55 protein-coding genes and 1 pseudogene (1 of these 56 only partly in view) are annotated in these 57,462 nt (G+C 62.8%); 17 read left to right on the top strand and 39 right to left on the bottom strand.

From position 1 onward, the window contains the following. The 4 genes from DWV00_RS10115 to DWV00_RS34875 all read right to left on the bottom strand — a co-directional run. A protein-coding gene (locus tag DWV00_RS10115) for an MFS transporter (protein WP_115533866.1) crosses the window boundary here: on the bottom strand, window positions 1-844 show its 5' portion. Its footprint begins 554 nt before the window's first position; only the first 844 of its 1,398 coding nucleotides appear in the window; the start codon lies at window positions 842-844; the stop codon falls past the left edge of the window. Window positions 845-1,095: 251 nt separating this feature from the next. After that, window positions 1,096-2,862, bottom strand: a complete 1,767-nt coding sequence (locus tag DWV00_RS10110; protein WP_181885415.1) for a S53 family peptidase — start codon at window positions 2,860-2,862, stop codon at window positions 1,096-1,098. Between the two features lie 435 nt (window positions 2,863-3,297). Further along, window positions 3,298-5,001 carry a S10 family peptidase gene (locus DWV00_RS10105; RefSeq protein ID WP_115533450.1) on the bottom strand — a complete coding sequence of 568 codons (1,704 nt, stop codon included), beginning with the start codon at window positions 4,999-5,001 and terminating at the stop codon, window positions 3,298-3,300. 62 nt (window positions 5,002-5,063) lie between these two features. Next, window positions 5,064-5,198, bottom strand: a complete 135-nt coding sequence (locus DWV00_RS34875; RefSeq protein ID WP_281272623.1) for a hypothetical protein — start codon at window positions 5,196-5,198, stop codon at window positions 5,064-5,066. On the opposite strand from DWV00_RS34875, the gene DWV00_RS10100 reads away from it, so the two are divergent. Further along, window positions 5,191-6,258 carry an AI-2E family transporter gene (locus tag DWV00_RS10100; RefSeq protein ID WP_115533449.1) on the top strand — a complete coding sequence of 356 codons (1,068 nt, stop codon included), beginning with the start codon at window positions 5,191-5,193 and terminating at the stop codon, window positions 6,256-6,258. The genes DWV00_RS34875 and DWV00_RS10100 overlap by 8 nt on opposite strands. 49 nt (window positions 6,259-6,307) lie before the next feature. On the opposite strand, the gene opgC is transcribed toward DWV00_RS10100, so the two are convergent. The 5 genes from opgC to ltaE all read right to left on the bottom strand — a co-directional run bounded on the left by opgC (window position 6,308) and on the right by ltaE (window position 11,072). After that, on the bottom strand, window positions 6,308-7,399 hold the full coding sequence (opgC, locus tag DWV00_RS10095) for an OpgC domain-containing protein (protein ID WP_115533448.1): 1,092 nt from the start codon (window positions 7,397-7,399) through the stop codon (window positions 6,308-6,310). Between the two features lie 209 nt (window positions 7,400-7,608). Further along, window positions 7,609-8,061: a carboxymuconolactone decarboxylase family protein gene (locus DWV00_RS10090; protein ID WP_115533447.1), complete on the bottom strand. Its 453-nt coding sequence runs from the start codon at window positions 8,059-8,061 to the stop codon at window positions 7,609-7,611. A gap of 118 nt (window positions 8,062-8,179) precedes the next feature. Then, the gene (locus DWV00_RS10085; RefSeq protein WP_115533446.1) at window positions 8,180-9,082 is read right to left on the bottom strand and encodes an RNA polymerase sigma-70 factor; all 903 of its coding nucleotides are present in this window, start codon (window positions 9,080-9,082) and stop codon (window positions 8,180-8,182) included. A gap of 105 nt (window positions 9,083-9,187) precedes the next feature. Beyond that, window positions 9,188-9,964 carry an arylamine N-acetyltransferase family protein gene (locus DWV00_RS10080; protein WP_115533445.1) on the bottom strand — a complete coding sequence of 259 codons (777 nt, stop codon included), beginning with the start codon at window positions 9,962-9,964 and terminating at the stop codon, window positions 9,188-9,190. Between the two features lie 76 nt (window positions 9,965-10,040). Beyond that, window positions 10,041-11,072 (bottom strand): low-specificity L-threonine aldolase, encoded by a 1,032-nt coding sequence (ltaE, locus tag DWV00_RS10075; protein WP_115533444.1) that lies wholly within the window; start codon window positions 11,070-11,072, stop codon window positions 10,041-10,043. Between the two features lie 143 nt (window positions 11,073-11,215). Here ltaE and DWV00_RS10070 point away from each other — a divergent pair, with 143 nt between their 5' ends. From DWV00_RS10070 to DWV00_RS10055, 4 genes are all read left to right on the top strand, one after another. Next, the gene (locus tag DWV00_RS10070; RefSeq protein ID WP_115533443.1) at window positions 11,216-12,694 is read left to right on the top strand and encodes an aminotransferase-like domain-containing protein; all 1,479 of its coding nucleotides are present in this window, start codon (window positions 11,216-11,218) and stop codon (window positions 12,692-12,694) included. Window positions 12,695-12,865: 171 nt separating this feature from the next. After that, entirely contained in the window at window positions 12,866-13,339 is a 474-nt protein-coding gene (locus tag DWV00_RS10065) for a hypothetical protein (protein WP_115533442.1), read from the top strand. Between the two features lie 359 nt (window positions 13,340-13,698). Next, complete coding sequence (locus tag DWV00_RS10060) at window positions 13,699-14,865, top strand: porin (protein ID WP_115533864.1); 1,167 nt, start codon at window positions 13,699-13,701, stop codon at window positions 14,863-14,865. A gap of 216 nt (window positions 14,866-15,081) precedes the next feature. Continuing rightward, a complete protein-coding gene (locus tag DWV00_RS10055) occupies window positions 15,082-15,834 on the top strand; it encodes a fumarylacetoacetate hydrolase family protein (protein WP_115533441.1) in 753 nt (250 codons plus the stop codon). 136 nt (window positions 15,835-15,970) lie between these two features. Here DWV00_RS10055 and DWV00_RS10050 read toward each other — a convergent pair whose 3' ends face one another. From DWV00_RS10050 to DWV00_RS10010, 9 genes are all read right to left on the bottom strand, one after another. Next, window positions 15,971-16,888, bottom strand: coding sequence for a hypothetical protein (locus DWV00_RS10050; protein WP_147297865.1), 918 nt, complete (start codon window positions 16,886-16,888; stop codon window positions 15,971-15,973). A 202-nt stretch (window positions 16,889-17,090) separates the two neighbouring features. Then, window positions 17,091-18,026 carry a malonate decarboxylase subunit epsilon gene (mdcH, locus tag DWV00_RS10045; RefSeq protein ID WP_115533439.1) on the bottom strand — a complete coding sequence of 312 codons (936 nt, stop codon included), beginning with the start codon at window positions 18,024-18,026 and terminating at the stop codon, window positions 17,091-17,093. Beyond that, window positions 18,026-18,754, bottom strand: a complete 729-nt coding sequence (locus tag DWV00_RS10040; protein WP_245964812.1) for a malonate decarboxylase holo-ACP synthase — start codon at window positions 18,752-18,754, stop codon at window positions 18,026-18,028. The genes mdcH and DWV00_RS10040 overlap by 1 nt, the downstream gene beginning before the upstream one ends. Beyond that, the gene (gene mdcE, locus DWV00_RS10035) at window positions 18,751-19,578 is read right to left on the bottom strand and encodes a biotin-independent malonate decarboxylase subunit gamma (protein WP_115533438.1); all 828 of its coding nucleotides are present in this window, start codon (window positions 19,576-19,578) and stop codon (window positions 18,751-18,753) included. Before mdcE ends, DWV00_RS10040 begins: the two co-directional genes overlap by 4 nt. Before the next feature lie 9 nt (window positions 19,579-19,587). Next, window positions 19,588-20,454, bottom strand: coding sequence for a biotin-independent malonate decarboxylase subunit beta (locus DWV00_RS10030; RefSeq protein ID WP_115533437.1), 867 nt, complete (start codon window positions 20,452-20,454; stop codon window positions 19,588-19,590). Further along, on the bottom strand, window positions 20,451-20,762 hold the full coding sequence (locus DWV00_RS10025) for a malonate decarboxylase subunit delta (RefSeq protein ID WP_115533436.1): 312 nt from the start codon (window positions 20,760-20,762) through the stop codon (window positions 20,451-20,453). Before DWV00_RS10025 ends, DWV00_RS10030 begins: the two co-directional genes overlap by 4 nt. After that, window positions 20,750-21,691, bottom strand: a complete 942-nt coding sequence (locus DWV00_RS10020; protein WP_115533435.1) for a triphosphoribosyl-dephospho-CoA synthase — start codon at window positions 21,689-21,691, stop codon at window positions 20,750-20,752. Before DWV00_RS10020 ends, DWV00_RS10025 begins: the two co-directional genes overlap by 13 nt. Window positions 21,692-21,694: 3 nt before the next feature. Beyond that, window positions 21,695-23,356, bottom strand: coding sequence for a malonate decarboxylase subunit alpha (mdcA, locus tag DWV00_RS10015; protein ID WP_115533434.1), 1,662 nt, complete (start codon window positions 23,354-23,356; stop codon window positions 21,695-21,697). Between the two features lie 48 nt (window positions 23,357-23,404). Beyond that, window positions 23,405-24,232: a GntR family transcriptional regulator gene (locus tag DWV00_RS10010; protein WP_245964844.1), complete on the bottom strand. Its 828-nt coding sequence runs from the start codon at window positions 24,230-24,232 to the stop codon at window positions 23,405-23,407. A gap of 153 nt (window positions 24,233-24,385) precedes the next feature. Between DWV00_RS10010 and DWV00_RS10005 the strand changes: the two genes are divergently transcribed. The 3 genes and pseudogenes from DWV00_RS10005 (at window position 24,386) to DWV00_RS09995 (ending at window position 27,161) form a co-directional block, all read left to right on the top strand. Next, the gene (locus DWV00_RS10005; RefSeq protein ID WP_115533433.1) at window positions 24,386-25,684 is read left to right on the top strand and encodes an MFS transporter; all 1,299 of its coding nucleotides are present in this window, start codon (window positions 24,386-24,388) and stop codon (window positions 25,682-25,684) included. A gap of 144 nt (window positions 25,685-25,828) precedes the next feature. After that, window positions 25,829-26,017, top strand: a pseudogene (locus DWV00_RS10000) (transcriptional regulator); the annotation flags it as partial. Between the two features lie 100 nt (window positions 26,018-26,117). After that, a complete protein-coding gene (locus tag DWV00_RS09995; RefSeq protein ID WP_115533432.1) occupies window positions 26,118-27,161 on the top strand; it encodes a glycoside hydrolase family 26 protein in 1,044 nt (347 codons plus the stop codon). Here the strand turns inward: DWV00_RS09995 and DWV00_RS09990 are convergent, their stop codons facing one another. The 20 genes from DWV00_RS09990 to DWV00_RS09895 form a co-directional block, all read right to left on the bottom strand. Then, complete coding sequence (locus DWV00_RS09990; RefSeq protein WP_115533431.1) at window positions 27,162-28,496, bottom strand: type II toxin-antitoxin system HipA family toxin; 1,335 nt, start codon at window positions 28,494-28,496, stop codon at window positions 27,162-27,164. It abuts the gene before it with no gap. 2 nt (window positions 28,497-28,498) lie between these two features. Beyond that, window positions 28,499-28,960 carry a helix-turn-helix transcriptional regulator gene (locus tag DWV00_RS09985; protein ID WP_115533430.1) on the bottom strand — a complete coding sequence of 154 codons (462 nt, stop codon included), beginning with the start codon at window positions 28,958-28,960 and terminating at the stop codon, window positions 28,499-28,501. 258 nt (window positions 28,961-29,218) lie between these two features. Further along, window positions 29,219-30,751, bottom strand: a complete 1,533-nt coding sequence (locus DWV00_RS09980) for an SH3 domain-containing C40 family peptidase (protein ID WP_245964811.1) — start codon at window positions 30,749-30,751, stop codon at window positions 29,219-29,221. Window positions 30,752-30,845: 94 nt separating this feature from the next. Beyond that, a complete protein-coding gene (locus tag DWV00_RS09975) occupies window positions 30,846-31,745 on the bottom strand; it encodes an ATP adenylyltransferase family protein (RefSeq protein ID WP_115533429.1) in 900 nt (299 codons plus the stop codon). Between the two features lie 367 nt (window positions 31,746-32,112). After that, window positions 32,113-32,391 (bottom strand): hypothetical protein, encoded by a 279-nt coding sequence (locus DWV00_RS09970; protein ID WP_115533428.1) that lies wholly within the window; start codon window positions 32,389-32,391, stop codon window positions 32,113-32,115. Between the two features lie 101 nt (window positions 32,392-32,492). Then, window positions 32,493-33,458: a type II secretion system F family protein gene (locus tag DWV00_RS09965; RefSeq protein WP_115533427.1), complete on the bottom strand. Its 966-nt coding sequence runs from the start codon at window positions 33,456-33,458 to the stop codon at window positions 32,493-32,495. 49 nt (window positions 33,459-33,507) lie between these two features. Next, the gene (locus tag DWV00_RS09960; RefSeq protein WP_115533426.1) at window positions 33,508-34,491 is read right to left on the bottom strand and encodes a type II secretion system F family protein; all 984 of its coding nucleotides are present in this window, start codon (window positions 34,489-34,491) and stop codon (window positions 33,508-33,510) included. 49 nt (window positions 34,492-34,540) lie between these two features. Further along, the gene (locus DWV00_RS09955; RefSeq protein WP_115533425.1) at window positions 34,541-35,908 is read right to left on the bottom strand and encodes a TadA family conjugal transfer-associated ATPase; all 1,368 of its coding nucleotides are present in this window, start codon (window positions 35,906-35,908) and stop codon (window positions 34,541-34,543) included. A 41-nt stretch (window positions 35,909-35,949) separates the two neighbouring features. Beyond that, window positions 35,950-37,161, bottom strand: a complete 1,212-nt coding sequence (locus DWV00_RS09950) for an AAA family ATPase (protein WP_115533424.1) — start codon at window positions 37,159-37,161, stop codon at window positions 35,950-35,952. Between the two features lie 25 nt (window positions 37,162-37,186). Continuing rightward, window positions 37,187-37,651 (bottom strand): TadE family protein, encoded by a 465-nt coding sequence (locus DWV00_RS09945; protein WP_115533423.1) that lies wholly within the window; start codon window positions 37,649-37,651, stop codon window positions 37,187-37,189. Then, window positions 37,648-38,154 (bottom strand): TadE/TadG family type IV pilus assembly protein, encoded by a 507-nt coding sequence (locus DWV00_RS09940; protein ID WP_115533422.1) that lies wholly within the window; start codon window positions 38,152-38,154, stop codon window positions 37,648-37,650. Before DWV00_RS09940 ends, DWV00_RS09945 begins: the two co-directional genes overlap by 4 nt. A 41-nt stretch (window positions 38,155-38,195) precedes the next feature. Beyond that, window positions 38,196-39,422, bottom strand: a complete 1,227-nt coding sequence (locus tag DWV00_RS09935) for a pilus assembly protein TadG-related protein (RefSeq protein ID WP_115533860.1) — start codon at window positions 39,420-39,422, stop codon at window positions 38,196-38,198. Window positions 39,423-39,476: 54 nt separating this feature from the next. After that, complete coding sequence (locus DWV00_RS09930) at window positions 39,477-39,797, bottom strand: hypothetical protein (protein ID WP_115533421.1); 321 nt, start codon at window positions 39,795-39,797, stop codon at window positions 39,477-39,479. A 21-nt stretch (window positions 39,798-39,818) separates the two neighbouring features. Next, window positions 39,819-41,765: a type II and III secretion system protein family protein gene (locus DWV00_RS09925; protein ID WP_115533420.1), complete on the bottom strand. Its 1,947-nt coding sequence runs from the start codon at window positions 41,763-41,765 to the stop codon at window positions 39,819-39,821. A 112-nt stretch (window positions 41,766-41,877) separates the two neighbouring features. Continuing rightward, the gene (cpaB, locus tag DWV00_RS09920) at window positions 41,878-42,717 is read right to left on the bottom strand and encodes a Flp pilus assembly protein CpaB (protein WP_115533419.1); all 840 of its coding nucleotides are present in this window, start codon (window positions 42,715-42,717) and stop codon (window positions 41,878-41,880) included. A 36-nt stretch (window positions 42,718-42,753) separates the two neighbouring features. After that, window positions 42,754-44,157, bottom strand: coding sequence for a P-loop NTPase and SpoVK domain-containing protein (locus DWV00_RS09915; RefSeq protein ID WP_181885413.1), 1,404 nt, complete (start codon window positions 44,155-44,157; stop codon window positions 42,754-42,756). Window positions 44,158-44,249: 92 nt separating this feature from the next. After that, complete coding sequence (locus tag DWV00_RS09910) at window positions 44,250-44,786, bottom strand: A24 family peptidase (protein WP_181885436.1); 537 nt, start codon at window positions 44,784-44,786, stop codon at window positions 44,250-44,252. Between the two features lie 79 nt (window positions 44,787-44,865). Beyond that, on the bottom strand, window positions 44,866-45,225 hold the full coding sequence (locus tag DWV00_RS09905) for a Flp family type IVb pilin (protein WP_115533417.1): 360 nt from the start codon (window positions 45,223-45,225) through the stop codon (window positions 44,866-44,868). A gap of 9 nt (window positions 45,226-45,234) precedes the next feature. Then, entirely contained in the window at window positions 45,235-45,405 is a 171-nt protein-coding gene (locus DWV00_RS09900; RefSeq protein ID WP_115533416.1) for a Flp family type IVb pilin, read from the bottom strand. Between the two features lie 112 nt (window positions 45,406-45,517). Next, window positions 45,518-45,688: a Flp family type IVb pilin gene (locus tag DWV00_RS09895; protein WP_115533415.1), complete on the bottom strand. Its 171-nt coding sequence runs from the start codon at window positions 45,686-45,688 to the stop codon at window positions 45,518-45,520. A gap of 1,104 nt (window positions 45,689-46,792) precedes the next feature. Here DWV00_RS09895 and DWV00_RS09890 point away from each other — a divergent pair. The 8 genes from DWV00_RS09890 (at window position 46,793) to DWV00_RS09855 (ending at window position 55,076) form a co-directional block, all read left to right on the top strand. After that, entirely contained in the window at window positions 46,793-48,124 is a 1,332-nt protein-coding gene (locus DWV00_RS09890; protein ID WP_115533414.1) for a glycosyltransferase family 87 protein, read from the top strand. A gap of 1 nt (window position 48,125) precedes the next feature. Next, on the top strand, window positions 48,126-49,184 hold the full coding sequence (locus DWV00_RS09885; protein ID WP_115533413.1) for a glycosyltransferase family 2 protein: 1,059 nt from the start codon (window positions 48,126-48,128) through the stop codon (window positions 49,182-49,184). Window positions 49,185-49,201: 17 nt separating this feature from the next. Continuing rightward, window positions 49,202-49,939, top strand: coding sequence for a class I SAM-dependent methyltransferase (locus DWV00_RS09880; protein WP_115533412.1), 738 nt, complete (start codon window positions 49,202-49,204; stop codon window positions 49,937-49,939). An 80-nt stretch (window positions 49,940-50,019) separates the two neighbouring features. Beyond that, the gene (locus DWV00_RS09875) at window positions 50,020-50,430 is read left to right on the top strand and encodes a GtrA family protein (RefSeq protein ID WP_181885412.1); all 411 of its coding nucleotides are present in this window, start codon (window positions 50,020-50,022) and stop codon (window positions 50,428-50,430) included. A gap of 55 nt (window positions 50,431-50,485) precedes the next feature. After that, on the top strand, window positions 50,486-51,703 hold the full coding sequence (locus tag DWV00_RS09870) for a glycosyltransferase family 87 protein (protein ID WP_115533410.1): 1,218 nt from the start codon (window positions 50,486-50,488) through the stop codon (window positions 51,701-51,703). Window positions 51,704-52,646: 943 nt separating this feature from the next. Next, complete coding sequence (locus DWV00_RS09865; RefSeq protein WP_115533409.1) at window positions 52,647-54,113, top strand: sigma-54 dependent transcriptional regulator; 1,467 nt, start codon at window positions 52,647-52,649, stop codon at window positions 54,111-54,113. 162 nt (window positions 54,114-54,275) lie between these two features. After that, entirely contained in the window at window positions 54,276-54,704 is a 429-nt protein-coding gene (locus tag DWV00_RS09860; RefSeq protein WP_115533408.1) for a DoxX family protein, read from the top strand. A 75-nt stretch (window positions 54,705-54,779) separates the two neighbouring features. After that, a complete protein-coding gene (locus DWV00_RS09855; protein WP_425452745.1) occupies window positions 54,780-55,076 on the top strand; it encodes a hypothetical protein in 297 nt (98 codons plus the stop codon). Window positions 55,077-55,171: 95 nt separating this feature from the next. On the opposite strand, the gene DWV00_RS09850 is transcribed toward DWV00_RS09855, so the two are convergent. After that, on the bottom strand, window positions 55,172-56,623 hold the full coding sequence (locus DWV00_RS09850) for an MFS transporter (protein WP_115533858.1): 1,452 nt from the start codon (window positions 56,621-56,623) through the stop codon (window positions 55,172-55,174). A gap of 569 nt (window positions 56,624-57,192) precedes the next feature. Here DWV00_RS09850 and DWV00_RS09845 point away from each other — a divergent pair. Further along, window positions 57,193-57,462: hypothetical protein (locus DWV00_RS09845; RefSeq protein ID WP_147297863.1), on the top strand; the 270-nt coding region annotated here is incomplete at its 3' end.

The raw sequence follows: 57,462 nt of genomic DNA, 5'->3' as shown, positions 1-57,462 counted from the left end.
ACGGCACCGCGCCCAGCCCGATCCGGAACATCGATCCGCCCAGCACGCTCGCACGGAACGTCGGCACCTTGAGCAGCCGCAGGTCGAGCACGGGCAGCGTGGCGCGCTGCGCGTGGAGCACGTAGAGCGCGAGCAGCAGTGCGCCGGTGACGGTCATTTCATAGGCGGTGCGATCGGAGACGAGCCCACTGCCGATCAACGAAAGGCCGAGCATGACGAGCGACCCGCCGATGGCCGACAGCAAAAAGCCTAACCAGTCGAGCGGGCCGGGATGCGGCTCGTGCGTATTGGCGATATGGCGATTCGTCAGATAGATGCCGAGAATGCCGACGGGCACGTTGATGAAGAAGATCAACCGCCAGTGCAGGTACGTCGTGATGAAGCCGCCGAGCAGCGGCGCCGCGGCCGGCGCGAACATCGCGGGCAGACTCAGGTAGTTCATGGCGCGCACGAACTCGGTCTTGGGCACGGCGCGGAAGATGATGATGCGGCCGACGGGGACCATCATGGCGCCGCCGATGCCTTGCAGGAAGCGCGCGAGCGTGAAGACGTGCAAGTTGCGGGCGAAGCCGCACATGACGGAGCCGACGACGAAAATGCCGATCGCCGTTCGAAAGACGGTGCGGGCGCCGAAGCGGTCGGCCAGCCAGCCGCAGATCGGAATGAAGACGCCCAGCCCGACGACGTAGCTCGTGATCGCGACTTTCAACGCGACCGGGTCGCTGCCGAAATCGCGTGCCATCGACGGCAACGCCGTGACGATGATGTTCCCGTCGACGCTTTCCATGAACATGGCGCAAGCCACGATCAGCGGGGCGATAAAGGCTTTGATGGCAAGCGGCATGGACGAGCGGCGCTGCAACGACGAGTCGTGGGCAAGGACGCAAAGCAGCGATTATGCTCCGACTTTTACGAACATGGGCGCAAAACGTGCATGTTGTTGCGTGTACAACGAAAAGGAAAAGCCGGCCCAGCAAAAAGGCAAAGGCTGGGCCGGCTCGCGGCGGACGTCGCCGGACGCTTGCCGTGCGGATGCTACCTGCGTACTTAGTTAGCCTCCCTCCGCCGGCTCGTCGCACGATCGGTCATCGCCGTTCATTGCCCGAACGAGTGGCCGTTCACGTAGGACGCGAGGTTCGACATGACGAAGCTGCCCCAACCCGTCGGGTAGTCCCACCCTTTCCCGGCGTTGTAGCCGTAGCCTTGATAGCCGTTGTTGCCCGACGTCACGTCATGCACGAGCGAGGGCGTCGACTGGACGCCGCTATAGATGCTCGCGGCGGGGAAGCCCAGCGCGTTCGAATGAGCCGATTCGAGCCTCGCCCACAATCCGACGAAGATCGGCGAGGCGAGGCTCGTGCCGCCGATCTGCTGGATCTGGCCGTAGTTGTAGACGAGCGCGCCCGAGCCTTGTGCCGCGTCGAACGAGATGTCAGGCACGGCGCGGCCGGTGGGCGTGGGGCTCACCGCGAGCGAGCTCTGCCAGGAAGGCAGCGGCTCGACCTGGCTGATGCCGCCCGTCGATGCCCAGAGCTTGCCGTTGCTGTCGAGGCCTTCGTTCCAGACCGTTTCGTTCGCCCAGTCGCTGCCTGAGGTGAACAGCGTCGTGCCGCCGACGGAGATGACGTTCGGCGACGACGCGGGCCATGAGATCGAGTACGTGCTGCCGTCCGGATAGCCGCGGTTGTTGCACTCGTAGGCGCCTTCGTCGCCCGACGAAACCGAGAATGTCTGCCCCTGAGCCACGGCCGCCGCGAAGATCTGATCCTCGGCCGCCACCGTGCCGTCGGCTTGGGCATCGGTTTCGCACCAGCCTAGCGAGACGTTGATGACCTTCGCCGTATTGTCGGTGACGGCTTGGTTGAACGCCTGCGTGAGGCCCGTGTTGCCCGAGGCGTTCGCGTCCGCTTCGTAGAAGATCAGCTGATTCACGGCCCCGCCCGCGGCCCCCACGATGTCTTGGCTGTCGAGGTCCCATTCGCCTTGGCCTTCCTGGTCGTCGCTGTAGTTGCCGTTCGGGTCCCCCGTTTGCTCGGCCGACACGTTGACCGTCGCCAGGTTGTTCGCTTGGGTGAACTGGTTCAGATCCTGTGTGGCCTGGCTCGCGCCGCCGACCGTGATGATGCCGATCGTCGTGTTCGAGGCCGTGGGCAGGCTCGTGGCGCCATACAGGCCGGGCCATTCGGTCGGGTAGTGGCCCGTTTCGGTACCCGTCGCCATCGCCCTCGCTAGGGTGCGCGGGCCCCGGACCGCCATCGTGTGCGCGCGCGTCACGTTTTGCAGCCCGAGCACGGACAGCACCGTGCCGCCGAGCGCTTCAGGCACTTCGGCCGGCGCCGAGTTCGCGAAGACCGTGCGGTTGCCCTTGCGGAAATGGACAAGCGGTGTGTTGAACGCCGTCTTCACGGTGCCGGCCGTGCCGTCGGCGGAAATCAGCAGACGATTCTTCGATACGCGAATATTGACGAAGCCGTTCTTGCGCATGTAAGCGACGACCTTCTGCACCTGTGCTTCGGTGGGCGCGAACTCGGACAGGAATGCCGTTGGCGTGAGGAAGCGATGGTACCGGCTGTTGCCGCGCTCGTTGACGGCCTGCCCGAGCGCCTTGAGCTTGTTCATGTCGCGCACCTTCAGGCTCACGACGACATGGGCTTCCTCGCCCGGCGTCGCCTGCGCTTCCGGTGCCGCCGCGAACATCCTCGTCTGCAGCGGCGTCAGAAACGCTCTCGTTTCGGTGCTGACCCACGCCGCCGGTGCGGCGGCCGCATGAGCGGGAAGTGCCGCGGCAACCAGCGGCAATGCCAATGCGGCGGTTTTGCAGATACTTGGTACCGATCCCTTCGATTTTAATGTCGACTTCAATTTGACCTCCTAGGATTGCAACGCCAAGAGACGCCTTATCCGCGGGATAGCGGTGAGTCAACGGATCTGAAATTTGCTGCCGTCTCGAGCCATCGTTTGAATTGGTGGAGTAATAAAAGATCAACGATTTATTGAGCATGATTAACGTAACAGGTCAAAAAGGTGGCCGTGTAGCTGTTAATAGTGGTAGTGGAAAAGGTGGTCTGTCCGTGATGCGGCAAGCGCGTGACGGTGCGGTGCGGCCGAAGAGCCCCGCGAGTGCGCCGAAAGCATGGTCTAAAGTGCGATGAATAAATTTGATATGAAAAAGACGCGCTTTATTTCTCTGTGATTTTTTATAATATGAGAATAAGGCGCGACGCGCGGTTGTTTGTTTTTTTATGCCGCGCGAATAGCATTCGGTGCGAGTTGCGGTTTTCTATTGCAAATTTTAAGTCACCGGCGAGTCGCGTCGTCGTAAAATCGATCCAAATCGCCCCTCAGCGTGTGCAGTGCCGAGTCGTCGAGATAAATCATGTGTCCCGTCGGGTAATAGGTCACCTGCAGGTTCTTGCGCAGCGACGGTTCGAGGTTCATATGGGCGAGGTCGTACTCGGTCGCGAAGAACGGCGTGGCGAGATCGAAGTAGCCGTTCGCCGATAGTACCTTCAGCCGCGGGTTCTGCCGCATGGCTTCGGCCAGATCGGCCGCCGCATAGGGTACGTTGAGTGTTTCGCCCCACCAGATGCGGTGCTTCCAACCCCATGTTGCGAGCACGTGGCCGTTGAAGACGCGATAGGGCACGTCGGTCGCATTCCTATCGTGCAGATCTTGCGCCAAATGCCGATGGAACGCCGCGTTGAACGCGCTCGTGACGTAGCGCTCGGAAGCGTCATAATCGGGCGACGACGTATCGTCGTCATATTCGATGCCTTCGAAGCGGCTGTCGTAGCGCCCCACGCTGCGCGCTTGCCCAAACAGCAGTTGCTTGCGGAAGTGCGAGGGCGAGATGCGCAGGCGCGCTCTGAGGACATACTGCGTATCGAGCCCTGTGTACTGGGCGATCCGCTTGGCGATGGCATCGCGTTCCGCATCGGGCAAAGCGTCGCCTTTCTCGAGCGCGGCGGCGTACGGCCCAGCCGCGAAGGCGCGCACCTCGTTCAGGAACGCGGGCAAGTCGGCCGGTTTCGAAGGGCCGAGCTTGTCGTGGTACCAAGCGGTCGCGGCGAACGACGGCAAGTAGCGCACATACATGAGGTCGAGGCCCGGCGCCTGCATGCCGGAATTGAGCACCGACGAGAGCAGCACCACGCCGTTCAGTGAGATCTCGTGCTGGCCGAGCCGGTAGGCCAACATGGCCGCGCGCGCCGTGCCGTACGATTCGCCGAACAGGAATTTCGGCGAGTTCCAGCGGTCGTTGACGGTCAAATAACGGTCGATGAACTGCACGAACGCGTCGAGATCGCCGTCGACGCTCCAGAACTGCTTACCGTCGCCGCGGCCGACGACCTTCGAAAAGCCCGTGCCGACGGCGTCGATGAAGACGAGGTCGGTTTTGTCGAGCAGCGAGTCGGGGTTGTCGGCGAGCACATAGGGTGCGGGCGGCGTGGCCGACGGGCTCGATGTATGTACACGTTTCGGCCCGATCGAACCCATCAGCAAGAACACGCTCGCCGCGCCGGGGCCGCCGTTGAAGAGGAACGTGACGGGGCGCGGCGTGCCGTGCTCGGCTTTGCTCGTATAGGCGACGTAGAACATGCTTGCGTCGGACTCGCCCTTGTCGTCGCGCAGCAGCAGATTGCCCGCCGTGGCGTCGTACTCTAGCCGGCGACCGTCCAGGCGCAGCGCGTGCTTCGTCACGATGGACGTTTCGGGCGGCACGGGCGTGGGCTCCGCGGCGGCGCTTTTCGCGGAGGAGGCACCGCGTGGCGCACTTGTGGCCGCCGCGGCGTGGGGTCCGGCGTTCGGCGGTGCGACAGCGCTGGCGGCAGCGGCGGTCGGCTCGGCCGTGCCGTTGCCGCTGTCGTCGTCGGCGAGCACGGATCCGCTTGCCCCCAACGCGCAGACGAGCGCGGCCGCTAGCACGGCGATTCGGACTGCGCCGTGGATGCCGTGCGGCGATGACAATGACGATGACGATGTGGCGAAACGCAAGCGCATGGCCGCTCCCGGGATGAGGGTCGATCGAGTCTGTCGGGTCAGATTCTTTGCAAAGTTCGACGTCAAGTCAACGTCAAGTCCACGCCGGCAATGGCGCGGCGATCGTTCGGCGACAGCGAAGCGTCGGGAGCCGAGCGAACTTCGATAAGATGTCGGCGATCGAAACCCACAAACGCAAAGGCGATCTTCATGCCCATTTTTCCGCTTGCCAACAAGGACGCCGCCGACGGAAAGCGCCGGCAGCGCGCCGCGACGCTCGTGCTCTACGCCGCGCTCGTGGTGCTGGCGCTGTGGGTCATCCGGTCGTTCATTCCGGCCATCGTCTGGGCGCTCGTGATCGCGATTCTCGTTTGGCCGTTGCTGAAGCGCTTGAGCTCGCCCAATCAGAGTCACCTGCGCGCGAGCGCCATCGCGTTCGGCATGACGGCCGTGATCGGTCTGTTCATCGTGCTGCCGATCGTGGGCATCTTCGCGCAGGTGCTGCATGAGACGCATCATGCGATGCACTGGTTTGCCGACGTCGAGCAGAACGGCATCGCCTTGCCGCAGTTCGTGCAGCAACTGCCGTTCGGCAAACAGCTCTCGGCTTGGTGGCAAACGAATCTGGCGCGTCCGCTCGAGGGGTCGCCGGCCATGCAGGAATTGCGCGGCAGCCATGTCGCCGCGGCCGGCCAGCACTTCGGCTCGCTCGCGGTCAGGGGCGTCGTGCATTTCGGTTTCATGCTGCTCACGCTGTTCGTCGTGCTGCGTACCGGGCCGCAGATGTCCGTGCACCTGATCCGATCCGTGCGGCGCGTTTTCGGCGCCGACGGTACGCACCTGGCGATGCGGATGGCCGCGGCCGTGCGGGGCACCGTGACGGGCCTCGTCGTCGTCGGGCTGGGAGAGGGGGCGTTGATCGGCGTGTCGTACTTCTTGACGGGCGTGCCCCATGCCGCCGAACTCGGCCTCGTGACTGCGATTGCGGCGATGGTGCCGTTTTGTGCGCCCATCGCATTCGGCATCGTGGCGCTGTGGCTCGTGGCGCAAGGCCAGGTGGGCGGAGCCATCGCCGTGGCGGTGACGGGTGGCTTCGTCGTGTTCATGGCCGAGCATTTCGTGCGCCCGGGGCTGATCGGCAGTACGACGCGCCTGCCGTTTTTGCTTGTGTTGTTCGGTATTCTCGGCGGTGCCGAGACGTTCGGTCTCGTCGGCCTTTTCATCGGCCCGGCTTTGATGACGGTACTGACCGTCCTTTGGAGCGAGTCCGCGCGTTGAGGCGGACGGCACGGCGCGCCGCGCCAGCGTGAACTCGGATGTTCCGGCGTTACGACGCCGCGGCGGCCATGCGGGCAGGGGCCGGCCGCGCGTGCAAGTGGGAGGCCGCGGTGAGCGCGAGGATTGCGGCGGCGTCGGCGACAAGCCCGAGCGGCACATGCAGGCGCCCGCCGGTGAGCGCATAGAGGATCGAATCGACGACGAGTGAAATTCCCGCGCCCGCGACGAACGAAACGAGTCCCGCGCGTCCGATGCGATTGATCCATCCGAGTTTGCGCGCAAGCCAGCCGACCCAGCCCCGGCACGTCATCTCGGCTGCCAGCCATGCGATCGCCACGAAGTTGACCACGCGAAGCCAGCCGACGTCGGGCTTGGAGGCGAAGGCGCGCCAGTCGTTCGCCCCCATGAGCTTGATCGACGCAAGGTAGAGCACGATGCCGATCGCTGCCGCGCTGAGCGCGCTGGCGCCGCGCACCGCCCGGATCCGCTGGTAGAACGGCTGGCAGCGCGCGAGTGCGCCGAGGACGAAGACGAATTGCCACGCGAGCGGGTTGAAGTGCCACGATGCCTGATCGACCGACGGCAGCCAATTCGCGGCCTGGCCCGCGGCACCCCACACGGCCGCACTCGCGGCGAGCAGCGGCCAGGGCTTGCGCGTGGCGAGCGGTACGACGAGTGGCGTGGCGAGGGCGAACCCGACATACATCGGCAGAACCGAGGCGAGATAGGGCTGGCGTCTGAGCGATACGACGTCCCAGAGTGTTTGTGCCGGCATGGCGATGAGATCGCGCAGATCGCGCGCGGCGAGGTTGGGCGCATCGACGCGCGCCGCGGCGAAGACGGCGCTGATGGCGAGCATCAAGGCGGCCGTGACGAGAAAGCCGCGGTATAGCTCGCCCGCGCGTCTTGCAAAGCGTTGCCGTGCCGCTCGCTCGCCGCGCCTGGCTTCGAGTGAGAGGTAGGCGCAGGCTGCCGCGTATCCCCCCAAGAAGACGAACACGTCCGCGGCATCGTTGAATGCATAGGCGTGCAAAGTCAATCGCGACAGCAGGCTGCCGCCGATGTGATCGACGACGATGACGAGCATGACGAGACCGCGGAAGAAATCGAGTTCGAGCAGGCGTGCGTGGGATGGTTGCATGGCGTATCGGTTGCGGCCGGTGCATTGGGCGCGGTTTAGTACGCGTGCGATTGTAATGAAAAAGAAAGATTGGGTTGCGGCGGGGGCGAACTGATTTTCGACGACAGGGCAATAATGCGAATGTTCTGAGTCGATTGCGGCGAAAACGCTCGACGTCGCGTTCGCCCCCGCGATATCGCCGGGGGCGAACGCCTCGCTGCTCGACCTGCTTAAACCTTCTCCGGCACCGGATTCCTGAAGCTCACGTTGAGCAGATTCCAGGCGGTGATCGTCACGATGACGAATCCGAGTTCGGCGATTTCCTCGTCGCTGAACTGCTTGCGCAGCCGCGCGAACGCTTCGTCGCTCGGATCGGTGTGCGGTACGTTCGTCACCAGTTCGGCCCATTCGAGCGCCGCCCGCTCGCGCTCGTCGAAGAAGGGCGCTTCGCGCCATCCCGCGACGGCGTTCAGATGCCGAGGGTCGGCTTCCATCTTGATCAGATCGCGCCAGTGCATGTCGATGCAATACGCGCAGCCGTTGATCTGCGACACGCGCAGCAAGACCAAATCGACGAGACGATGTCCGAGCAGATCGCGGCGCAAGCCGGACGACAGCTGGTACAGATTGCGAAAAGCCGTAGGCGCGAGCTGGGAATAGTTGATGCGAGCGGTATGTGTCATGGCGTTGCCTTTCGGTTGGAAGCGGAGCGCTGCCCTATGCGGCGTCCATGCTTCCAAGACGTGGCGTTTTGCGTGCCTGTGACAGGTCCCGCGGTTTTTTACGACGACTGCGTTTTCGCTACGACAGCGATTGGGGAATGTGCGCGAGCTTGTCCGGGTTGCGCATGGCGTAGATGCCGACGACGCGCTCGCCGTCGGTCGCGAACGCCATCGCCGATTCGAGTTTGCCGTCGATGTAGCGCAGCACCCCAGGTTGGCCGTTGATGAGCGCATGGCGGTAGACCGCGGTCGAACCGAAGCGCCTCCCCGTGACCCAGAACAGATTGGCGATCCGAAAGGCGCCATGCAGCACTTTGGAGAGCGCCGGGACCTTGCCGCCGCCGTCGCCTACCAATTCCACGTCCTCGGCCAGCAGCGCTTGGATGGCATCGCGTTGGCCCGACTGCGCGGCCGCCACGAATTTCTCGACGACACGCCGGTGCGCGTCGGGCGGCACGTCGAAGCGCGTGCGCGTTTGCTGGACGCGCTCCGAGGCGCGATGGACCATTTGCCGGCACGCGGCCTCGGTTTTGCCGAGCAGAGCGGCGATTTCGTCGTAATCGTGGTCGAACACTTGGCGCAGCAAGAACGCGGCGCGTTCTTCCACGGATAGCCGTTCGAGCACCCACAGCAACGCGATCGATAGATCGCTCGCCAGCTCGATGGCCGCTTCGGGCGTGCGTTCGTCGGCCGCTTCGACCAGCGGCTCCGGCAGCCACCAGCCGATATAGGCTTCTCGTTCGACCTTCGCAGCCCGCAGGCGGTCAATTGACAGCCGCGTCACGATCGTGACGAGCCAGGCCTCGGCCGACTGCACGGCCGCGCGGTCGGTGTTCTGCTGCCACCGCAGCCACGCGTCTTGCACGATGTCTTCGGCGTCGGCGCGCGTGCCGAGCATGCGGTACGCCACCGAGAACAGCCTCCCCCGCAGCGCGTCGAACGGATCGGGGGCGGCGGGTGAGCGAGAGGGTGCGGTCGTCATATCGTCGTCGTCTTGATGGAGTGGTGCGGGAGGGCGTAACGGCGCCCCACCGACCTTAGACGACCCACGGCCCCCTTTTGTGACAGATCGCTCGAGCTCGATTGCCTAGGTGCGGGCCGGCATTGTCAACCCGAACTCGCGGGCGAGAAGGTCGGGTAACTCGTCAGGTGCCACCGTACGCTTTTCCGTGCGGCCGTGGGCGACGATTTTGAAGCTGTCGCCGCCCAGGATCTTACGACCGGCTTCCGTCATGAGCACGACGACGATCATTCGTACGAAAAGCGCTTCGGGATGCGTCGAATTCAGATAATTGGCCGGGACGAAATCGACCCACTCCTGAGACGAAAGATCGAAGGCATATTGGTTTTCCCATTCTCCATTGACTTTGGCGCGCAGCAAGTAGAAGCCGTCGTCGCCCAGGCTCAGCATGAACGTGTCGTCGTCCTGGGCGATTTCGACGTCCAAGGCGTCGAGGCGCATCGGGGCGCGGATGCCGTAGCTGCCGAAGCCCAGATCGCACAGCCATTGCTCGCCGCCGAGCGTGAGCACGAGCACCATATGCGTGCGCGGCCGGCGCGCCGGATAGATCATCGGCCGCGCCGCGGCAAATCGATAGGAGATGCCGAGCGATTCGAGCGCCATCGCGAACAGGCCGTTGACTTCGTAGCAGTAGCCTCCGCGCTTGCGGTTCACGATCTTGTCGACGATTTCCTCAGGCACCAGCGAGACGATCTTGCCCGCTTGCACGTCCAGGTTTTCGAACGGTACGGAAAAGAGCTGGCGCCGCATCATGCGCGCAACGGTTTCGATGTCGGCTTTCGGCGTTCCCGTGTAGTCGATTCGATGGAGATACTCGGTCAGGGAAAAATTATCGGCTTGCATAGGCGTGGCTTCTCATTGGATCGATGGTGATAGGTCGTGCGTGCAGCGAAATGGGTTTGTTCGACCCTGCCCGTCGCTACCGCGCCAGAAGCTGCGAAGCAATCGAGAGGGCGTAATCGACGGCGTTCGCATCGACGTCGAGGTGCGTGACCCAGCGTTGACGCGTGGAGCCGTACATCGACACGACGCCGATCCCGTGCTGCGCGAGATGCGCGGCGAACGCGGGGCCGATCGACGGCTCGATGTCGACGAACACGATGTTCGTATCGGGCTGGGCGACGGTCAGCCCGGGCAGCTTGGCCAAGCCTTGCGCCAGGGCGCGGGCGTTCGCGTGGTCTTGCGCGAGCCGCTCGACGTTGTGTTCGAGCGCGTAAATGCCGGCCGCGGCAAGGATGCCGGCTTGCCGCATGCCGCCGCCGAGCATCTTGCGCAGACGGCGCGCGCGGGCGATCGCCGCCTTGGAGCCGACGAGCACGGAGCCGACGGGCGCGCCAAGGCCCTTCGAGAGGCAGACCGACACCGTGTCGAACGGCTGCGCGAGCGTGGCGGCCGGCACGCCAAGCGCCACGGCGGCGTTGAACAGCCGCGCCCCGTCGAGATGGCACGCAAGGCCGTGACGCTTGGCCAGCGTCGTCGCGGCTTGTACGTAGTCGGAGGGCAGGATCTTGCCGCCGATCGTGTTTTCGAGCGCGAGCAGGCGCGTGCGTGCGAAGTGCGGATCGTCGGGCTTGATGGCCGCTTCGATATGGGCGAGGGGGATCGTGCCGTTTGCCGCGTTCTCGAGCGGCTGCGGCTGAATGCTGCCGAGCACGGCCGCGCCGCCGGCTTCCCACCGGTAGCAATGCGCTTGCTGGCCCACGATGTATTCGTCGCCGCGCTCGCAATGGGTCATCAGTGCGATCAGATTCGACTGCGTGCCGGACGGGACGAACACGGCCGCTTCCTTGCCGATGGTCTCGGCCATCCGCGCTTCGAGCTGCTTGATCGTGGGATCGTCGCCGAACACGTCGTCGCCGACCTCGGCCGAGGCCATGGCGGCGCGCATCGCGGCGCCGGGGCGCGTGACCGTATCGCTGCGAAAGTCGTATTTCAGTGCTGCTGCTTCCATGGTCGATCTCCTATCAGTGCTATCCGAGTTATCGGTGGTGCCGTATCAGTGCACCCATGATGGCATGACGCGTGCCCCGTCCCTATACACAACAGGGTCGAATCTGTTACATAACAGATTTTCCCGATTCTTCTTCTACCGCCATGGATTCCGCCGAGCACGATACGCCCCTGTACCTCCAATTGGCGCAACGGCTTTGGGCCGGGATCGAACAGGCGGCGATGGCGGCGGGCACGCGCTTGCCGTCGGTGCGCACGCTCGCGGCTCAGCATGGCGTCAGCATGTCGACGGCGCTGCAGGCACTGCGCTGGCTGGAGACGCGCGGGCATATCGAAGCGCGGCCGCGCTCGGGTTATTTCGTCGCGCCGCGCGCGCGGCGCAGCAAGCGGGCAAGCGGTGTAGGCGAGGCGAAAGCCGGCAGTGCGGGCCGATGGTCGAAGCCCGTGCCCGAAATCGACGCGCAGGCCCGCGACCATCTGGCGATTGCGGGGGCGCCCACAGCCGTTCGGCTCGACCTGGCTTCGGCGGAAACGTCGCTTTATCCCGTCGAGCGCTTCAGTGTGCTATTGCGCCGGCTCGCCTACCAGCACCGCGATCTGGTCGGCTCGCACGTGCGCGGCACCGGGTATCCGGCGCTGCGCGCGCAGATCGCGCGGCAGGCCATGCGATACGCCTGCGAGCTCGATCCGGAAGAACTCGTCGTGACGAACGGCTGCGTCGAGGCATTGAATCTGGCATTGCGGGCGGTGGCTCGTCCCGGCGACGTCGTCGCCGTCGAATCGCCCACTTACTTCGCTCTCCTGCAGATGTTGCGAGCGCTGGAAATGCGCGCGTATCCGATTCCATGCAAGCCGCGGACGGGCATCGATGTCGATGCCTTGAGACAGGCGCTCGACGATGGCGTGCCGATCAAAGCCGTGGTGACGGTCGCGAACGGCAACAATCCGCTCGGCAGCGTGCCGAGCGACGCGGCGAAGCGCTCGCTCGTGGAACTCTTGCGCGAGCATGACGTGCCGCTGATCGAAGACGACATCTTCGGCGATCTGTGTTTCGGCGAAACGCGGCCGCGGCCCGTGCGCGCGTTCGACGATGCGCACGGCAACGTCTTGCTTTGCGGCGGATTTTCGAAAAGCCTATGTCCGGGGTTGCGATTGGGCTGGATCGCGGGCGGGCGTTTTACGGAGCGCGTCAAAGCGCTCAAGTACACGACGAGCATGGCGACCGCCGAGCTGCAGCAAGCGGCGGTCGCGGAGTTGCTGGCGACGGGCGGTTACGCGCTGCATCTGCGGCGCTTGAAGGCTGCGTTGAAAAGTCAGCAGCACGCGCTGCGCGAAGCCGTTTTGCGGTACTTCCCCGAGGGAACGGAGGTGACGGATCCTCTCGGCGGTCTGGTGCTTTGGGCAAAACTCCCCGAGATCGATGGGAGGATGCCCAGCACGCGTGTGCTGTTCGAGCAAGCGCGGGCCGAAGGGATCAGTTTCACGCCCGGTCATCTATTCGGCGAGAACGGCGCGTTCGACGATTGCCTGCGCTTGAATGCGGGCAATCGTTGGACGAGCGAATTGGAGGCAGCGGTGCGCAGGCTGGGGGAGTTGGCGGGGCGGACCGTAGTGCCTATCTGATGCTCGCGCCGAACCCGCGGCCGTTGGCGGACCAGCCCATGCGTCGGGCGGCCCTTCGCCAAACGCGGTAAAGTGCCGCTCTTGCGCCTGAATGGGATGCGGCACGCCGTGTGCAACGTGCCAATCCGAACTCGTGATCCCGCTCGGTCCTCCCCGAGCGCAACCGCCACCATGAAACGTTTCTCCCTCGCTATCCGCATCGGCCTGGTTCTGACTGCCGTTTATGCCGCCACATCGTCTACACCGGCGCTTGCTCAGGCGCTCGACGAACCGCTGCATTGCGACCGCCCCGCCCACGATTTTATCGGCGCTTTGGAATCGCAAAGCTTGATCGACCCGCATCCCACGCACGTCGAGCCGAATTCGATCAATGCGTTCAACCCTACCCACACCGCCGATTTGACGGCATTCGGCTTTCGCGTCTTCGCGATCGTCGGCTATCAGAAAGACGATCCGATGTTCCAGAAAGGCGACGGCAAGCTGCTTGCCGATTCCGCCTACGGCGCAGTGGTTCTGGGTGCGACCGACAAGGTCGCGGCGGCTGTGAAGGCGGGGGGGAGCTCGGCGATCGTTCATCACGTTGGGCCGTTCATCACGGCGATCTTCTGCCAGATCGACACCGGCAAGCCGGCGGACTCGCAATAGCAGAAACAGGCAGCAATAGCCTAACTTCTTACACTTGCATTTCAATGTAGCGCCCGTAGAACTGCTTTCGGCAGTTCGTTCTCGGGGTTAACGCCGGGCACGCGCACCTTTTTGCCGATCGCTATCGGCCTCGAAAATCCATTGCGGCCCCGTTAGTTGGCAAATCGCAACGACCTCGGTTGTCTATGCGTTGGGCGATGGACTTGCCGACATTGTCGTGCAACCATCCTTTCATTCCGTCGTCACGACGAACGGCACGCGAGAGACCTAGCGCGATTCGGCTGCCTAAAAACGACAAGAAGCGAACGTCGCCCGGACAACAGGATCTTTCCGATCAACTTGCCGGCTTGGAGCATTCGATGAAAAAGCACCTCTTTTCTCTTGCTGCGCTGTCGGCTTTCGCCATGCCCGCGTTCGCGCAAAGCAGCGTGACGCTGTACGGCGTTCTCGACGAAGGCTTCGATTACACGAACAATGTGCAGGGCGGCCACGTCTACGAGTTGACCAGCGGTTATGCCCAGGGCAGCCGTTGGGGCTTGAAAGGCTCGGAGGATCTGGGCGGCGGCCTCAAAGCGATCTTCCAATTGGAAAACGGCTTCAATCTGAGCAACGGCGCCTTGAACCAAGGCGGCCGCATGTTCGGCCGGCAAGCTTACGTCGGCTTGTCGAGCGACTTCGGCACGGTCACGCTGGGGCGCCAGTACGACTCGGTCGTCGACTATCTCGCGCCGACGACGGCAAACGGCAACTGGGCCGGCTACCTGTTCTCCCACCCCTGGGACAACGACAACACGGACAACTCGTTCCGCGTCAACAATACGATCAAATACGCGAGCCCGAATTACTCGGGCCTCCAATTCGGCGGCACCTACAGCTTCAGCAACGATCCGGGCTTCTCGAACAACCGTCAATACAGCCTCGGCGGTCAGTATCAGAACGGCGGGTTGCTGGTCGGCGCGGCATACTTGCAGGCGAACAACCCCGGCGTGACGTCAGGCGGCGCGATTGCGACGAACGACGCGAACTTCGTTTCGTCGCGCTTGCGCATCTTCGGCGGCGGCATCAATTACACGTTCGGGCCCGCGACTGCCGGCTTCGTCTACACGAATACCAACATCAGCAATCCGACGACCGATGCGGGCTATTTCACGAGCAAGGATTCACTGGTGCCGACGACAGGCCCGCTCACCGGCGCGACGGTGAACGCATTGAAGTTCCAGAACTTCGAATTGAATGGCAAGTATCAGCTGACGCCCGCGCTGTACATCGGCGCGCAGTACGTCTACACGATGGAGAACTACGAGACGACGCTCGGCGGCGTGAAGCCGAAGATTCATACGTTCGGGCTGATGGTCGACTACAACCTGTCGAAGCGCACGGACGTCTACATCCAAGGCGCGTTCCAAAAGGTCGCGGGCGACAGCACGGGCTCCACGCTCGATCATGCCTTCGTGCCGGGTGCGGACGACGTCTCGAGTACGTCGAAGCAGGCCGTGGCGCGCGTCGGCATTCGTCATAAGTTCTAACAAGAACCAACAAGAAAAACCGTGGCGCGTTACGCGCCGCGTTTCTGTCTCGACCCATCCGTCGCGCGAGCACGGGTGGGTTTTTTATGTGCGCCCATTTTCGAGTGTGTTTGAATGTGCTCGATGCAGGCCGAGGTGGCGCGCAAGTTGCGATGCGGCGTATTCTTGGCGACCGGTTAAACGAATCGCCTGAACAACAAGGAGCACAGGGACATCATGGCCAATCCGCAAGAACTCGCCGCGCGTCTGCTGCAAGCGCGCCGCACCCATACGCTGATCGATGCGGCATCGCTCTCGTCGTCCACGCCCGCCAGCGCCGACGAAGCCTATCTCGTGCAGCAACTCGTACTCGATGAATTGGGCGGGTGCGCCGGGTATAAGATCGGTGCCAAATCCCCGACGGACGCGCCGCAATGCGCGCCTCTTCCGGCGACCAAGGTGTTCGGCGCGTCCACGGGCATTCGCCGTGACGACTATGCCCGCATCGGGCTCGAGCTGGAGATCGCTTTCAGCTTCGCCGAGGATGTCGATCACAAGCTGGCCGAGCAAGCCGACGACGTGATCGAAGCGATCGATACGATGTCGGTCGTCGTCGAAGTCGTGGACAGCCGATTCGACAGCTGGCCGAAAGTCGAACCGCTGCTTCAATTGGCCGATCTGCAAAACAACGGGGCGCTGGTGATCGGCGATACTCGGCCTTACGATCGCAGTTTCGATTTCAGCACGCCGCATGTCAGTTTTTACTTCGACGATCACCCGATTTTTCAAGGTGCCGCGCGCCATCCCGCCGGCGACCCGCGGCGCTTGATCGCGTGGCTCGTGGCGAGAACGCTCGAAACCGGACATTCGATTCCGGCGCGCACAGTGCTTACCACCGGTTCTTATACGCCGCTTTATCTGGCCGCAGGGCCTGGGGTCGTGCGCGGTGCGATCGAGGGATTCGGGAAGATCGAGTTCGAGATTAAATAGCGCGGCTGGCGTTGCGGGCCGGACATGCGGAGCCGAGAGCAGGCTTGCGAGCGAATCGTGCCTCGGTATCGATGTCGAGCGGTAGTGAAAACCGAGGCGCGACGCGGATTTGCCAACCCGTCGTCAATAACTGAGGTCACTCCGGGATGAAGATGCCTGCCTTTCGGGCTCTTCGGATCCGGACCGGCGCATTTTGTTTGACTACTCTCGCGAAGTTCTGATGAAGGTAGGAGGAAGTCGTTGCGATATCCGAAAGCGCATATTTTGTGTTCACGTATCGCTCAATGCCTCGATCCGATAGCAAGAAAGTCAGGCGAGTGCGCCAACTAGATTTGAGTAGATCTCGATGTAGGGTTGCGCTTATCGATGACATGGCCTCATCGTAGAGGCCGATGAGGCGCGCGAACCGGGAACGCGTACTCTGCAAATCGGTTGACGCGGCTACGACGAGCGTCGCGGGTGTCGTCGATGTGTCCTTGATGGAGCCGAACTTCCGAAGCGGCTCATGATGTGCCAAGCGATTCCGGAAGTCATTCATTTCGAAGGCGAACGAGATGGCCTTCTTTCGTTTGACACTGTCTTTCCATTCGTTCGGGCGAGCGTTGAGCGGGTGGTCTGGGAAGATGGCAGGCATGATGACGTGAGCTTGGTGTTTATCGACTCGCCCTAACACCGCCGTCCAAAAACCGAACGTGACACGTGAGACGATTTCGTCAGCACTAGGAGCAGGGATACGTGGCGTCCCGTTTTTCTCACGCACGGCTTTGACCTTTTCCATGGTCCGGGTGCCCAACTGAGCGGCTACAACATCCCACCAATGCGCGCTCGAATTCACGGCACCGATGTAGTGGCTCGCCATGGCGATGTGGATGCTGTTGCGCAGACATATTTCAAAATACGAAAGCAGGGCTGCGAAGCAACTCGATAGTTCTCCGTTCCACATGTACAGGCCAATCGTTGCTTCGGGACTTCTGGTTTTGAAATAGCTGCGGTAACTCTGAAGTCGGGGTTTCCCGATGATGTGCTCGAAGTTGGCGATGTCCGTTGGGTTCACGTCGCGGTGGGTTCACGTCGCGGTGGGTTCACGTCGCGGTGGGTTCACGTCGCGGTTGACCTCGTTTGTAAACCTCGGTACATTTCCAGATGACGCGCTGGTTAGCAATAGGTGTCAGGATTCATGCGCCGGTGTAGAGAGTTGAAAGGCCTCCCCTTGGGGAGGCCTTTCGCTTTGTGAGGCCCAGCTGTTCTCGCTTTCGCTACTGCGAACCCGCAACGCGTCTGCTCACCACATCGACCAATCGATCATCGGCAAACGACGCCGCTGCAAGCGCCATAATTTCGGGATACGCGATGCGCGCGATGTCGGTCAGCACTTGCCCTGGCGGTGCTTCGACGAGCACCGTCGTACCGCGCTCGATGATCGTCGTCAGCGCGTCGAACCATCGCACCGTATAGCGCATATTCGTTGCGAGATCTTCGCGAATGTCTTCGCCCTTATGCAGCGCGCGAGCCCGGCGGTTGCCGATGTAGATGTGCTTAGGTTTCCCGAACGCAATATCCGCGGCATAGCCAACGAGCGTATCGGAAGCCTCTTGCAATAGCTCGCAGTGCGATGGGACGCTGACGGCAAGGCGTTTTGCTCGATGCGCGCCGGCCTCGCGCGCGCGTTCGTTGAATGCTTCGAGCGCAGCGTCGGCACCGGCGACGACGATTTGGCGCGGCGCGTTGACGTTGGCAACGTACACTCGTTGACCGGGCACTGCCGCCGTCGTATCGATCAGCGCCTCAACTTGCGCCTCGGTCAAACCCTCGATGGCGGAAAGGCCGTAGCCGCTCGGATAGGCTCGCTCCATCAATTCGGCACGCGTTTTCACCATCCTCAACGCATCGGCGAAGTCGATCGATCCGCAGCCGACGGCAGCGGCATAGGCGCCGACGGACAGTCCCGCATGCAGTTCTGCTTCGATGCCTGCCTCAACGAGACGCCTAGCGGTCGCTACGCCGGCCACGACGAGCGTAATTTGAACCGCGATGCTTGATCGTAGGGCATCGCTCGAATCGAGCGCCATGACGTCGAGCGACAGGGCGGCGGAAGCCTCGTCGATCGTCGAAGCGACGACCGGATGGTTGGGGAGCCGATGCAGAAACCCGGCACTCTGGGCGCCTTGGCCAGGGTAGAGGAGCGCAAGCATTAACGACGGGCCTCTTGTGGAGCGACACTATCGGCCCATGGATCGTCGATGAGACTAGGCCCGCTTGCCGACCGCGCCATCACCCGTGGCTTGTCTTCGACCCATTCGTCCAATGCCACGCCCCCGGCCGGCGTTTCGAGTTGTGCATCGATGCGCAAGCCCACATCGCGCTCGACCGATGCCAACCGTTCGCGCAGCAAGCGCGCATACGCTCGGGTGAGCGGCACCGGCATGCGGATGAGCAGGTCGAGATCGCTCGTCTCCGTGACGGTAGGCCGCGCCGTTGCCAACTCGAAGCCGGCGCTGCCGGTCGGCCCCCAGACGAGCGCTTCCAGGCAGCCTCGCTCGACGATTTCCCTGAGCGCGGTCAATACCTTTAGCCTCGAGCGTCCCGGGCACGCGGGCCGACCCAAAAGATCCTCGGGCGACAAGGCGGACAAGACGTCATCGTGCGCCACGAACATCCCATATCGCTGCGACCGCGTCAGTCCGCGGAAACCCACCGCCACGAAACCGGCAGGCGCCTCGGCGCGCCGGACGACGGCGAACGGCGCATCGGCGAAAGCGGTAGTCAGCCACGAAGGCCGGTCTTCCGTCAGTGGCAGCGCGCACAGTCGAAGCAAGTCGTGCGCTCGGTACGCCCCGGCAATTCGGAAGTTCTCCGCTTTCATCTCCCGCTTGCCCTTGTTGTCCTTCTCACACTTCGGCGCATCTTCTGTATCCGTCAAACGGCAACCGCATCCCATTGCATCGCGAGACGGCGCCGCACCTCGATCGACGCCGCCCGCGAACCGCGAGCCGTGTCCGACTCGAGCCGCCGAGCAAGCTCGCGCGAGCCGGCTCGCGCCGACGCCGTGGCTTCGACGAGCGCCGCTTGCACCTTCGCGACGTGCGCATCGGTCGGCGTATCGGCATCGACGCCTTCGATGAGCTGATCGAGCAGCCCGAGCTTCGCGAACCCGCCCGTCAGCGAATACGACATCGGCGTGATCGTTTCGCCGAGGGCATCGAGCGCTTCGACGCATCGTCGAGTCACGCGAGCGGCCGCTTCCTTGCCCATCGCATGGACCATCGTGCCCGGCGCGTCGAGCGCAAGGATGCGGTTGGCCTGATAGCCGTGCGCGAGGAACGCGCCCGACATCGCCGGCCCGACGATCAGCGCAACGACCGGGTGTCCCGCGAGCCGCGCCGATGCATAGGCGTCGACGGCCGCCGCGCACGCGAGGTGGATGCCGAGCATTTCCTCGCGATAGCCGTAAGCTTGGCTCTTGACGTCGACAATGGCGACGATGGGCCGCCGCTTCGATGCGGTTGCGTCGGCGTCGATGACTTCGCGCACGGCCTGCGCCAAGCGCCATCCCTGCTCGAGGCCGATGACATTCTCGCGCGCGCGGGGAAAGCGGTTCTCGGGATCGGGCACAACGGCGATGAAGCGGGCCTGGTCGTCGCCGAGTGCTGCGTCGGCATACTGGACCGGCGCATCGCCTGCCGGCTTGCCCGCGAGGGCCCGCAGCCACTTTTCGCCGCGGGAGGGTGAAATCGCTTCGTTCATTCGGAGTCCTTATCGATCGTCACGCGAGCCGAACAGCACGCGCATGTCGCCGGGCGAAATCATTCGAGGATCGACGCTCGCAAGCAGGGAAAGATAACGATCGACGGCCTCGGTGCGATGAACGGACGGTACGCCGGCGGCGAATGCCGCGCGCACGGCGGCGCCGATCTCATGGGCATCGTCGTCCACGAGATGATCGGCGAGCCCGGACGCGACGCGCTGCTCGCCGCCGATCAATTGCCAGATGCGGCGCCGGTCGCCGGCATCGAGTTCTTCGATCCCGGCTTCCTGTTCGATCACTTCCGGCCCGTTCATGCCGAGCCGCCCTTGCCGCGTCATGACCAAGCGGGTGCAGAGCGCGGCGGCGAGCGACATCCCGCCGAAGCATCCGACCATGCCGGCGATGACGCCGACGACGGGCACGTGCCGACGCAACGCGACGATGGCGGCTTGAATTTCGGCGATCACGGCAAGACCGAGATTCGCTTCCTGCAGCCTCACGCCGCCCGTTTCGAAGACGATGACGGGGCGGACGATCGTGCCGCGCTCGCAATCGCGCAGTGCAAGCTCGAGCGCGGCGGCGATCTTGCTGCCCGACACTTCGCCGATGCTGCCGCCTTGGAAGGCCGATTCGATCGCGCAGACGACCGCCGGCTCGCCGTCGATCGTCCCGCGCGCGATCACCGCGCCGTCGTCGGCTTGGCAGACGATGCCTTGCATCGGCAGCCACGGCGACGTCATCCGATCGAACGGGCCGAGCAATTCGCGGAACGTGCCGGCATCGAGCAGGTGCTGCGCGCGCTCGCGCGCCGTGAGTTCGATGAAGCTTTCGCGCGCGATGAAGGCGGGCACCGCAGCTGTATCGATATCGCTCATGCGCTTGCTCCTTGTCCGCCATCCGAGTATTCGACCGCCTCCGCGAGCCGCAGCGCGACGACGCCCGGCGTGGCGCCGAAATCGTTGATCTCGATCGACGCGGCTCCGTCATAACGCGTGAAGAAGCGCTCGAGCACGCTTTTCCAAATATGAGCGTAGCCGTCGACGCTCGTATTGACGACGACGCGTGCTTGCATCGTCTCGCTCGGCGTGAGCAGTACCTCGAGGTCGCCCGAGCCGACGACGCCCACATGCGCACGTGCGCCGACGGCGCGGTGCGCAGGGAAGTCGAACGTCAGATGCTCCATGCTGGTGTTCCCCCATCGGCGCCCTGCGGCGCCAGCCTGTCGATGAAAAGTGTGGCCGCCAATAGATCGGCGGCGCCGCCCGGCGATGCGTTGAGCGCGAGCAGACGCGATTCGAGGCGCTCGAATGCGGCTTGTCCGCCTGGTGCCGAGATGCCGCCCAACGACAATATTTCCCCCGCGCCCTGCTTTGCCGCCGCCGATGCGGGCGGGCCGGCTCGATGCAGGAGACAGGTATCGTCGAGCGTCGTCATGATCGCCAGTAGCGCGTCGACGCGGGCGGCGTGCTCCGCGATCCCGCGGTGCCGCGCGGCGCGCAGCGCCGGCAGACCGGCCTGCAGTACGTGCGGAAAGCCTTCCTGCGCTTCGCGTCGCGCACCGCCGACGCCGTAGCGCGCACGCACACGCGAGCCGTTGCTGTCCGAGACCGGGGCAGGGGCCCCCTCATCGGGAAAGCAGGCGATTTGCGCACCGATCGTGCAGATCGCCGCGGCGACCTCGGCGCCAGTGCGCGGTACCGCGAGTTCGCTGGAAATCGTTGCGCCGGCAACGAGTAAGCCGACGATCCAAATGGCGCCGCGATGCGCATTGCTGCCTTGCGTGGCGTGCATCATGTCCGTTTCGCCCGCGCGGCCTATTATGGCCAGTTCGGCACGCAATGCCGCCGACGGCCGCTTGCCTTTCGATGCACGAGCAAGCGCGGCGAACGTGGGCTCGAGCGAATATGCGGAGCGCTCCATCACAGTCAGACTCAGATCGCGATGCGCGCCGCTGCCGCGCCGGTCGACGAGCGCGGGCTTCGGCGTGACATGCGCTTCCTCGATCAGCGCGCCGGTGGCGAAACGCGCGAGCCGCGTGACGAGATCGTCATACGGCACGTCAACGCCATGCTCGACGAGATGCGTTGGGCGAACGGCGCGTGCGGGCACCATGGATCACCAGCTCCTGAAGCGTGCCGGCGGCGCGTAGAGGCCGCCCGACCATGCGACGAGATCGTCGATGCTGCGCGCGGCCAGCAGCGCGCGCTTGGCCTGCGCGCGCCGAATGCCGAGATCTTCGGGGTAGGCGACGATGCCGCGCCGCCTCAACTCGGCGGTGCGCTCGGGCTTCGCGCGCAATCCGATCGGCGTGACGCCGGCCACTGCCGCGAGCGCCGCGCGCCGCTCTTCGATCCCCTCCGCCTTGTGCAGGTGGGCGATGCCTTCCTCGGTGACGACATGGCTCACGTCGTCGCCGTAGATCATGACCGGCGCGATCGGCATGGCGCTCTTGCTGCCGACGGCGATCGCGTCGAGCTCGTCGACGAACGTGGGCTCGCCGCCTTTCTTGTACGTCTCGACGAGTTGGACGACGAGCTTGCTGCCGCGAGAGACGGGGCCGTCGGCGGCCTTCATCAATTTGAGCCAGGCCTCGCTCGCGTGGCGGCGGCCGCGCGGATCGTGGCCCATGTTGGGCGCGCCGCCGAACCCGGCAAGGCGCCCGCGCGTCACCGTCGACGAATTCGCGTCGGCGTCGATTTGCAGCGTCGAACCGATGAACAGATCGACACCGTACTGGCCGGCCAACTGGCACAGCACGCGGTTGGAACGCAGGCTGCCGTCGCTGCCTGTGAAGAAGACGTCGGGACGGGCGGCGACATACGCCTCCATGCCCACCTCGCTGCCGAAGCAATGAACGCTGTCGACCCACCCCGATTCGATGGCCGGAATCAGTGTGGGATGCGGGTTGAGCGTCCAATTGCGGCAGATCTTTCCTTTCAGGCCGAGTTCGGCGCCGTACGTTGGCAGGATCAACTCGATCGCGGCCGTATCGAAACCGATGCCGTGATTGAGCGACGTGATTCCATAGGGCTCGTAGATCCCGCGGATCACCATCATCGCGGTGAGCACCTGCAAATCGCCGATGTGGCGCGGATCGCGCGTGAACAGCGGCTCGACGGCGAACGGACGATCGGCCTGCACGACCACGTCGACCCACGAGCCCGGAATGTCGACGCGCGGCAAGGTGTCGACGATTTCATTGACCTGGACGATGACGATGCCATGCCGGAACGCCGCGGCTTCGGCGATCGTGGGCGTATCTTCCGTGTTCGCGCCGGTATAGAGATTGCCGTGGCGATCCGCTTTCTCGGCGCACAGCAGCGCGACTCTAGGCGTCAAGTCCACGAACATGCGCGCATAGAGCTCGACATAGGTGTAGATCGAGCCGATCTCGAGCAAGCCGTCCTCGAGCAGCTGAGCCACGCGCAGGCTCTGCGGGCCGGCGAACGAAAAGTCGACCTTGCGTGCGATGCCGCGCTCGAACAGCGTCAGATGCTCGGGACGGCTGATGCTCGAGATCAGCAGATGAATGCCGCTGACGATCTCGGGATCGACTTGGGCCAGCGAGCGCGACAGGAAATCGGCTTGCTTCTGGTTGTCGCCTTCCAGCGCGACGCGATCGCCTGGGTGAATCAGTGCTTGGAGCGCGTCGACGATGCGCTCCTTCGGCAGGATCCCATCTTCGAGCCACGGCGATACGGCGGCGAGCCGCCGTGCTTTTTCGTCGCGCAAGGTGGTCCAGCTGCGCGGGACCGGCTGTTCCGTTACGGAGGTCATCGGGCGAATCGGCTCCTATACATGGCATGCGGCGGTTGCGGGCCGCGTCTATCCGTTGGTGCGCCTCGCGCGCTTTCTCGGCGCGAGCATCGACGCTTGAGTGGCTTGCGCGTTTTGCGCCGCTTGCGCAGCGCCGCGCTTGCGCGTGGGCGAATTCGACGCCGGCGTCTGCTCGCTCAAGAGACGATAAAGCAGCTCGCCCGTGCCGAGCAAATGATCCGCGATCAGCTTTTGCGCGGCGGCGACGTCTTTGCGCCGCACCATTCGCATCAGTTGACCATGTTCATGATCCGAGACGCGCTTGTGCTCGGGCAGACCGAACTTCACGCGTAGATAGCGTTCGCCGCGCCGATGCAGCGCCTCGATCATTTCGAGCAATTGCGGGCGGCCCGCGGGGGCATACAGGCTCATATGAAACGCCTCGTTGCGTGCCACATAGCGCGCGGGATCGCGTTCGAGTTCGGCCGCTTCGTGGAGCGCTTGAACTTCGCGCAGCGTTTCGTCGGTGTGATTCGCCATGGCGAGCGTGAGGGCGAGCCCCTCGAGCGCCGCGCGGATTTCATAGATCTCGCGCGCTTCGTCGGCCGACAGCGGGGCAACGGTGGCCCCCTTGTGCATTTCGACCTTCGTCCATCCTTCGCTTTCCAGCTGGCGCAGCGCTTCGCGCACAGGGATCGCGCTGACCGAAAAATGCTTGGCCACGGCGTCCTGACGCAGCGGCGCGCCCGGCGGCAGGCGCCCGTCGACGATCGCGGCACGCAGCGCGTCGGCCACCATGCGCGATGCACTGGTGCGCGGTGCCACGGCCACCGCCGCAAGCGGCAGGCCTTGTTCGGGCTCCGGCTCTAAGGGAAAACGATTCGTTGCGCTGTCGATCATCATGCTCGATATTATATACAAAATATTCGATCGAAAAATCGGGCAAACCCGAGGCACATCGGGAGCTCGAAACGGGGCGCGGCGAATTCCTCGCGCTTAGGTAGTCATTAGACGTGTCAGCAGTTCTAACCGATTCACCGGAGGAGTCAGATGAGTTCGACGACAGAGAGCACGCGCACCGCGCGACGACGCACGCCGCTCAATCGTTCGCAGATAGCGGGATTTTGGGGAGCTTGGGCGGGGTGGACGCTCGACGGGATGGATTCGTTCATTTACGCGCTCGTATTGACGCCCGCGTTGACCGAGTTGCTGCCGCGCTCGGGTTTTCAGGCGACGCCCGCGAACATCGGGCTCGCGGGATCGATCCTGTTCGCGCTGTTTCTCGTGGGCTGGGGCCTCTCGTTCATTTGGGGGCCGCTGGCCGACCGGTTCGGGCGCACCAAGGTGTTGGCGGCGACGATCTTTACGTTCGCGATCTTCACTGGGCTTTCGGCGACGGCTCAAAGCGTCTATGCGCTGGCTATCTATCGCTTCTTGGCCGGCGTCGGCATCGGCGGCGAGTGGGCGTTGGCCGGAACCTACGTGGCCGAGGCATGGCCCGAGGATCGCCGGAAGATGGGCGCCGGGTATTTGCAGACGGGCTATTACGCCGGTTTCTTCCTGGCTGCCGCGTTGAACTATACGATCGGCGTGCGCTTCGGATGGCGCGCGATGTTCTTGACGGGGGCGGTGCCGGTCGTCATCGCGATCATGGTGCTGTTGCGCGTGAAGGAGCCGGAGAAGTGGAAGAAGGCCGAGGCACGTGTCGTTCATGCCAAGCCGATGAAGGAGATTCTCGGCCCCGGATATCGTCGCCGCACGTGGGTGGCTTGCGTGTTGTTGACGATCGCGATCGTCGGCCTGTGGGCCGGTGCGGTGTATGAGCCTTCGGCCGTCATTCAGCTCGCGTTGAAGTCCGGCATGGACAAGGCGGGTGCGATCAAGACGGCATCGCTCGCGACGGGGCTGTTGTCGATCGGCACGATTCTCGGCTGCCTGGCGCTGCCGCCGATGGCGGAGTGGATCGGGCGGAAGAAGACGCTGGCCGTGTATTTTGCCGGTATGGCCGTGACGATTGTCGGCAGCTTCGGTTGGGCGTTTTATTTGCCGAACGGGTTGGCGCCGTTCATTGCGTGGTTGTTCGCGCTGGGGTTCTTCGGCGGAAATTTCGCGCTGTTCAGCTTGTGGCTGCCCGAGCAGTTCGAAACGCGCGTGCGGGCGACGGCGTTTGCGTTCTGCACTTCGTTCGGCCGGTTCATCGGCGCCGGGGTGAACTTCTTGCTCGGCGCGGCTGTGCTGCATACGCATACGCTCGGGTTGCCCGTTGCATTGACCGCGGTCGTATTTGTGGTGGGCCTATTCGTGATCCCGTTCGCGCCGGAGACGCGGGGAGAGGTATTGCCGCAGTAGGGGCAGCGAAGTTGACGCGTTTCATGGAGCCGCTTGTCGCGGCTCTTTATGTCCGATTTTTCCTGGACTTGGGGCCGCATCGCCTCCTTAGTGGTAGAAGAGCAACTTTTAAGCTACTCAATGGATGAGGAGCAGGGGGAAGCGATGCAGACGCTAAAAGGCGTGGTGTCTCACCATGACGCGGAGGTTGCCGAATTGCGAGCGGACCATGCGCTGGCAGTTGAGTATTTGAAGGCCGCGATGGAATCGCTCGACAGCCCGGACGATCGGGCCGCGGGGTTGCTGGCTCTGCGCACGTTAGCTGAATCGCATAGTGCGACGGCGAGTGAATCGATCGCTTACTTCAGAAGAATATTTTTGCCGCTGCGACGGTAAATGCGTCCCCTCCCGTTTAAGTCACTGCCGCCCTTGTGGCGCATACGGAGGGGGAAAGATGAATCCGCTTAAGCAAGGAACGATGCTCGCCGGCCCGGTGCTGCTTGCCGCACTCATGAGTGGTTGCGGAGGAGGAGGGGGCGGGGGCAATGGAAGCGAAACTGCAGGGGTTGCGGCCGACGCGGTGGCGCAGGCTTCATCGCGCTTGGGCTCGCCCGCCATACCCCAGCCCGCTTCGGGCGCCTACTTCGGCGCGTGGGCGAATCCTCAAGGTATCAAAGGCCCCACGGCGGCCGAAGTCGAAAGCGCCACTGAAACGTTGGAGTCCCAGATCGGCCGCAAGCTGAGTCTCCATATGCACTACTTTCCTTGGCGATCGGGTAGCGCGCCCGCCTTTCCTGACGAGACCATGCAGTTCGATCTGAAAGCCGGGCGTACGCCGGTCGTGACGTGGGCCTGCGGAGATTCGAACGCGAACGTCGCTGCGGGCAACGACGATCCGCTGATTATCGCCACTGCCCAGGCAGTGAAGCAGTTCGGGGCCCCCATGTTCATTCGCTGGTACTGGGAAATGAATTTACCCGCGGGCACCAACAATCAGGATTGCATGGGCGAAAGCGGCGCCAAGGGCTACATCGCGGCTTGGAAGCACATCCACGATGTGTTCAAGGCCCAGGGCGTAACCAATGTCTCGTGGCTGTGGAATCCCGCGGGCTCCAGCAGGAACGCCGATTCATTACCCTACTATCCGGGCGACGACTATGTCGACTGGATCGGCTTTGACGGCTACGACAAGGTCGGGGCGAACGACTTCGGTCCGATCCTCGACAGCTTCTACATCGAGTTCAATTCTCACGACAAGCCTATGCTCATCGCGGAAACGGGGGAGTGCGCGGCCGTGCAATCCGCGTATCTAGCCTTGGCGCAAGCTGAAATCGAAGGCAAGCCCAATCCTGGCGGATATTCGTTCCCCCTCGTGAAAGGGTTCATGTATTTCGATGCCCCCGGTCACTACGCGCCGTGTACTTGGAATTTCGGTGCGGATGGAACGGCGGCGTTTGCGGCCATGGGGGCGGACAGCTTTTTTCAACCGGTGCCCTGATCACGCTTGATTCCGGAGCCGGGTATTCAATCGTCGCATTCCCTCGAAGATCGCGTCGGACAGGTCGCTCGGAAACGTGCTTGGAAGCTCAGAAGCCGCCTGTGAAATCGCGGCGTCCGTTCTAGAAGTCACGTCGTCGACCATTGCTTCGATTTGGTCGTCACGGTATCCAACGCGTTGTCCTTGGGCCACCCAATGACGGCGCTGAATTTGAGCAATTTGATAGTGACTGTTCTTTCCGCGTACGGCCATGGCGAGCTTGACCTTCTGGGCCGCGATTTTGTTGCGGCCCGTCCCGATCAGCGGGTGAGCGGAGAGTACGTCGTAGAGCGGCGTTGCGGCGTATCGATTTGCCGGCCGATGCGCGATGCTGAAATTCTTTCCGTGCCCGTCGGTCGCGGCCAATAGCCAGAAAATGATTTGCGCCGAGAAAAAGTGACGCCGGTCCGCCGCGGCTCTCTCGGAATCCGACAGAATGCCCATGATCGTTTCGATGCCGGGGCCGCCGTCCGCCTGATACTTGTTCAGCACCGGCGTTCCTGTGGCCTGGCACATGTCCTCCTGCGGTAGTCGCATGATCCAGGTGCCGTCTTCCGAAAGCCGGCGATCGAACCGCTCGACGATGAGGGCTTTTTGGTCTTCGAAGTGCGCAATCTCACATTGCGCTATATCCAGCCCGTAGGCGGCAAGGATTTTCGAGCAGAGCCACTCGTTTTCGACCGAAGTGCGCATATCCGCTTGCATGTTCCCAACGAGGCCGAGCGGCAATTTAAAAATGTGGGTCGTCGGGGTATTGCCTTGGGGTATCAACCATTGACCGCCGTGAAGAAGCAGGGCGGTTTTTTCCTGCGCGCCTGCGATCGATAGCCGTAGATCGTCGATCGGCTCATGCTGAGCAGGATAGGGTTGTACAGGTATATCTCGCAGAAGTCGCGCAATGTCGGTTTCATTCATCGCTCGGCCCGTGATGCTTTCGAGGTCGCGGGGCTCCTCGTCGGGGGGCAACATTTGGATGGCGCCGACGCAGTCTCGACCCAGTTTCGCCAGCATTTGAAACGGAGAGGTTCCGCCTGTCTTGTAGCGCGTGGCGATGCGTCGCCGAATGGCTTCGCTGTCCGGGAGGAGGTTGTCGAAGTAGTTTGCCACCTCGGCGCCCCGGTAGGGTGCGTTGGATGGCGCGAACGGAAGGGACAACGAGAGGGGACGCCCTTGAGAATCGGCGATCCACTCGTTCCAATAAGCCAGTGTTTCGCCGCCTCGAACATGCTCCCAGTACCCGACCGGCAAGCCGTTCATCCACAGGTTGAGTCGATTTGTACTCGCGCGCGTTGCCATGCCTACCAGTTCTCCCGCTTTTTGATGACGGCTTGGGGGGGCAGGTGCCGCTTGCCGGTCGTGGCGTTATCCGCGCCCGTGTTGGCGGGCGCCCGTTTTTTTTTCCCGGCTGAAGCTGGTGTTCCGGTGAGCGCGCTGGTCGGTTCGACCATCGAAGCTTGCTTCTTCGCGCGGATGTTCCTTGTCGGTCGTTGCTGTGTTTCCGCCGACGCTGGGGAAGGGGCCATCACATCTTGATGGGTTTCAACGCCTGCCGGGGTCAAAACGAGGCTGACACCCAGCACACGCAGGACTTTGAGCAGGCGCTCGATGCTGACCGTTGCGGGGTTGGCCTCGAGTTGGGCGTATGTTTGCTGTGTTACTCCGAGATGATTGGCCACCGTGGCCTGTGTCATGCCCGCAGCCTTTCGGAATCCCTTGAGGATCGGACGAAGCTGACTGAGTGTCTTGATGGGATAGTCCACGGTGTTTTCTCTAGCAACGAACGGACACAGGTAATCGCCTGTAAGTAGAGATTACAGTCTATTGTATGTATTTGCAATATACAAGTTATTGCCTGTATTGGTGGCGACTATGCCGCTTGGTCCCTAAGGGCGGCATGTCGCTTTCCGGTCAGCGTGCGCCAACGTCGGTCGAATATTTCAGGGCTGCTACGGAGTCGCTTGATATTCCTGACGATCGGGCGTTGGGGTTGCCGGCTCTTCTCCCTTTAGCTGCCGCCCTCAACTCGCCGGATTCTCCTCGGTCGGCGGTACCGCCACGCCGCTCGGCATCCCGAGCACGCTCATCTGAAAGATCCCCGTCGCGGCAAGCGACTTGAGGCCGGAATCCTCGGGAATCCTAAGCAACAGCGGAAAGATCACAGAGCCGCCGATCACCGCGCGCCGGCTGTCGTCGGCCGGCGACAAGCCCCAAATGTCCTGATAGACGAGCGGAACAGTGCGCCCGTCGCGCGTCGTATTGCCCAAATACAGCATGACGTGGCCGCCGATATACACGAGCGTTCGCATCGGCTTGCCGTTCTTCATCAAGTAGTCGACCCGCTGTTCCGGCGTGGACGTCGAAAGATCGGTCATGTCGCCGGCCGTCAGCTGCGCCGACGAATGGCGCGGCAACCAGACGCCGAACGCGGAAAAGATGCCCTGCAACTCAGACGAGCAGTCGTTATAGAAATTCATATTGCCCCATCCGTAGGGGCGGCCGATCAGCGATTTGATCAGCATGGCCAAATGCCGCGGCGTCGCGGCAATCGGCGCCGGCGCGATGGCCGTATCGGGCAGTTGCGCTTGACGTAAGACGGCGTGGCCGTCGACATCGCGAGCAGGGATGAGGACCGTGTACCGGGCAGCAGGCCCGATCGTCCCGCTCTGTGCAAAGGGCAGCAATGTACCCGCCGTCGCGTTGAACCGATACGTCCCACCCGAATCGTTCACCGGCGCCGATGCCGTGATGACGACCCCCCAACCGTCGCTTGGGCGATGCGACCACGCCGAGACGAATGCGTCGTCGACCAAGCCGACGCCGTTCGCCGGCACCCATCCTTGAACGGTGGGCGTCTGCACGTAGTCCCACGCACCGTCTACGCTACGGCCGATCACATACAGCGGCGTACCGGGCCATACCGAAGAAATCTGCAGGTTGTCGAACGGATAGCCTTCGCCCGCGAGCTTATGCGAATAGAACGACGGGTCCATCGTCGGCAATTCGCGCACGAGCAGCGCATCGGTTGCGATGGCTCGCAGGTTCGGCGCGTAGTGCGGCGCTTGTACGAATTGCTGCACGTTCATGTTGCGCTCGATGTCTTCGATCCACCGAGCCGTATGCGGGCGATAGTTCTGCCCATAGCCGATCTGCCGCGCCGCTTTGCCCGCGTTGTCGTAGTTGCCGATGCGCTGCAGCTGCAAGTCGACGACGTCGGATCCGCCGTGGCTGTACAGGCGATTCGCGATGAACGCCGGATTCCAGGGAGACGCGTCGTGCTCGCCCGTCCCGAAGTACCGGGCCAGATAGGCGTTCCAATGCGCGCGCTGCTCCGTCGCGGTCAAGAACGGCGTGTCGTAATTCGCATTGGCCGGATCGATCCAATGGTCGACGTTCTGATCGTAGTTGGCCATCGGAAACACGCCGATCGGATCGACGTAGGCGTGTTGCGCCGCCGGAGGATTCGCCGCGCAAGCGGCCAGGGCCAACGCGAGCGAGGCAAGCGCAGCGCGTACTGCGAATGTGCGGGCCGGCATCGCGGCAAGAGCGGACATTGAGAAAGCCATTCGTGGAAAGGAGTAAATCAGGAGTCAATCGAACCGAAAAAGCGCAACGCCGTCATGATACGGCGTGCCGCGGTCCGACATGCTATGCGATGTCGGACCGCGGCAGGGTGACCCGCCGCAGGATCGTCATCGGCCCTATCCGGCGCACCGCGTCGAGCCGCTGCGCATCCCGCACGAACAACGAACCGGCGAAGCCGAGCGAATTGACGGCGATATCATCCGCCTTCTCGGCGGAGCGCGGCACGAGCAGCATCCACTTCGGCGTTGCGAGCAGGTTGTAAGGGGCCGATTGGTGTTCGCGGCCGCCGACGTCCATTGAGCCAAGCCCAACGGCCTCGAGCAGCAAGCGATAGCGCTCGAGGGCTTGCACGGCGACTTGTTCGGGCGAGCCCGGCGTGAGCCGGGTGAAAGCGTGCTCGAAAGGAAGCCCTGGTAGCCTGCCTACCTTTTCCGTGAACGTCGCCGCCTCGATCAGCGCGTCGATCGGCAGCGCCTGCGCGGCGTCCCCAAGCGATAGCGGCACGATCTGCAAATGCTTGTGCGCTTGACTCGCGCCGGCTTCACGGCCGCCGTTGTAGAACCCGAGTCCGTCGAATTGCGCGAGGCAAGCGAACAAGGCCGTGAAATCGTCGAGATCGAGCAGGGCTTCTTGCGGCTCGAACGCACGCGTGACGACCAGCAGGTGATGGTCGATGACATTGAACTTGTTGAGCAGCGCGAAATGCGTGGGCGATACGTCGGCGACGAACAGGTCTGGATCGTGCGGAAGAAACGGATCGGCAACGCTCTGCCGCACGGGGCTGTCCTGGACCGGTTTGGCGGCCAAACTCGAGACCTGCCGCACGACGAAGCGAATGCCGCCGTCGTCGAGCGTCGTTTGCACCGTCTCGATCGGGCGCAGCGCACCGCATGCGAGCGCATGGGCGGTACGCGCAACGATGGCGGGCCAGAGCGTGCCGGGGCGCAGTGAACGCGTAGTCATTGTCGAAGTGGGCAGCATGAACGATCAATGCCGATATTGTCGCGCAAGCCGCCCGGTTTATGAGGCCCCGCTCGGCGAAAATCGGTTGCGTCCATACGATCTTGTCCTAGACTGCACTGCGCCGCCGTGCGGTGGTATGGCCGCGGGACCGACAATAAGGATAAGGCGACAGGCATCAGGGAGGACCTCGATGAATATCCGGCTGGCGCAGACACGCTCGCCCTGCTTCACGTGACGGTTACCTCGCCGAGCGGCCGTCTTTATCGCAATGGCCGCCAGCAAGTCGAGGTGACCGTACGATGGCGCGCGCTTGACGCGATCAGAGCGATTCAAACGATCCGAGCGGATTCGGCCCAGATGATTCGTGCTATTCGCCGAACAAGCTGCGGATGTCCTTCGAGTCGTCCGTATCGGACAAGTTGTATTCCGCCCGAGCGGCGGTCAGCACTTCGTCGACGAATCGCTCGAACCCCTTCGCGTTGCCGAAGTGCTTCATCGTCCAATTGCACCCGCTCGCGTCGGGTTCTTGCTTTTGCGGCCGCGGCACGGCGATTTTGACGCCGTCTTCGACGATCTCGTGGATCCGGTGAAGGCGGCGGCTCACTTCGCTTTGAAGCCGGGAAGCGTTGAGGGTCTTGCGGATCACGGCATCTCCTCATCGATACGATGTGCATGTGCCGTGACTATGCCATGGATGCCGTTGCCTCGGGGAGGGGCGGTTTTTCGTGGCCCCTTTGATCCGAGAAATTACATGCCGCTGCCGTTCATGATCGGCAAGAGAACCCGATAAACCTGAATGACCGCGGGCCCCAGCAACACGATGAACATCGCGGGAAAGATGCAGAAGCAGAGCGGAAGCAGCAATTTCAAGGCAATCTTCGCCGCTTGTTCCTCGGCGCGCATCTGGCGTCGCGTGCGCAGCGTGTCGGAAAGCACCCGCAGCGAATCGCCCATGCTCGTGCCGAAGCGTTCCGCCTGGATGAGCATCGTACTGAACGATTCGATATCCTCCACGCCCGTGCGCAACGAGAGGTTGCGCAGCGCCTGTTCCTTGGAAAAGCCGGAGCGCAATTCGAGCAGCATCAGTTGGAGTTCGCTTGCCACCACCGGGCTGCGCAGCTTGATCTCGTCGGCTACCTTCACCATGGCGGCATCGAGGCCCAGCCCAGCCTCGACGCAGACGGTCAGCAGATCGATCGCATCCGGAAAATCCTCGAAAATCCCGCGCTTGCGCGTGTTCACGGTGCGCCTGAGCACGAAGTTCGGCAAGTAGTAGCCGAATGCGCCCGCCAGCAGCAAGATTCCCGCCAGCTCGGTCGGGTTGGCCGAGAGGGTGCTGGTGGCAAGCCACGGCAGTGCGATGAGCGGCAGCGCAAGCGCCAGCGCGGTTTTGGCCGCGAAATAGACCGCGGCGGCGTGAGGCGATCGCCAGCCCGCATTCATCAGCTGCAGCCGCAATGCCGACTTCTCCCAGTTCTCCTTGGGAATCGATAGCTTCGCGATAGGCTGCGAAATATCGGCAATCTTTTCGAGCCATGCCGAGCCCGCCGATTCGGGCTCCGACGGCCCGCCAACTTGCGGCCCCCCCGCCTGCTGGATGCGCCGTCGCATGTCGCGCGGTGCGAAGAATATCATCGCGCCCCACGCTCCGGCAAACACGATGACGAACAAGCCGACCAGCAAAACGATGTTTATCGAATTGGGCGATTCCATGACACCCCCATATAACGGCGTCGCGGCAAGTGCTCACGCACTCACGCGCTCACACGCGGATCTTGATAATCTTGCGCATCCAGAGGATGCCCATCAGCATGATGACCACCATGCCGCCGAGCATTTTTTGACCGAGCGGATCCTCCCAAAGCACCGGAAGGAACTTCGGGTTGAAGATCATAACGGCCCCTCCGGTCACGAGCGGAAGCAGAGAAAGCACCCATGCGGACAATTTTCCTTCCGCCGCCAGCACACGCACCTTGTCGAAGAGCTTGAACCGCTCGCGAATCAAGAAGCCGATGCCGTCGAGCACCTCTGCGAGGTTGCCGCCGGTTTCGCGCTGAATCAGCACGGCGATGACGAAATACCGCAGATCGCGAATCGGCACCCGATTCGCGAGATTCAGCAAGGCCTCGTTGAGCGGCACACCGTAGTTGATTTCGTCGAAGGTGATCCGGAATTCGCCGCCCATCGGCTCGGGGAATTCCGCGCTCACCATGCCGACGGCGCTGGCGAACGAGTGTCCGGCGCGCAGGGCGCGGCTCATGGTATCCGCAACGTCGGGCAACTGCTTTTCGAGCTTGTGCAGTCGCTTGCTACGCTTGCGCATGACATTGAGGTAGGGAAGGGCGCCTGCGATGAGCGCGGCTACGGGGGCGACGACGACCGGCAAAGGCACGGGCAAGATGGCGGTGACCGCGAGCACGCCGAGCCCCATGATCAGGCTCGTGAAGCCCAGCCGCGCGACGGTCGTGTGGGTCCCCGATTGCTGCAGCAGAAGGTCGAGCGACTTCGCGCGCGGCAACTGCATCATCAGCTTTTCGAAGAGCGTCGCCTCCTTCAGCATGTTGTCTTTCAGGATCGACAAGCGCTCCTTGTTCACGTTTCCGCCCGCGGACAACGCGCGGATACGCGAGTCGATGCGCTTCGCCGCAGCGCCATGACGGCTGTTCCACCAGATATAGATGGCTTCGAACGCTAGCACGACGGCTACGAACATCAAGACGATAAACGCGTAGAAGATCGAATCCATGTGGGTCTCCTGGGTTCCGGCGGGTTGAACGGCGTGGCCGGCCGTCGCGCTACGCGGTTTCGAATCGCCGCGCCGGGTCGTAGAGCTCGTCGGGAATATTGATCCCAAACGCCTGCAACCGCTCCGCGAACCTCGGCCGCACACCGGTCGCGCCGAAATAGCCGCGCACGTTGCCGTTCTGATCGACACCGGTGCGCTTGAAGGCAAAAATCTCTTGCATGTTGATGACTTCGCCTTCCATCCCGGTCAGCTCCTGGATGCTGACGATCTTGCGCCGGCCGTCGGTGAGCCGCGTAGCCTGAATGACGACGTGGATCGCCGAGGCGATTTGCTGGCGCATCGTCTTCGGCGGAAGCGACATGCCCGCCATGTTGATCATGTTCTCGAGGCGCGTGAGGGCATCGCGCGGGGTATTCGCGTGGATCGTCGCGAGCGAGCCTTCGTGGCCGGTGTTCATGGCGGCGAGCATGTCGAGCGCCTCGGCGCCGCGCACTTCGCCCAAGATGATGCGGTCCGGACGCATCCGCAAAGCGTTGCGCACGAGCGTGCGCTGCGTGATCTCGCCGCGCCCCTCGATATTGGGCGGGCGTGTCTCGAGCCTAGCCACGTGCGGCTGGCGAAGCTGAAGTTCCGCCGCGTCCTCGATCGTGATGATGCGCTCGTCGGCCGGGATGAAGCCCGACAAGATATTCAGAAGCGTCGTCTTGCCGCTGCCGGTGCCGCCCGATATGAGGATGTTGACCTTGGCCTTCGCCAGGGCGTCGAGCAGATCGGCCATGGGCGGGGTCAGGGTTTGCAGCTGGACCAGGTCCGACACCTGCAGCGGGTTGACGGCGAAGCGCCGGATCGATACGAGCGGCCCGTCGATGGCGGAGGGCGGGATGATCGCGTTGACGCGCGATCCGTCCGGCAGCCGCGCATCGACCATCGGGCTCGATTCGTCGATGCGCCGCCCGACCCGCGACACGATCTTCTCGATCACTTTCATCAGGTGCGCGTCGTCGTAGAACGTGACGTCGGTCAGTTCGAGCCGCCCTTTGCGCTCGACGTACGTTTGTTGATAGGTGTTGACGAGAATGTCGGAGATGCCCGGGTCGCGCAGCAGCACCTCCAGCGGGCCGAAGCCGAACATTTCGTCGTAGACGTCGACGACGAGTTGCTTACGCTCGAGATCGTTGGCGGGTGCTCTTTCCTCTTCGAGGATGCGCATGATGAGCGCGGTGAGTTCCTGGCGAACGACCTCGGGCGAAAGCCGCGAAATGCGTTCGAGCTCGATGCGCTCGAGCACCAGATGGTGGACCTCGCGTTTGAGCTTCTGGTATGCGGCGCGGGCCATGCCGTTGTGCGAGCCGCCCGCTGCGCTGCGTTCGCTGAGCGGCTGTACGAATTGACTGGAAATCTGCTCACGTAGCGACATGATGTTCTCCCCGTTCCGTTTCTGTGCTGTTTCCGTGTCCGTTACATGGAGGTCTTGAGCTTGGGCGCCGCAAGGCGGCCGAACAAACCCGATCTCCGTTGCTCGGTGTCCTTGTGCCCTTGCGAAGGTGCCGGCGTCCCATTGGCGAGATCCTCCGCGAATCGCTGCAGACAGCGCGATACGCTGCTCTTGCGGTTGACCTCGAACACGGGCAGGCCATGGTTCACCGCCTCCGTGACGGCTTCGTTGTCCTCGGGCACCACGAGGTGGGGCGACATGTTGAGGACTTCCTCGAGCGCCGCCTTTTCGCGCTCCGCATGGCGCGTATATCGGTTGATCAACAGTCTCAGGCCTACGTAGGGATAGCCGAGCGACGTCAGAATTTCCTGGAGACGCCGTCCCGCCCGGGCATACAGCATGCCGGGCTGCAACACGACATGGATTTCGTCGCTGCGATCGAGTGCGACGATCGAAAGCTGGTTGATCGATTGACCGAGGTCGAAGATGACGAAGTCATATCGGGGCGCGGCGACGCCGAGCATCCATTCGAGTCGGTCGCTTTGGACTTCGGCCGCCTTGACCGGATCGCCCGCGCCGGCGAGCAGATGAAACGTGTCGCTCACGTGAATGAGGCTGGCATCCAGAAACGCGGAGTCCATGCGCTCGATGTTTCCGCACACCTGCGGCAGCGTCGAAGGGGCGGTCTCGCTCGTGAGCAGAAACGACGCGTCGCCGTACAGTTGATTGAGGTCGACGAGCAGCACGCGCTTCTTCTGAAACGCGGACAGTGCATGGGCGACGTTGCAGGCGATGAACGTGGTGCCCACGCCGCCTTTGCACGACATGAAGGACAAGACGCGCGTCACGTGGCCGCCCTGCAGCACGCGGTTTTGTTCGACGCGGTGCAGCGCCTCGCACAGCGCATGCTTCTCGAGCGGCCAGGCGAGGATGTCGCGCACACCCGCGCGCATCGCCTCGATCAGCGTCTGCTGCGACGTATCCGGAGTCAGCAGGATGCAGGTTAGCCGCGCCTGCCGCTGGCACAAATTCGCGATGACGGACAATTGCGCATCGTTCAGCGTCATTGCATCGACGATCAGCACATCGAACGACTCCAGGCTGTCGCCGCGTTCGGCGAGCTGCGCCGGCGTTCCAACGATGCGCGTCGTCCGATAGCTGCCGCATTCGCCGATGTGGCGAGCGATCTGAGCAAGGCGTGAGGCGTCGCTTGAGATGCTGAGGATATCGATCATGATGTTTCTGCCCGAGCGATTGAAATTATTGACATACGTTGCCGCCCGTTGACGTCGCGAGACTTTCGCGGGGCAACGTGGTGGTGAGGGGAGGCATCGTGAGGGTGACCGGAAGGAACGGAATCATCATCTTCACGCTGACGCCGGTGACGCTGACCGTGACGAACGTGCACGTGTTGCGAGCCGTCGTGGGATCCGAGTCGCAGCCGGACGGGGTGTAGGTCAGATTCACGTTCGACGAGGTAAGCAAGGGCAGCAACCCGGTGATCCTGGATGTGATGACCGCTGCATCGGCATCGCAGACGGCGGCGGTGCGTGCGCCGAGCCGCACCGCTTCGCTCGCGGTATTCCAGTAGTACAGCACGCGGCCGAAGTCGAGAATACCGATCAGCAACGTGCAGAACAGTGCGACAACGATCGAAAACTCCACGACGGCCGCACCGCGCTGTTTGCGCCGCTGGGGGAAGAAAGGTTGCGAGTGCGGCTTCATGATGCTTGCCTCATCACGGTGAAGATGTCGCCGAAGATGAGCCCTTGCAGATTGAAGAACGTCTCGATCGGCGTGTACTGGAAGCCTTTTATCTTGACCTCGACGAGGTTGACGCTGCCGGTCGGCGCCCCGTTGGACGCGCCGTTGTTCGTGTCGTACGTCGGGACGTTCGAAAATTGGGGCGGGTCGGATGCATCCTGACAACCGGTGGTGTGCGAGGAGTCGCAGACGACGACCATCGAGGTCGTCAAACCGTTGACGAGCGGCGTGGCGGAACCGGCCGGGCAGGTCGTGCTGCCATAAACCGCGAGGCACTGGGCACTGGCGATCGGGTAGGCGGGATCCGTCGACAGGTACGACGACAGATAGCGCGTCGCGTCCCGCGTCGCCTTGGTGAGCGCTTCGTACTGGTAGATCGCTTGGCCGAATTCGGCCACGCCCATGGCGAGCAGCAGGAGCGGCACCACGACGATGGCGAATTCCACCATCGCTGCACCTTGCATGCGCTTGGGAGTGGGGCGGTGGTTTTTCATAGTCGCCTCGCTTACTGAACCAGCACGGGAACGAGCGGGCCGACCGAATTCCCGTCACCGGGAATGCCCTCCGTGGCACACGGCACGCTCGCGTCGGTCGACTTTCCTTCGTACTCGAGATGGACTGACGGGGCTCCGCCGCCGCTGTCCATCGGATCGAGCATCAGGACGCAGTCCCACCAAGCGATGTTCGCCTTATGGCCGGAGAGCAGTTGGCCGCAGTCGACTTCGGGCGCGAGCGCGAGCCGCCGATCGGCGCCTGCCGAATAGGTCGTGCCCGAAGACGATCCGCTCGTGGTGATGCCTACAGCCGCGTCCCCCTGATAGGGCGTGAACGACGCGCGCTTGCTCACGAAATCGCTATAAGCGTTGCTTCCCGCGGGCCAAGTTGTGTTGTTGTAGGCGAAGCCGGTGAAATCCGGTGTATCGGCCGATTGCGAATAGGGGTTCGCGTAAATACCGAAGCGCGAGTTCCATGCACCGGTATCCGTAATCTTGTTGCCCGGCGAGCCGACGCTCGAACCGACGGCCGGCAGCGAGCAGTAGTTGCCGGTCAGCTCGTTCCTGATGGAAGACGCACTGTTGCTTCCGTCTAGAGCCGCCCAGCCGAAATTGCCCGCTCCGTAAGTGGGCGGCGAGCCGGTCTTGGATGCGATCCACTGGCCCTTCGTGTAGCTCAGGCCCGTTACCGGCGGACTCACTTGGGTTCCGTCTTCGCAGATGAACACAGGAATCGCACAGGTGGTTTGAGCCGGGTTGATCGTCGCCACGGCCATCGTCGATACCGAAGCATTGGCAACGGAGTTGCCCGGCAGCACATTGAGCACCTGGACGAACCAGTTGGCGATGTTGGAAAGTGAAGTCGTGCACTTCACGAACTTCATCGCCGAAGCATTGGCGACCGAGCTTTTCGGCAGGAACGGGTCGGTCAGCGAATCGCTGAACGTTACATTGCTATTGATCGACAACTGTACCGGGGTGCTCTGGAAGAACACGCGGTTGAGGTTGCCGGCCGTGATGCCGGCCGCCTCCGATATCGAGAGGTTGATCGTGGCGCCCGTGAGGTCGCGAACCGCGGCCAGCGCGCAGGCGTCCGCGCTGTTCTGCAATTCGCTTCTCACGATGTAGAGCTTGCCCAGATCGAGCGCGAGCCCGACGACCCCGATCAGCACCGCAAGGGACAGCGCGACGATGACCGCCACGGCGCCGCCTTGAGTGCGTCGACTCTTGCTACGCATGCCTGATTGCCATTGGCGACCCATGATGACTCCCCCTCTCGATATGTCGTCGGTTCACTGACCCGAGCCACCGCCGCCGCCGCCATTGCCGACGCCGAGCACAAGCGGCGTGAAGGTTTGCGGCGGCGCCTCGAACGACTTCTGGTACTGACCCATCGCCGAGTTCGCGGCCTTGCCGTCGACGCCGGGCTTCGACGGGTTGTGCTCCCCCGCATCCGGATCGATGACTTGCGCCTGCGTCACGGTCCGGACCGCTTCGCCGAAGTGCGCGTCCCAGATCGGCGAACTCGACATGCAACCGCCGAGCGTCACGCAGGCCGGGGCCGCGACGATAACTAGGACCCGGCGCGCGAAAAGATAATGAGTAGCTTTCATGAGATTCCCCTTGGCCAGGCGTTACTGTTTGGCCGAATCGTTCGATTCCTTCGACATCGCGAGCTCGCTCTGCTTCTGAGCTGCGTCCAGTCGTGCCGCCGTCCGTTCGATGCGGGCGATGCGCGCCGCGTCGTCTTCGATTGCTGCCGCGTCCTTGCTTGGAGACTGTGCCGCCGGTGCCGGCTGCGATGCCTGAGGCGCGGTCGGCCCGCCGGATTCCGAGCGGGGTAGGGCGGCGGCAGTGATATCGTTCTTCGGCACGGGCTGCACCACGGCCGGCGACGGAGGCTGCGTGGACGATGTCGACTCGGTTTCACGGGGCGCCACCGCCGCGGACGGTTGCGTGTTCGCGCTGGATGGCGGAACGCTCGGTGGTGTCGCGGTGTTCGCCGGCGCCGCAAGTGACGGCGTCAACGGGCTCGCCGGTGCTACGGATGCGCCCGGAGCGGTAGCGGGTGCCATGCGCCGCTTGGCGCCTCGACCCTCCATGTCGCCCGTCGCGTAGATGTCCGCGTCGCTCGGTTGCGTGAAGCTGTCGGTCGGCAACGGAACGTTGGAGTTCGCGAGCGGCTTGACGAGGTGGGGCGTGACGATGAAGACGAGTTCCGTCCGATCCTGCTGGAAGTTCGTGCTCCGCAGCAACGCGCCGATGACGGGCACTTCGCCCAAGCCCGGGAACGCCTTCAACGTACCGGTGATGTTGTTGCCGATGAGGCCGCCGATTGCGAACGACTCGCCGTCGTTCATCTGCACCGTCGTCGCTGCCCGGCGTGTCGTGATGAGCGGGAGGATTGCCGTCGTACTCGTGCCCGCGGCGCTGACCGCGACGCCGGTCGGGGACAGCTCAGAGACTTCCGGGGCTACCTTCAGATTGATACGGCCGTTGGCCAGCACCGTCGGTGTGAACTTGAGGCCCACGCCGAACTCCTCTTCCTGCAGCGTAATCGTGGTGCCACCGCCCGAGTTGCTTTGCGGAATCGGAATGAACACGCGGCCGCCGGCGAGGAACGACGCTTCCTGACCGCTGACCGTCACGAGGTTGGGCTCGGCGAGAATCTTGGTGAGCTCGTCGGTCTTTTGTGCATCGATCGCCCCGGAGAACGGCAGGTGGTTGGCTTTGCTGCCCGCGATGACAGTCTGTGCGCCGGTCAGCAAGCTGCTGACCAAGGCGCCGGTCCAGCTGCCGAAGCCGCCTTGAAGGTTGAGCGACGAACCGAGCTGATTGATGGCCGTCTTCGCGACTTCGGCCACCTTGACCTCGAGCATGACCTGTTGCGGCGAGTCGACCGTCATCATGTTGAGCACGCCCGCCGTCCCGCCCGAGCTCGAGAACTGCTGGCTCGAAGTGGCTCCGCCTGCGTTCGAGCTGCTCGATTGCGATTGCTTCGTGGGCTGGGCCGCGGCGTAGGACGTCGCGATTTCCATTACCTGCTGAGCGACCGGCGCACTGGACACATTCCCCGAGAGCACCAGGTTGCCTGCCGCGCTCGATACGCGGATGCCGCGTTCGTTCGGCATCAACTGGTTCAGCGTATGCTGCAGTCCCTCTGCGTCGATGCCGACCATGACGTCGATCATTTGGCACGTACCGCTGCGGCCCTGGATGATCATGTTGGTCGTACCGACGGACATGCCGACGATATACAGCGTGCGCGGCGATACGAGCGTCGCCTGGGCGACCACGGGATTGCCGATCGAGCGGGCACGTGTCGGTTCGTCGAGCGGCACGAGTGTCGACTTGCCGACCGGCACGACGACGTTCGCGCCTTCGCGAACCTCGCCCGTGCAGCTTGGGCCGCGCAGCGGCGCCGTGGCGGCCGCCGGATCCGCGGCGGCTTTGGGCGCCTCTTTGGCGATGACGGGCTGCGCGCTGATCACACCCGCAGCAACAAGCGCTGCGAATAACGCGCTGCCGGTCTTGCAGCGCCGCGGGCCCCGGCCCGAAATCCACTTCGTTCTCTTATCCATTTGGTGATGCCCCCCGGTTACTGATACCCGTACTTCGTTAATTGATGCTGTAATGTCTTTTTTGCTTTTTCACGCACGCGTATCGGTCCTCGCGTGCGTACGACGTTCACCGCTAGAAGCATTCCTCACTGCCTGTCACGCCGGACAGCACGCCGATGCAGTCGCGCTTCGGGTGAGGCGCGGCGTGCGCTTCGACATAGCGCACGCGGGTCGGCGTCGGCTTGGCCGGTGCGGCAGCGGGCGCCGGCGCGGCGGGAAGATCGAGCAGCGTGAGCTTGGTGGCTCCCGTCGTCTCGAGCTTGTCTTTGTCCACCTGATTGCGCAGCACGAGCGACAACGTGCCGACGCTGCGCGCGAGATCGAGTTTCTCCGCTTGCTCGGGCGACACTTGGAGCGTGACCGCGTTGACGACCTTCGGTTGGGTGTCGTCACGGCTCACTTGCTGCGCGACCGCCAAGACCAGGATCTTTTCGAGCACGATCTTCGAAATGCTCTGCTGGTCGCCTTTTCCTGGCTCCTGCGTGTTCACGATGACGTCGACGTAGTTGCCCGGCAAGGCAAAGCCCGCCACGCCCACGACGTCGTTGACTCGAACCGTGATGGCCCGGTCGCCTTTGTCGATCACCGCGGACAGGCCGCCTTTCGTGCCGACCGGCGCGAGCTTCGATTCGAGCACCGGCTCGCCTCTGGCGAGACTCGTGCGGAGCACGCGTCCGTCAAGCGCTTTCACGTCCGTGAACGATCCGGGCGGCACGCTGCCGGTGGGCCAGTTGACGATGTGAACCATGTTGACGGTGAGCGGCTGACCGAGATTGATGTCGTCCCTCGCGACGGCGACGGGCGTGACCGCGCTCGACGAGGTGTGGATCAGCCATCGGGACGCAAAGACGACCGCTGCAATGCCGGCGATCATGGCCATCGCCAGCATGAGGAGAGCGCGACTGTTTTTCATGACAAGACTCCTGGTGGATCAAGGGACGAGCGCGGCTCAATGCGCCGCCAACCGTTTATCGGGCTGCTGCTTCATGGCGGGCGGATGAGGTCCGTTGCGGCTTGCGACGTCGCCGAAATAGCTCTGCCATGCCTCGAGAAGTCCATCCTCGGTCACTTCGCGCGCGGCCCCGCGATATTCCGCGGAAGCAGCAAGCAGGTGGAGCAGGTCATGCGGGTAGCACGCAAGAAACGGCTTGTTCGTCGCCATATGCAGCTCGTGCAGCAAATAGTCGAACGCCGATTGCGGCATCTTGAAGCCGATCGATGCGCAACAGGCATCGAAAACGGCGTGATAGTCGTCGAGCGAAAGCGGGCCGATCTGCAGTTTCGAGCCGAGGCGGCGCAGGAATGCCTCGTCTCCGATCTGAGCCGGTTCGAGGTTGCTCGAGAACACCGTCCATACGTCGAACGGCGCCGTAAAGCGCGCGCCCGACTGCAGCGTGAAGAGATCGATGCCTCGATCGAGCGGCATGATCCAGCGATTGAGCAGTTCGTGAGCCGCTACGCGCTGGCGCCCAAGGTCGTCGACGATGTAAAGACCCATGTTCGCCTTCAGGTGCGGCGGCGCTTGATAGAAACCTGCGTTGACGTCGTAGCGAAGATCGAGACCCTCGAGCGTCAGCTCGCCGCCGGAGATGATGACCGGCCGGCGGCATAGCTTCCACCGCTTGTCGCCGACAGCGCTCTGGGCTGCCGCCGAAGCGTCGAGATGGACGAGCGGGTCGTACACCTGGACGATCTCGCCGCCGATAAAGAGCGCATAGGGGATCGGCACATCGCCATGCAGCAGTTTGCCGAGCCGTTCGGCGATGAACGTCTTGCCGCTTCCGGCCGGGCCATACATCAACAGCGGCTTTCCGGCATTCAATGTCGCCGCGGCACCGTCGAGCAATGCGTGGTTGACGCGCACTTCGCCGAATGCCGAATCCACGTCGGCATGCGTGATGCGCTGCCGGCGAACCGAATGCTCGCGTACGACTTGCGCGTATTGCTCGAATGCGATGGGCGCGGGGCCGCAATAGCTGCACCGTGCCAGCTCGTCGGCGGCAACCAGGCGGCCGGCGTCGGTGAGCCGAAGCGTCACGTCGATATCGGTCGCGCCGCGGTGAGTGATCTCCGCGAGATGCTCTCTCACGAGGAACGACAGCACATCTTCGAGTACGGCGATAGGCAACCGATGGCGTTCGGACAAATCGGAGAACGTCGACTTGCCGTTGAGCAAGGTGGACTTCAACACGAGACGGCCGACGAACGTGGGCGGCAGGCCCGTATCCGCCAGCGTGCGCGGTGCGCGCAGCGCGGCGGGCGATGCCTCGGCATTCCGCACGCGCAAGATCGGCGGCTCAGGCAGGCGCGTGATTTGCGCCGAGCTGCCCTGTTCGATGTTATGTCCGTCCACGTCCAACCCCCCGGATAGTTATTGGTTGGGATGCAGCCGTGAGATACGTCCTGCCCCAATCCGTTGTCCGAAACTTCCTGTGCTTCCGATCGCTACACCGTAGACATGAATAGCGTGACTAGCGTTGCGGCGGCGATGGCCACGCCGTAGGGCAAGGTCCCGACCGATTTGATGCCCGACGTCGTGCCAAGTCCGTTTTGCTGTAGACGCCAGCCTCCGTGCGCGATCGACCACAGGTTCAAGAGAAACTGCTGCATGCGGCCTCGATAGAGTGTCCAGACGATCGACCAAACGCCGCCGATGACGAAGGCCGTGAGCGCAACGTGGAGGATCATCGTCGGGCCGACCCATGCGCCGATCATCGCGAGCAGCTTGACGTCGCCGGCCGCGGTCGCGCGCAGCAGATACAACGGCAGCAGCAAGGCGAAGCCGGAAAGCGTGCCGGCGAGCGCATCGCCGAAACCTCTTACGGGCCCGAAAAGAAACGCTTGAATCACGAATGCGGCAACGAGGCCGATCGCAATCACGGCATTCGGGATACGACGGCAAACGATGTCCGTGCTCGCGGTCAGCACGACCAGTCCGACCACGAGCGGCGGGATCGGTTGAGGCGGAAGGGATAGGATCAACATCGAAAACCTCAGTCCGGTTGGTTGGCTTGCAGTGGTGCGCGGCGATCGCGCTCTTCAGCTGCGCCGAAACCTTCTGTCAAAAATCGCTCGCGACGATGTTGTAGACGGTGTTGAGCTTGGTGCCGATCGTCGAAACCGTCGCAACGCATACGATCGCGATAAGCATGACCATGAACGCGTACTCGACCATCGTTGCGCCGCAGTCGTCGTGAAGAAAGGCTTTCGCTTTCCCAGCGGCACGCGAGCGTCGCGCAGGATGAGCGAGATCCCGCACAACGGGGCATCCAAAGAAGACATTTGTATTCACGGTCAACTCCCTCGGCACGTTGCCACTGACTTCATGATTGTTCGGTGGTAAAACGAACGAACGCTCGGAAAGCAAGTTCGTTCGTTTTGCTAAAGACCAACTAGCGGCCACCTTGAAATTTGTTTGCATTACGGACGATCAAAGATCGTTCGCGATCGAGTTGAACATGCCGTCCGCGCCGGTTCCGATCGCGGTAACGGCCACGATACAAACCACCGCAATCAGGGCGAGCATCAGTGCGTACTCGACCATGGTGGCGCCGTCCTCGTCGCGCATGAAGCGCTGTGCTTGGGTGAGAAGGCGTTGCATTCGTACTCTCCTTCGAAAGAGACCCGTGGGTCTCGGTTAGCCGGGAAAAAGGAGTTACACGCGAGAAAGCGGCGGACGACCCGGCGAAGCGGTATCGTCCGCCCCAAGCGCGTCAAAGGTCGTTCGAAATTTTGTTGAACATGCCGTTCGCGCCGGTGCCGATCGCGGTAACAGCGACGATACACACGACGGCAATGAGAGCGAGCATGAGTGCGTACTCGACCATCGTGGCACCGTCTTCGTCGCGAACGAAACGCTTTGCTTGGTTAAGGATGCGTTGCATTTTGTGAGTCTCCGTGAGTTACATAGCCCTTGCCGGGATTGGCGTTGGGAAGGTACCGCTATAGGTGCTGCTATAGGTGCTGCGCGAAAAAACTTGGGCAATATTCCTGTCGACGGACGTGTGCGTATGTATGCGTCACAACACATGCGTGAACAGAAAGAAGGTCCGACATCGCGAACACGTACTGATGGATCGCGATGCAGAGCGTGAAGTGTCGATGCTGCAGGCACGGCACACGATGGCGGGCTGCGCAGAGGGCATTGCGGACAATGCGGTTGATGCGTGCGACTCCTCTCGCCGTTGCGACAGGAGATACACCGCGTCGATTCGTTGCACTCATGCTGATCCCCCCCGGGTGTTCAGCGCTTTGCTCCGGCACCTGGCCGAGACCGGTGCCCACTTGTCAGTCGGCGATTCGCCGTGGTCCTCGCCTCGTTCCCGCCATCCGGATGGGTGGCGGGAACGGGAAGGATCCTCCCCGCGAGCAACGCTCCTTTGTGGTTCCACGGCTCGATCTTCGTCGAGTGGTTCGAATCACAGGAGTCGTTACGTCGTCGACTGCGCGGCTCTCAATGCAAGCTCTGGACCAGCACCCCCGAGTCCCTTGAAATTCAAGGCTTTCCGCGGAACCTGCCGCCGTGCGTCGCACGGTTTGTGGTTTGACTGTCGCAGGTCTGCGACAACATCGAGGTGATTTCGGGGTTATGGCGATCAATTGCGCAACGTGTGGATTCCCAATTATTTTTGCGCTGGATCAATTTATTCGAGTCACGGGGTATTGATTCGAAGCCCGGCAATCGACGAAACACGTCGCAGCTCACCGGTTTGGGGGATCGACGGAAGTGTATCGATGTTGAAACGTACCCCCCACGTGGCGTCGATTGCGGCCTGGTCCGGCGTGCGTGCGCTACCGAACGTAGCTGACGCAAGGCTTGCCTTTTCAAAGGGAAGACTCTCTTGAAAGCCCGATTTATTTCTGCCAACAATGAGCCACGTGATTCGCGCATGGGTATCCCGATCGCAGTCACTCCATACAAGCAAGATAAAAGATCATCACGGACCGGGTCATCGCATTTCGAGCGATGGCCGCATGAGGCGAAAGACATGTACGGTTTGAGTCGGGGGAAGCGCGGTGTCGATCGCCGCGTGCGCGGCCGGTTGACGCAGAGCCGGTTGCTGCTCTACAGCTGCACCATGATCGTGATCTACGCGATCGTACTGGGCGCTTGGGCGTGGACCACAGAGGGTTTCACTAGATCGGACGGCTCCCGTCCCGGCATCGACTTCGCGGTGTTCTGGGTGGCTTCGCATCTGGTGCTCCACGGTTTGCCGTGGCAGGTGTATCACCACCTCGCGTTCGCCAAGGCCGAAGCGACGCTCCTGCCCAGTTTCCAATCGAATCACTTTCTGCCTTGGCTGTATCCGCCGGCGTTCCTTTTCTTCGTCGCCCCGCTTGCGTTGCTTCCGCTCGCCGTCTCGTACCTCTTGTTCGTTGGCGTCAGTGCGTTGCTGTTCACCGTCGCAACGTTGCGAATTTCCGGGCTCGGCGATGCGATCGGAAGTTCGCGCGCGGCCGCACTCGTCGTGGCCAGCTCCCCGAGCGTGTTCGTGGCCGCTCTAGCGGGACAGAACTCGATGCTGACGGCTGCGCTGGCCGGGCTCGCCGTGTACTGGGTCGATCGTAAACCCTGGCTCGCCGGCTTTTGCATCGGCTTGTTCGCGATCAAGCCGCAGATGGCGATCGTGTTTCCTTTTGTGTTGATCGCGGTCGGGGCTTGGCGGACTTTTGCGGCTGCCGCGATCTGTGCATTGTCGATTACCGCGCTTGGCGTGCTGGCCGGCGGCATGGAGACCCTGCACTTGTTCCTTCTCAACGCGGATTTTCAGCGCAGCGTGGTGATCCAGCACTACGTCCATTTCTGGCTTGCCTCGCCAACTGCCTTCGCCGCGCTGCGGATCAACGGTGTCGGACTTGCGCTCGCGCAGTTGGGGCAGGCGTGGGTGGCGATCGCCGCGATAGCAGCCGCGTGTCTCGTGTGGCGCAGAACGAGCGACGTGCGGCTGCGTTGCGCGGTTCTTGCCATTTCGACGCTGATCGCGAATCCCTACGTATGGCACTACGAGCTGACCTGGCTCGGTATTGCGCTGGCATGTCTGGTATCGCTGGGGTTCGAGGAGGGATGGCTGGGTGGGGAGCAAGAGGTCCTGGGGTTTGCGTGGTTGTTGCCGCTCTATGAGTACTTCAATACGTATTTGAATCTGCCCCAGATCGGCCCGATCGTCTTGCTGGCCGCGTTGTTGGTCGTCACGCGGCGTATGCGTGCAACGGCCGAGGGGACGTTTTCACGGGCCGAAAATAGGATCGCTGCAAAAAGGGTGGCTCGCGGTTGCCCATGTGGTTTCAATGCAGCGCAGAGTCGGAGTAACGGGGGGTAACATGGATGCGCCTAACGAAAAACCATTGATCTCGCTAGTGGTGCCGTTTTATAACGAGGTCGAAGCAGTCGACGGGTTCTTTGCCACGATCGTGCCGTTCCTCGAGGCGATCGAATCGATCACGTTCGAGATCGTCTGCGTCAACGACGGCAGCACGGATGGCACGCTCGATAAGCTGGTGCGCGTTGCGACGAGCGACGCGCGCGTGCGTGTGCTCGATTTCACGCGCAATTTCGGCAAGGAGGCGGCGCTGACAGCCGGTATCGAGGAGGCGGCGGGCGATGCCGTCATTCCCATCGACGCCGATCTGCAGGATCCGCCCAGCCTGATTCCGGTCATGATCGAGCACTGGCTGCAAGGGGCGGAGGTTGTCGCCGCGAAAAGAAGCGATCGCGCTTGCGATACGTTTCTGAAACGCACGACCGCCGCACTTTACTATCGCGTCCATAACGCGCTGTCCGAAGTCAAGCTGCCCGAAAACGTCGGGGATTTCCGCCTGATGGACCGGTCGGTCGTCAATGCCTTGCGAAGCCTGCCGGAACGCCACCGCTTCATGAAAGGGCTTTTCGCATGGGTAGGCTTTCGGACGGTCATCGTCGAATATCAGCGCGAGCCGCGCACGGCGGGGAAGTCCAAGTTCTCGGGATGGCGGCTCTGGAATTTCGCCCTTGAAGGGATCACGAGCTTCAGCACGGTACCGCTGCGCAGCTGGACGTATATCGGGCTCGCGATGGCGGCGCTCGCCTTTTGCTACGGCGGGGCGATCGTCGGGCGCACGCTCCTGTTCGGGAACCCCGTGCCCGGATACGCTTCGCTGGTTTCGATCGTGCTTTTCCTGGGCGGGATCGAACTGGTCGGCATCGGCGTGATAGGCGAATACGTCGGACGCATCTATGACGAGGCGAAAGAACGCCCGATTTATCTCGTGCGGCGGCGCTATCAACTGAACAGCAACGTAAGCGCGTTGCCTCTGCGGGGCAGCGAAGCCGGCGCGCGCAACGTCGCGGCGCTGCACGCTTCGCGCCGGCGCGCGATGACCAACGTACGGATGGGTCGTTGACCTGAGAGGAGAGTGCCATGTCACCGGAAGCCTATTTGGAAATGGCGGATACAGAGAACGAGCACTGGTGGTTTCGCGGCCGTCGAGATGTCCTTCGTTCGATACTTCGCCGGCTCGCATTGGTGCCGCAAACGCGTGTGCTCGAAGTGGGATCGGGCACGGGCGGAAATCTGGATGTCCTCGCTGAATTCGGCAGTGTCAGCGGATTGGAGATGGACGCGAATGCGCTTTCGATGAGTGTCGAGCGCACGAGCGGCCGCTACGACCTACGGCTCGGCCGCTGTCCCGACGACATTCCATTCCGTGATGGAAACTTCGATCTGATTTGCTTCTTGGACTGTCTGGAACACATTTGGGACGACGTCGGCACGCTTAAGCGCATGCATGCGCTGCTGGCACCGGGCGGATCGATCGTAGTGACGGTACCGGCTTATCAATGGTTGTGGAGCGCGCACGACGAGTTTCTGCATCATCGCCGCCGCTACGACCGAGCGTCATTGGCGAGGCGTGCGCACGCAGCAGGCTATCGCATCGAACGCATCACCTATTTCAACACGCTGCTCTTTCCGCTTGCGGTGGCGGCCCGATTGTTCGATCGGCTGTTTCGGCGTGCTCGGTCGAGCGGAGATGCGGTGCCGGCCGAGCCGTTGAATACGCTGCTGTACAGGATCTTCAAGTGCGAATCGTCATGGCTCGTAGGTCACGGGCTCCCCTTCGGCGTTTCGCTACTTGCCGTATTGAAGGCCGACTCGTGATGATCGGCCAGAAAGGCTCTTCGGAACGGACTTCGAACATTGCGTTGGACGCTGGACTCTCCGGTCTGGCCAAGGCGCTAATGAGACCGTTCGCTCATTCGGCGGCGCGGTACTTGCTGGTCGGGCTTTCGAACACGGCGGTAGGTTTCGCGGTAATCTGGTTCGCGCTGCGCTGCTTGGGCCTTGGCAATGTCGCTGCCAACGCCGCGGGCTACTCGGTTGCGTTTCTATGGAGCTTCGCCCTTAACCGGAAGTGGACGTTTTATCACAACGGCGCCGTGAGATCCGCCTTGCTGCGTTACCTGCTGGTAACGCTCGTGGCCTACGGAATGAACCTGCTCGTGGTGATACTGCTGGAGCAGCGGTTGAATCCAGGCAGCTTGTTCGTGCAGATCGATGGGATGCTGACCTACACGGTACTCGCCTATGTCGGGGCGCGGTATTTCGTATTCCCGACACACCGCGCGCTGTCTTCGTCGCTGAAGATATGAGCGCTCTAGAAAAGCGCTAGACGGAAAGTATAGGCGTCCCGTGACAAGGAGCAACATGAGACAACCCTATGGGCCTTGGCTATTTCGGGTTGCGTTAAGCGCAAGCGTCGTTCTTGCCATTGAACTCTGCTTCACGTCTAGCCTAGTGTGGAGCACCTTCGCGAGACCCGGCCCGCCGCAAGCAGGATTCGGAATCGATTTTTCCGTCTATTGGAGCGCGGCAACGGTGGCGTTGACGCACGGCCCGGCGGCCGTCTTCGATCAGGATCTCATGATGACCGTCGAGCGAACGGTCCGGTCCGGTAAGCTTTTCGCGGGGACCAGTGGGCCGTGGCTATATCCGCCTACATTCCTCATTTTTCTTTTACCGTTAGGGGTGATGCGTTTGTACACCGCGCTGACCGTGTTCAGCTTGGTCGGGATTACTGCTTATCTTCGCTCGATGTGGGGGATAGTGCGCGGTGCTGGACCTTTGGCGTTCATTCCGGTGGCGGCATTTCCCGGTTTATGGCTTGCGCTCTGTTACGGGCAGAACTCCCTTCTCACGGCAGCCGTAGCCGCGGCTGCTCTTGCATTGATGCCGACGCGGCCGTTATTAGCCGGCATCTTTATCGGGCTGCTCAGCGTGAAGCCCCAACTAGGACTGGTCTTTCCTCTGGCATTGATCTGTTCGCGGCAGTGGCGCTGCTTCGCGGCGGCGGCAGTATGCTCGGCCCTGTTATGGGGTGTGAGTGCGGCCGTGCTTGGCGGTGAAATGCTGCCCGCCTGGCTACACACCGCCTCGTGGTTCAGACACACCTGGATCGAGCATAACCCTGCGATATGGCGCGGTATGCCGACGATTTATGCCAGTGCGCGAAGAGCGGGTGCGTCTGTGAAATTGGGCTATTTGCTACAGGCATTGGTCGCGGTACCGGCTTGCGCAGTGACGGCATGGCTGTGGAGTGGGGCTGCGAGACATCAGTTGAAAGCCGCGGCATTGTGTTGCTGCACGCTGCTTGTTCAGCCCTATCTGCTGTATTACGATCTTGCCTGGCTCGCGATCCCCATTGCCTTCATTGCGGTCGATCTCTATCGGCATCGCGCGCGCCCTTTCGAATGGCTCTTGCTCGTCGTTGCTTGGGTGATGCCCTTGCAGTCCGTTGCGGCTACGATGATCGAAGGGGTGGGGCATTGGACACCCTCGGTTCTGGTGCTGCTGCTTTCCCTGATCGTCTACCGGCATAAGCAGAAAACCTTGCGGCTGGCCGACCACGGCGGAGCCGGCGTGTGACATCCGATAGCCATTCGTGGGCGACCCAATGGCGCCTCACCGATCGGTCGGCGATTTTTCAATGTCCCTCGCTTCGCTGCCGCCGCATCATGCGAGCGGCAGCGTCCCAAACGAGCCCCTGCCGGTAACGCCGTTCGCCATTTCATGTCGGCCCTCGCCTAGGTGGTTCTGATGGCTGTTGTGCGCTACCTGCGGGCATGTGCTTTCGCAAGGGCCATGCCAATCGTTACGGAATGGGCCTGGATCAAAGGGTAGCCGTCGACTTGGATTGGGAGATACGACCGGATGTTTCGTTTATGAAACGTATTTATCCCCGATAAGCAGATCATTGGAGTAGACAGATCTAACGCTCGCCAATTGCCGTGCAATTACCGCAGCGCAGCGACAGCCCTTTGTGCTGGGCCGCGCCGGCCGATTGCGGTTGGCGCGATTGACTGAATCGATAAGCCGAAACCGTTTGCGCCGTGCATGTCTCAGCGCTGAGACTTCTCCCCGGGAACGCCCGCCGGTGGGTGCACGAGCGGCTTCTCAGCGCGTTATGTGGGGACGCCCACACCAAGCGGTAAGAAATACTGCGACTCGGTATTCGGCCCGATGGCGTTTTTTCCTATAGTAATTCGTAAGGTTGGGAGCTATGTTGCAATGCATGACGAAATAAAAGCGCGGCTGACATCACGCGTGACGCTTGAGAGAGATTCCGAGGTGGGGATGTGCGTTTCGGTACGACGATTCGGCCGGAGGCAACTGAGCGTCGTGGCGGGTGCACGTCAAAGCGCGATGGCAGGCAGCGCCGCGGGAGACGGCGTGCCGATGCGGTTTCGGCAGTGATGTGCGACGCGGGGGCATTTCGTCACACCGACACTGATCGAAATCAAAAATGGTCTCGATTCGACGAGTTAGTCTGACTGAGGACACTCGCGTATCGATACGGGGGCAACACAACATGACTAACGCATTTGATCCGCTGCATGCGGACCGGACGGTTCTTCTCGTTTCGCTCAAGCCGGACACGGAAAGTGTCGATCGGCTCGTGGCGGCGGGGTGGCATGTCGTTCATGCGAAGACGGCGCAGCAAGTCCAGCGGACCGTGGAGCGCGGCGCGATTCACGTCGGCCTCGTGCAATTGCCGCTCGAGTGCAGCTCGCAGCAGCTGGCCGAACTCGAGTCCTGCATCTCGCAGAGCGACGTCGCGTGGATTGCCGAGGTGCGGCCGGGTCAAGCCGACAACCCCTCCGTGCGCCGCTTCATTCTCGATTTCTGCTTCGATTTCGTGACGCTGCCCTGTCACGACGAGCGGCTGACGATCCTGATGGGACATGCCGACGGCCTCTGGGCCTTGCGCGACACGGCAAGTCACGATCACGATCATGATCATGAAAAGGCGGCTGTCGCGAAAAGCACGATGATCGGTCAATGCGAAGCCATGCAGCAGCTCAATCGCGGCGTCGATAAGTGCGCGCGCAACGAAGCGCCCGTGTTTATCGCCGGCGAATCGGGCACGGGCAAGGAATTGACCGCGCGCGCCATCCACGATCGTTCCGCTCGCGCCAAGGACGCTTTCGTCGCGATCAACTGCGCGGCGATTCCACCGTCCTTGCTGCAATCGGAGTTGTTCGGCCATGAGCGCGGTGCATTCACGGGCGCGCTGCAAAGGAAAATCGGCCGGATCGAAGCGGCGGCCGGCGGCACGCTTTTCCTCGACGAAATCGGCGACATGCCGCATGAATGCCAGGCCGTGCTGTTGAGGTTTCTTCAGGAAGGCACGATCGAGCGGCTCGGCGGAACGGGCCCGATCAAGGTCGACGTCCGTATCGTCTCGGCCACGCACGTCGATCTGATGGCCGCGATCGACGCGGGCCGGTTCCGGATGGACCTTTACCACCGCCTGTGCGTGCTGCGTCTCGACGAGCCGCCGCTGCGCGAGCGCGGCGGCGACATCAAGCTGCTTGCCCAGCATGCGCTGGAACTCTATCGGCGCGACGGCGCCCGCAAGATCCGCGGGTTCTCGAGCGACGCGATCTCGGCGATGTTCAACTACAGCTGGCCCGGCAATGTGCGCGAGTTGATCAATTGCGTGCGCCGCGCCGTCGTGATGGCCGAGGGGCGGTTCATTACCGCCCAGGACTTGGGGCTGCCGGGGATGGAAACCAAGGCGGGCCGGACGCTGGCCGAGATTCGCTGCGATGCCGAGCGAGCCGCCGTGCGCGAGGCGCTCGCGCGCCACGCCTACAGCCTGTCGAGCGCCGCGATCGAGCTCGGTATCTCGCGCGCGACCTTGTATCGGCTGCTCAACTCGAGCGGACTGCGCGACGAATCGCCCTCGCAACGCCATCCGCGCGGCGTGGCCGAGTGCGACGAAGCCGGCAGCGACCCGGCGGCTCAGCACCGCATCGAGCAGATGGCGCCCTAACGCCTTCCTCGCTCGCTTCCTTACTCGATAGGCGGCCGATGCGGCCAAGCGCCGTTCGGCTCGGCGCTTGGAAAACCGGGCCGCAGCGCATATCCTGACCTTCGACGTCCGCGCGCCCGCGAGGCGCGCGATTCTTTTTCGTGGACTAGGAGGATGGGATACATGTCGCGTGCGGCCGATTCAGGAATCATTCTCATTGCACGTTTGGCGCTCTCGGTGCTGTTTCTGTGGTCGGGCATCATGAAGCTGCTCGGCTATGGCGCATTCGTCGGGTATCTGCAGGCGAAGGGCGTGCCGCTCGTGCAAATCGCGGCGCCGGTTGCCACGGCGGTGGAAGTGATCGGCGGGATCTTTCTGGTCATCGGCTTCATGATCCGTCCGCTCGGGCTCGTCATGGCCATCTATACGATCGCGACAGCCGTGCTGGGTCACGATTTCTGGAATGTCACGAATGCCGCGCTTCAGCACGACATGGTGATTCATTTTTGGAAAAACGTCGGTATCGCGGGCGGCTTTCTGTTGCTCATGGTGACGGGCGCCGGCGGCGCGAGCGTCGATGCGGCGCGTGCGCCGAGACGGCCCTCGCTTTGAGCGAGCCGATTCCAGCCGATTCACGATGAACCCAGCACAGCCGCGCACGGTCCTTGCTTGCCGAAGGAGACGTACGTGCGCGAGAAGGAGGATCTGCGGATGATTCAGAGCTTCGAACAGCAAATCGACGGACGCACCCTGCAGTTTTGCGCCAGCCTCGCCGAGGGCGAGTCAAAGCAGCGGGTCATCATCAGCCGCGACGATTCGGCCGAAACGCTCGTGGTGTTCGAAACGACGGGGCTGATCGGGTCGTTGAAAGCGGGAATGGCCGCCCCCGAGCAGCTGATTGCGGATGCAATCAAGAAGGCGTGCGACGAAGGCCTCATCGAGCGCGCGCTCGATACGGGCGCGATTCAGAACGCAACGCTTTAGCGGCGGCGGCCGCACCCCTTCATTCCCGATCCAGCCGGTAACCAACCCGATCGTGCCGCGGCTGCGCCGATTCGTTCGAGCGTAGCCGCAGGCCGCTATCGTCCTGCGCTTTCGCGTGCCGCTTCCTTGCCCGTGCCTTCTCGAACGTGCGCGGCGGGATGGACGAGACTCGCGAGCAGCAGGCCCGCCGCGAGCAGGGCCGCGGCAATCGCGGTCGATATCCGCATCCCCGACACGACCGAAGCCGCGCCCGCGCCGCTTGCCAGCGCACCGAAGGCGGCAACCCCAACCGCGCCTCCGGCCTGCCGCGCCGTATTGAGCACCGCCGAAGCCGTGCCGGCCCGCTTGTGCTCGACGGACGCGAGCACGGCCGTCGTCATCGCCGGAACGGCCAGGCCCATGCCGGCCGGAATCAACAGGAACGGGAGCAGCATGGCGGTGAGCGGCGTATCGGCTTGCGTGAAGTGCAGCAGGCCGTAGCCGAGCGCGCCGACGACCGCGCCGATCATCATCGGGCGGCGCGGACCGTAGCGGGCGACGACCCAGCCGCTTGCGACGTTCGACACGAGAAAACCGCCGGTGAGCGGCAGGAATGCGAGACCGGCCTGCAGCGCCGTCTCGCCGCGCACGCGCTGCATGAACAGACTCAGAACGAAGACGGTGCCGTAGTACGCCATGTTGACGCAGACGCCGAACACGACTGCCGCGCTGAACGTTCTATCGCGCAGCAGTGAGAGCGGGACCATCGGCGCGCGGCTTTTCGCTTCGACGGCGACGAACGCGAAGACGGCCAGCACCGAGGCGGCGAGCGCGCCGACGATCAACGGGTGGCCGGCGCCGAGCGGACGCATTTCGATGACTGCGCCCGTGAATGCGGTCAGTGCCACGATCGCGATGCACTGACCCGGCAAATCGATCCCCGCGGGCCGATGCTCGCGCTCGTGAACTGCATCGCCGTCGCGGCGCGGGATCCACGCGAACGTGGCAACGAGGCCGATCAAGCAAAGGGGGACATTGACGAGAAAGATGCTGCGCCAGCCCCACGCCGCGATCAGGATGCCGCCGAGCACAGGTCCCGCCGCGATCGAGATCGCCCCCGAAGCCGTCCAGAGGCCGACCGCGCGAGCGCGCAGATGCGGGTCGTGACTGCACGCGCGATTGAGCAAGGCCAGCGAATTGGGCAGCATGGCCGCAGCGCTGATGCCTTGAGCGGCACGGGCGGCGACAAGTGCGGCCGGAGTCGGCGCAAGGCCGCAAGCGAGCGAGGCCGCGGCAAACAGCACGAGGCCCGCGGCGAACAGGCGGCGCGCGCCGAAACGGTCGCCGAGCACGCCGGCGGACAGCATCAAGACGGCGAACGCGAGCGTATAGGCGTCGACGATCCACTGCAGAACGGAGACGGGCGCATGCAGCTGCGAGCCGATGTTCGGCAGCGCGATGTTCACGATCGTCACGTCGAGCTGGGTGACGACGAATGCCACGCTGACGGTGGCGAGCACGCGCGCGACAACGGGCGTGAACGCGGGAGAGGAGGGGTTCGAGTTCATGCAAACGATGCTAGCAGCGCGCACGCATCGATGCTTCGTGATCGGACGAAATATGGAATGCAAAGAAACGCCGGCGTGCATGGCTGACGATGTGCCTACGAACGACTTGCAATGGCCATGCCGCTCGGGCTCGAAAGGAGGCTGGCGCTGCGTTGCAACATTCGATGCCGCGCACCACATCGAGGCGTGCTGGCACATCGGGAGAGTCATTTTTACCAGGCTATCTTCCTATGACATGGTGATATTCGGCATTTGTCGGGATGATATCGACGATTTCAGAATAAGAAATTATCAACATATCAACTGCGCTATCACGGTGCCCGGTTAAATCAGTGTGCGCCTTCCTACACTTTCATTCGATTTGATCGCGCGAGAACTCACGTAACCGTGCATGCTGATAACGCAGGGTAACGGATAAAGCGCGAACCCCCTTCGTCTTATTCGCCCCGTGCTGATCAAACCTGAGAATGCCTCCCGAGATGTTCCCCCGAGCATCCCGGCGGCTCGCTGCACCCTAAAAATCCTGTTCGCCGCTCAGACCGCATGCGGATGAGCACAAGGAGCCGGCTATGCCTGTTCGCGACACTACCTCTCGTCGTCGCCAATTCGTCCCATTGGCGATCGCAGCCGCGTTATCGATTGCGCTTTCCAGCGGCTTCGCGTCGAGCGCAGCCAACGCTCAGAGCGCGAGCAATAACGGCAAAAACCAGAATCCCGCCAAGAGTTTCAAGGTCCCGGCATTGCCGACAGGTTCCGGGAATGTGCAAATACAACCGGGCATGTCGAAAAAGGATTGGGCGGACGCCTATAAGGAAACCGGACGTCCCAAGTTCAACCAA

Source organism: Trinickia dinghuensis (genome assembly GCF_003367175.1).
GTDB lineage: Bacteria > Pseudomonadota > Gammaproteobacteria > Burkholderiales > Burkholderiaceae > Trinickia > Trinickia dinghuensis.
The sequence above is the reverse complement of the archived record's forward strand: the minus strand, read 5'-3'. Positions and strand labels throughout refer to the sequence as shown.

Coding starts and splice junctions, on each gene's coding strand:
- DWV00_RS10105 (WP_115533450.1), bottom strand. CDS start 5,001: ATGCGCTTGCGTTTCGCCACATCGTCATCGTCATTGTCATCGCCGCAC.
- DWV00_RS10100 (WP_115533449.1), top strand. CDS start 5,191: ATGCCCATTTTTCCGCTTGCCAACAAGGACGCCGCCGACGGAAAGCGC.
- DWV00_RS34875 (WP_281272623.1), bottom strand. CDS start 5,198: ATGGGCATGAAGATCGCCTTTGCGTTTGTGGGTTTCGATCGCCGACAT.
- opgC (WP_115533448.1), bottom strand. CDS start 7,399: ATGCAACCATCCCACGCACGCCTGCTCGAACTCGATTTCTTCCGCGGT.
- DWV00_RS10090 (WP_115533447.1), bottom strand. CDS start 8,061: ATGACACATACCGCTCGCATCAACTATTCCCAGCTCGCGCCTACGGCT.
- DWV00_RS10085 (WP_115533446.1), bottom strand. CDS start 9,082: ATGACGACCGCACCCTCTCGCTCACCCGCCGCCCCCGATCCGTTCGAC.
- DWV00_RS10080 (WP_115533445.1), bottom strand. CDS start 9,964: ATGCAAGCCGATAATTTTTCCCTGACCGAGTATCTCCATCGAATCGAC.
- ltaE (WP_115533444.1), bottom strand. CDS start 11,072: ATGGAAGCAGCAGCACTGAAATACGACTTTCGCAGCGATACGGTCACG.
- DWV00_RS10070 (WP_115533443.1), top strand. CDS start 11,216: ATGGATTCCGCCGAGCACGATACGCCCCTGTACCTCCAATTGGCGCAA.
- DWV00_RS10065 (WP_115533442.1), top strand. CDS start 12,866: ATGAAACGTTTCTCCCTCGCTATCCGCATCGGCCTGGTTCTGACTGCC.
- DWV00_RS10060 (WP_115533864.1), top strand. CDS start 13,699: ATGAAAAAGCACCTCTTTTCTCTTGCTGCGCTGTCGGCTTTCGCCATG.
- DWV00_RS10055 (WP_115533441.1), top strand. CDS start 15,082: ATGGCCAATCCGCAAGAACTCGCCGCGCGTCTGCTGCAAGCGCGCCGC.
- mdcH (WP_115533439.1), bottom strand. CDS start 18,026: ATGCTTGCGCTCCTCTACCCTGGCCAAGGCGCCCAGAGTGCCGGGTTT.
- mdcE (WP_115533438.1), bottom strand. CDS start 19,578: ATGAACGAAGCGATTTCACCCTCCCGCGGCGAAAAGTGGCTGCGGGCC.
- DWV00_RS10030 (WP_115533437.1), bottom strand. CDS start 20,454: ATGAGCGATATCGATACAGCTGCGGTGCCCGCCTTCATCGCGCGCGAA.
- DWV00_RS10025 (WP_115533436.1), bottom strand. CDS start 20,762: ATGGAGCATCTGACGTTCGACTTCCCTGCGCACCGCGCCGTCGGCGCA.
- DWV00_RS10020 (WP_115533435.1), bottom strand. CDS start 21,691: ATGGTGCCCGCACGCGCCGTTCGCCCAACGCATCTCGTCGAGCATGGC.
- mdcA (WP_115533434.1), bottom strand. CDS start 23,356: ATGACCTCCGTAACGGAACAGCCGGTCCCGCGCAGCTGGACCACCTTG.
- DWV00_RS10005 (WP_115533433.1), top strand. CDS start 24,386: ATGAGTTCGACGACAGAGAGCACGCGCACCGCGCGACGACGCACGCCG.
- DWV00_RS09995 (WP_115533432.1), top strand. CDS start 26,118: ATGAATCCGCTTAAGCAAGGAACGATGCTCGCCGGCCCGGTGCTGCTT.
- DWV00_RS09990 (WP_115533431.1), bottom strand. CDS start 28,496: ATGGCAACGCGCGCGAGTACAAATCGACTCAACCTGTGGATGAACGGC.
- DWV00_RS09980 (WP_245964811.1), bottom strand. CDS start 30,751: ATGTCCGCTCTTGCCGCGATGCCGGCCCGCACATTCGCAGTACGCGCT.
- DWV00_RS09975 (WP_115533429.1), bottom strand. CDS start 31,745: ATGACTACGCGTTCACTGCGCCCCGGCACGCTCTGGCCCGCCATCGTT.
- DWV00_RS09965 (WP_115533427.1), bottom strand. CDS start 33,458: ATGGAATCGCCCAATTCGATAAACATCGTTTTGCTGGTCGGCTTGTTC.
- DWV00_RS09960 (WP_115533426.1), bottom strand. CDS start 34,491: ATGGATTCGATCTTCTACGCGTTTATCGTCTTGATGTTCGTAGCCGTC.
- DWV00_RS09955 (WP_115533425.1), bottom strand. CDS start 35,908: ATGTCGCTACGTGAGCAGATTTCCAGTCAATTCGTACAGCCGCTCAGC.
- DWV00_RS09950 (WP_115533424.1), bottom strand. CDS start 37,161: ATGATCGATATCCTCAGCATCTCAAGCGACGCCTCACGCCTTGCTCAG.
- DWV00_RS09945 (WP_115533423.1), bottom strand. CDS start 37,651: ATGAAGCCGCACTCGCAACCTTTCTTCCCCCAGCGGCGCAAACAGCGC.
- DWV00_RS09940 (WP_115533422.1), bottom strand. CDS start 38,154: ATGCAAGGTGCAGCGATGGTGGAATTCGCCATCGTCGTGGTGCCGCTC.
- DWV00_RS09935 (WP_115533860.1), bottom strand. CDS start 39,422: ATGCGTAGCAAGAGTCGACGCACTCAAGGCGGCGCCGTGGCGGTCATC.
- DWV00_RS09930 (WP_115533421.1), bottom strand. CDS start 39,797: ATGAAAGCTACTCATTATCTTTTCGCGCGCCGGGTCCTAGTTATCGTC.
- DWV00_RS09925 (WP_115533420.1), bottom strand. CDS start 41,765: ATGGATAAGAGAACGAAGTGGATTTCGGGCCGGGGCCCGCGGCGCTGC.
- cpaB (WP_115533419.1), bottom strand. CDS start 42,717: ATGAAAAACAGTCGCGCTCTCCTCATGCTGGCGATGGCCATGATCGCC.
- DWV00_RS09905 (WP_115533417.1), bottom strand. CDS start 45,225: ATGCAAACAAATTTCAAGGTGGCCGCTAGTTGGTCTTTAGCAAAACGA.
- DWV00_RS09900 (WP_115533416.1), bottom strand. CDS start 45,405: ATGCAACGCCTTCTCACCCAAGCACAGCGCTTCATGCGCGACGAGGAC.
- DWV00_RS09895 (WP_115533415.1), bottom strand. CDS start 45,688: ATGCAACGCATCCTTAACCAAGCAAAGCGTTTCGTTCGCGACGAAGAC.
- DWV00_RS09890 (WP_115533414.1), top strand. CDS start 46,793: ATGTACGGTTTGAGTCGGGGGAAGCGCGGTGTCGATCGCCGCGTGCGC.
- DWV00_RS09885 (WP_115533413.1), top strand. CDS start 48,126: ATGGATGCGCCTAACGAAAAACCATTGATCTCGCTAGTGGTGCCGTTT.
- DWV00_RS09880 (WP_115533412.1), top strand. CDS start 49,202: ATGTCACCGGAAGCCTATTTGGAAATGGCGGATACAGAGAACGAGCAC.
- DWV00_RS09875 (WP_181885412.1), top strand. CDS start 50,020: ATGAGACCGTTCGCTCATTCGGCGGCGCGGTACTTGCTGGTCGGGCTT.
- DWV00_RS09870 (WP_115533410.1), top strand. CDS start 50,486: ATGAGACAACCCTATGGGCCTTGGCTATTTCGGGTTGCGTTAAGCGCA.
- DWV00_RS09865 (WP_115533409.1), top strand. CDS start 52,647: ATGACTAACGCATTTGATCCGCTGCATGCGGACCGGACGGTTCTTCTC.
- DWV00_RS09860 (WP_115533408.1), top strand. CDS start 54,276: ATGTCGCGTGCGGCCGATTCAGGAATCATTCTCATTGCACGTTTGGCG.
- DWV00_RS09850 (WP_115533858.1), bottom strand. CDS start 56,623: ATGAACTCGAACCCCTCCTCTCCCGCGTTCACGCCCGTTGTCGCGCGC.